Annotated in this window: 47 protein-coding genes (1 of these 47 only partly in view); 29 read left to right on the top strand and 18 right to left on the bottom strand. The window is 63.6% G+C overall.

Annotated elements, in window-relative coordinates; all coding sequences use genetic code 11:
* Positions 1-169: 169 nt before the first annotated feature.
* The 3 genes from ACWPWQ_RS06830 to ACWPWQ_RS06820 all read left to right on the top strand — a co-directional run bounded on the left by ACWPWQ_RS06830 (position 170) and on the right by ACWPWQ_RS06820 (position 5,058).
* Positions 170-3,655, top strand: a complete 3,486-nt coding sequence (locus ACWPWQ_RS06830; protein ID WP_454009364.1) for a T1SS-143 repeat domain-containing protein — start codon at positions 170-172, stop codon at positions 3,653-3,655.
* Positions 3,656-3,742: 87 nt separating this feature from the next.
* Positions 3,743-4,300 (top strand): hypothetical protein, encoded by a 558-nt coding sequence (locus tag ACWPWQ_RS06825; RefSeq protein ID WP_454009363.1) that lies wholly within the window; start codon positions 3,743-3,745, stop codon positions 4,298-4,300.
* A 56-nt stretch (positions 4,301-4,356) separates the two neighbouring features.
* Positions 4,357-5,058, top strand: a complete 702-nt coding sequence (locus tag ACWPWQ_RS06820) for an SIMPL domain-containing protein (RefSeq protein WP_139439489.1) — start codon at positions 4,357-4,359, stop codon at positions 5,056-5,058.
* Between the two features lie 220 nt (positions 5,059-5,278).
* Here ACWPWQ_RS06820 and ACWPWQ_RS06815 read toward each other — a convergent pair whose 3' ends face one another.
* Positions 5,279-6,655, bottom strand: a complete 1,377-nt coding sequence (locus tag ACWPWQ_RS06815) for an amino acid permease (protein ID WP_139439490.1) — start codon at positions 6,653-6,655, stop codon at positions 5,279-5,281.
* A 359-nt stretch (positions 6,656-7,014) separates the two neighbouring features.
* Between ACWPWQ_RS06815 and ACWPWQ_RS06810 the strand changes: the two genes are divergently transcribed.
* The gene (locus ACWPWQ_RS06810; RefSeq protein ID WP_202046214.1) at positions 7,015-7,305 is read left to right on the top strand and encodes a hypothetical protein; all 291 of its coding nucleotides are present in this window, start codon (positions 7,015-7,017) and stop codon (positions 7,303-7,305) included.
* Positions 7,306-7,414: 109 nt separating this feature from the next.
* Here ACWPWQ_RS06810 and ppsR read toward each other — a convergent pair whose 3' ends face one another.
* Positions 7,415-8,227, bottom strand: a complete 813-nt coding sequence (gene ppsR / locus ACWPWQ_RS06805) for a posphoenolpyruvate synthetase regulatory kinase/phosphorylase PpsR (protein ID WP_139439492.1) — start codon at positions 8,225-8,227, stop codon at positions 7,415-7,417.
* Positions 8,228-8,534: 307 nt separating this feature from the next.
* Here ppsR and ppsA point away from each other — a divergent pair, with 307 nt between their 5' ends.
* Entirely contained in the window at positions 8,535-10,907 is a 2,373-nt protein-coding gene (ppsA, locus tag ACWPWQ_RS06800) for a phosphoenolpyruvate synthase (RefSeq protein WP_454009362.1), read from the top strand.
* A 243-nt stretch (positions 10,908-11,150) separates the two neighbouring features.
* Here ppsA and ACWPWQ_RS06795 read toward each other — a convergent pair whose 3' ends face one another.
* Together ACWPWQ_RS06795 and asp are read right to left on the bottom strand one after the other, a co-directional pair.
* The gene (locus tag ACWPWQ_RS06795) at positions 11,151-11,612 is read right to left on the bottom strand and encodes a serine protease chaperone (RefSeq protein ID WP_454009361.1); all 462 of its coding nucleotides are present in this window, start codon (positions 11,610-11,612) and stop codon (positions 11,151-11,153) included.
* Positions 11,613-11,630: 18 nt separating this feature from the next.
* Positions 11,631-13,508, bottom strand: coding sequence for a serine protease Asp (asp, locus tag ACWPWQ_RS06790; RefSeq protein WP_454009360.1), 1,878 nt, complete (start codon positions 13,506-13,508; stop codon positions 11,631-11,633).
* 302 nt (positions 13,509-13,810) lie between these two features.
* Between asp and modF the strand changes: the two genes are divergently transcribed.
* The gene (gene modF, locus ACWPWQ_RS06785; protein WP_454009359.1) at positions 13,811-15,268 is read left to right on the top strand and encodes a molybdate ABC transporter ATP-binding protein ModF; all 1,458 of its coding nucleotides are present in this window, start codon (positions 13,811-13,813) and stop codon (positions 15,266-15,268) included.
* A gap of 129 nt (positions 15,269-15,397) precedes the next feature.
* Here modF and ACWPWQ_RS06780 read toward each other — a convergent pair whose 3' ends face one another.
* The 5 genes from ACWPWQ_RS06780 to ACWPWQ_RS06760 all read right to left on the bottom strand — a co-directional run bounded on the left by ACWPWQ_RS06780 (position 15,398) and on the right by ACWPWQ_RS06760 (position 17,900).
* Positions 15,398-15,877 carry a hypothetical protein gene (locus ACWPWQ_RS06780; protein ID WP_454009358.1) on the bottom strand — a complete coding sequence of 160 codons (480 nt, stop codon included), beginning with the start codon at positions 15,875-15,877 and terminating at the stop codon, positions 15,398-15,400.
* A complete protein-coding gene (locus tag ACWPWQ_RS06775) occupies positions 15,826-16,443 on the bottom strand; it encodes a hypothetical protein (RefSeq protein ID WP_454009357.1) in 618 nt (205 codons plus the stop codon). Before ACWPWQ_RS06775 ends, ACWPWQ_RS06780 begins: the two co-directional genes overlap by 52 nt.
* 231 nt (positions 16,444-16,674) lie before the next feature.
* Positions 16,675-16,884 (bottom strand): hypothetical protein, encoded by a 210-nt coding sequence (locus tag ACWPWQ_RS06770; protein ID WP_454009356.1) that lies wholly within the window; start codon positions 16,882-16,884, stop codon positions 16,675-16,677.
* A 5-nt stretch (positions 16,885-16,889) separates the two neighbouring features.
* The gene (locus ACWPWQ_RS06765) at positions 16,890-17,429 is read right to left on the bottom strand and encodes an isochorismatase family protein (RefSeq protein ID WP_307764859.1); all 540 of its coding nucleotides are present in this window, start codon (positions 17,427-17,429) and stop codon (positions 16,890-16,892) included.
* Between the two features lie 84 nt (positions 17,430-17,513).
* Positions 17,514-17,900 carry a VOC family protein gene (locus tag ACWPWQ_RS06760; protein ID WP_307764858.1) on the bottom strand — a complete coding sequence of 129 codons (387 nt, stop codon included), beginning with the start codon at positions 17,898-17,900 and terminating at the stop codon, positions 17,514-17,516.
* Between the two features lie 336 nt (positions 17,901-18,236).
* Between ACWPWQ_RS06760 and ACWPWQ_RS06755 the strand changes: the two genes are divergently transcribed.
* Positions 18,237-19,058 carry a MetQ/NlpA family ABC transporter substrate-binding protein gene (locus tag ACWPWQ_RS06755; RefSeq protein WP_025327353.1) on the top strand — a complete coding sequence of 274 codons (822 nt, stop codon included), beginning with the start codon at positions 18,237-18,239 and terminating at the stop codon, positions 19,056-19,058.
* Positions 19,059-19,135: 77 nt separating this feature from the next.
* On the opposite strand, the gene ACWPWQ_RS06750 is transcribed toward ACWPWQ_RS06755, so the two are convergent.
* Positions 19,136-19,858, bottom strand: a complete 723-nt coding sequence (locus ACWPWQ_RS06750; protein ID WP_454009355.1) for a phosphatase PAP2 family protein — start codon at positions 19,856-19,858, stop codon at positions 19,136-19,138.
* Positions 19,859-20,151: 293 nt separating this feature from the next.
* Between ACWPWQ_RS06750 and ACWPWQ_RS06745 the strand changes: the two genes are divergently transcribed.
* The 7 genes from ACWPWQ_RS06745 (at position 20,152) to dedD (ending at position 28,884) form a co-directional block, all read left to right on the top strand.
* Positions 20,152-21,273: a 4-phosphoerythronate dehydrogenase gene (locus ACWPWQ_RS06745; protein WP_454009354.1), complete on the top strand. Its 1,122-nt coding sequence runs from the start codon at positions 20,152-20,154 to the stop codon at positions 21,271-21,273.
* A 153-nt stretch (positions 21,274-21,426) separates the two neighbouring features.
* Entirely contained in the window at positions 21,427-22,443 is a 1,017-nt protein-coding gene (locus tag ACWPWQ_RS06740; RefSeq protein ID WP_139439503.1) for an aspartate-semialdehyde dehydrogenase, read from the top strand.
* Between the two features lie 293 nt (positions 22,444-22,736).
* Positions 22,737-24,818 (top strand): FimV/HubP family polar landmark protein, encoded by a 2,082-nt coding sequence (locus tag ACWPWQ_RS06735; protein ID WP_454009353.1) that lies wholly within the window; start codon positions 22,737-22,739, stop codon positions 24,816-24,818.
* 160 nt (positions 24,819-24,978) lie between these two features.
* The gene (gene truA / locus ACWPWQ_RS06730; RefSeq protein WP_454009352.1) at positions 24,979-25,788 is read left to right on the top strand and encodes a tRNA pseudouridine(38-40) synthase TruA; all 810 of its coding nucleotides are present in this window, start codon (positions 24,979-24,981) and stop codon (positions 25,786-25,788) included.
* Positions 25,789-25,906: 118 nt separating this feature from the next.
* Complete coding sequence (gene accD, locus ACWPWQ_RS06725; protein ID WP_139439506.1) at positions 25,907-26,770, top strand: acetyl-CoA carboxylase, carboxyltransferase subunit beta; 864 nt, start codon at positions 25,907-25,909, stop codon at positions 26,768-26,770.
* 2 nt (positions 26,771-26,772) lie between these two features.
* Entirely contained in the window at positions 26,773-28,032 is a 1,260-nt protein-coding gene (folC, locus tag ACWPWQ_RS06720) for a bifunctional tetrahydrofolate synthase/dihydrofolate synthase (protein WP_454009351.1), read from the top strand.
* A 66-nt stretch (positions 28,033-28,098) separates the two neighbouring features.
* Positions 28,099-28,884 (top strand): cell division protein DedD, encoded by a 786-nt coding sequence (dedD, locus tag ACWPWQ_RS06715; RefSeq protein WP_454009350.1) that lies wholly within the window; start codon positions 28,099-28,101, stop codon positions 28,882-28,884.
* A gap of 110 nt (positions 28,885-28,994) precedes the next feature.
* Here dedD and ACWPWQ_RS06710 read toward each other — a convergent pair whose 3' ends face one another.
* The 4 genes from ACWPWQ_RS06710 to ACWPWQ_RS06695 form a co-directional block, all read right to left on the bottom strand.
* Positions 28,995-29,351, bottom strand: coding sequence for a TusE/DsrC/DsvC family sulfur relay protein (locus ACWPWQ_RS06710; protein WP_429160091.1), 357 nt, complete (start codon positions 29,349-29,351; stop codon positions 28,995-28,997).
* A 152-nt stretch (positions 29,352-29,503) separates the two neighbouring features.
* A complete protein-coding gene (gene yccS / locus ACWPWQ_RS06705) occupies positions 29,504-31,639 on the bottom strand; it encodes a YccS family putative transporter (protein WP_454009349.1) in 2,136 nt (711 codons plus the stop codon).
* A gap of 164 nt (positions 31,640-31,803) precedes the next feature.
* The gene (locus ACWPWQ_RS06700) at positions 31,804-32,460 is read right to left on the bottom strand and encodes a Bax inhibitor-1/YccA family protein (RefSeq protein ID WP_111874565.1); all 657 of its coding nucleotides are present in this window, start codon (positions 32,458-32,460) and stop codon (positions 31,804-31,806) included.
* A 217-nt stretch (positions 32,461-32,677) separates the two neighbouring features.
* Positions 32,678-33,526: a helix-turn-helix transcriptional regulator gene (locus ACWPWQ_RS06695; protein ID WP_429107601.1), complete on the bottom strand. Its 849-nt coding sequence runs from the start codon at positions 33,524-33,526 to the stop codon at positions 32,678-32,680.
* Positions 33,527-33,728: 202 nt separating this feature from the next.
* On the opposite strand from ACWPWQ_RS06695, the gene ACWPWQ_RS06690 reads away from it, so the two are divergent.
* The 3 genes from ACWPWQ_RS06690 (at position 33,729) to ACWPWQ_RS06680 (ending at position 37,526) form a co-directional block, all read left to right on the top strand.
* The gene (locus ACWPWQ_RS06690) at positions 33,729-35,885 is read left to right on the top strand and encodes a TonB-dependent siderophore receptor (RefSeq protein ID WP_454009348.1); all 2,157 of its coding nucleotides are present in this window, start codon (positions 33,729-33,731) and stop codon (positions 35,883-35,885) included.
* 68 nt (positions 35,886-35,953) lie between these two features.
* Complete coding sequence (locus ACWPWQ_RS06685) at positions 35,954-36,994, top strand: alpha/beta hydrolase (RefSeq protein ID WP_454009347.1); 1,041 nt, start codon at positions 35,954-35,956, stop codon at positions 36,992-36,994.
* A 226-nt stretch (positions 36,995-37,220) separates the two neighbouring features.
* Positions 37,221-37,526 (top strand): DUF6719 family protein, encoded by a 306-nt coding sequence (locus tag ACWPWQ_RS06680; protein WP_342058255.1) that lies wholly within the window; start codon positions 37,221-37,223, stop codon positions 37,524-37,526.
* Between the two features lie 66 nt (positions 37,527-37,592).
* Here ACWPWQ_RS06680 and prpF read toward each other — a convergent pair whose 3' ends face one another.
* The 4 genes from prpF to prpB form a co-directional block, all read right to left on the bottom strand.
* Positions 37,593-38,780, bottom strand: a complete 1,188-nt coding sequence (gene prpF / locus ACWPWQ_RS06675) for a 2-methylaconitate cis-trans isomerase PrpF (protein WP_454009346.1) — start codon at positions 38,778-38,780, stop codon at positions 37,593-37,595.
* Between the two features lie 122 nt (positions 38,781-38,902).
* Positions 38,903-41,521, bottom strand: coding sequence for a Fe/S-dependent 2-methylisocitrate dehydratase AcnD (gene acnD / locus ACWPWQ_RS06670; protein WP_454009345.1), 2,619 nt, complete (start codon positions 41,519-41,521; stop codon positions 38,903-38,905).
* Entirely contained in the window at positions 41,521-42,678 is a 1,158-nt protein-coding gene (gene prpC, locus ACWPWQ_RS06665; RefSeq protein ID WP_139439516.1) for a bifunctional 2-methylcitrate synthase/citrate synthase, read from the bottom strand. The genes acnD and prpC overlap by 1 nt, the downstream gene beginning before the upstream one ends.
* Positions 42,679-42,742: 64 nt before the next feature.
* Positions 42,743-43,639 (bottom strand): methylisocitrate lyase, encoded by an 897-nt coding sequence (gene prpB / locus ACWPWQ_RS06660; RefSeq protein WP_454009344.1) that lies wholly within the window; start codon positions 43,637-43,639, stop codon positions 42,743-42,745.
* Between the two features lie 382 nt (positions 43,640-44,021).
* On the opposite strand from prpB, the gene ACWPWQ_RS06655 reads away from it, so the two are divergent.
* The 12 genes from ACWPWQ_RS06655 to ACWPWQ_RS06600 all read left to right on the top strand — a co-directional run.
* Positions 44,022-45,002, top strand: a complete 981-nt coding sequence (locus ACWPWQ_RS06655) for a quinone oxidoreductase family protein (protein WP_265436789.1) — start codon at positions 44,022-44,024, stop codon at positions 45,000-45,002.
* A gap of 73 nt (positions 45,003-45,075) precedes the next feature.
* The gene (locus ACWPWQ_RS06650; RefSeq protein WP_139439519.1) at positions 45,076-45,924 is read left to right on the top strand and encodes a TauD/TfdA dioxygenase family protein; all 849 of its coding nucleotides are present in this window, start codon (positions 45,076-45,078) and stop codon (positions 45,922-45,924) included.
* Between the two features lie 81 nt (positions 45,925-46,005).
* Positions 46,006-47,058: a 3-keto-5-aminohexanoate cleavage protein gene (locus tag ACWPWQ_RS06645; protein WP_454009343.1), complete on the top strand. Its 1,053-nt coding sequence runs from the start codon at positions 46,006-46,008 to the stop codon at positions 47,056-47,058.
* 190 nt (positions 47,059-47,248) lie between these two features.
* Positions 47,249-48,574, top strand: coding sequence for an MFS transporter (locus ACWPWQ_RS06640; RefSeq protein ID WP_454009342.1), 1,326 nt, complete (start codon positions 47,249-47,251; stop codon positions 48,572-48,574).
* Positions 48,571-49,554: a DsbA family protein gene (locus ACWPWQ_RS06635; RefSeq protein WP_454009341.1), complete on the top strand. Its 984-nt coding sequence runs from the start codon at positions 48,571-48,573 to the stop codon at positions 49,552-49,554. Before ACWPWQ_RS06640 ends, ACWPWQ_RS06635 begins: the two co-directional genes overlap by 4 nt.
* Positions 49,542-50,573: a YeiH family protein gene (locus ACWPWQ_RS06630; protein ID WP_454009340.1), complete on the top strand. Its 1,032-nt coding sequence runs from the start codon at positions 49,542-49,544 to the stop codon at positions 50,571-50,573. The genes ACWPWQ_RS06635 and ACWPWQ_RS06630 overlap by 13 nt, the downstream gene beginning before the upstream one ends.
* An 88-nt stretch (positions 50,574-50,661) precedes the next feature.
* Positions 50,662-51,357 (top strand): CoA transferase subunit A, encoded by a 696-nt coding sequence (locus tag ACWPWQ_RS06625; protein ID WP_139439524.1) that lies wholly within the window; start codon positions 50,662-50,664, stop codon positions 51,355-51,357.
* 97 nt (positions 51,358-51,454) lie between these two features.
* Complete coding sequence (locus ACWPWQ_RS06620) at positions 51,455-52,084, top strand: CoA transferase subunit B (protein ID WP_454009339.1); 630 nt, start codon at positions 51,455-51,457, stop codon at positions 52,082-52,084.
* A gap of 452 nt (positions 52,085-52,536) precedes the next feature.
* Positions 52,537-54,462: a DUF1302 domain-containing protein gene (locus ACWPWQ_RS06615; RefSeq protein WP_454009338.1), complete on the top strand. Its 1,926-nt coding sequence runs from the start codon at positions 52,537-52,539 to the stop codon at positions 54,460-54,462.
* 28 nt (positions 54,463-54,490) lie between these two features.
* The gene (locus tag ACWPWQ_RS06610; protein ID WP_454009337.1) at positions 54,491-55,849 is read left to right on the top strand and encodes a DUF1329 domain-containing protein; all 1,359 of its coding nucleotides are present in this window, start codon (positions 54,491-54,493) and stop codon (positions 55,847-55,849) included.
* Positions 55,850-55,935: 86 nt separating this feature from the next.
* Entirely contained in the window at positions 55,936-57,027 is a 1,092-nt protein-coding gene (locus ACWPWQ_RS06605) for a WD40/YVTN/BNR-like repeat-containing protein (RefSeq protein ID WP_454009336.1), read from the top strand.
* Positions 57,028-57,087: 60 nt separating this feature from the next.
* Positions 57,088-57,671 carry the beginning of an efflux RND transporter permease subunit gene (locus ACWPWQ_RS06600; protein WP_454009335.1) on the top strand. Its footprint extends 1,927 nt past the window's final position, so only the first 584 of its 2,511 coding nucleotides appear in the window; the start codon lies at positions 57,088-57,090; the stop codon falls past the right edge of the window.

Below are 57,671 nucleotides of genomic sequence, written 5' to 3'. Positions count from 1 at the left end.
CAGCTACACCCCGGGGGACAATGAAACCCATGCCAACGGGGGCGGGCGAGAAATGGCCTGTTTGAAGACTTCGCGGTGGTGCTGACGGACCAGATCGGTCAGTCCGACAGCGACACGCTGTCGGTGAACATCGTCGACGATCGTGCCGAGCGTTGGCAGCAATTTCACGGTGCAACTCGACGATGACGCCCTAGCAAATGGCATTCCGAATGGCCCGAACGACGATGACAATGCGGTAAACACGAACGGCATTCTCGCTCATAACTTCGGTGCAGATGGTGCGGGGAATGTGCAATGGCTGACCACGGGCGCTCCAGCAGGTTTTACCTATGAAACGAATCCAGCAGGTGCCCTGCTAGTCAAACAGGGGGCAGTTACCGTGCTGACAGTAACCCTGAACTCGGCTACAGGAGAATATAGTGTTACGCAGAACGCACCCATCCTGCATGCGAACGCAGATCTGGAGAACAACCAGACATTTACCTTGAACTATCAAGTGGTTGATGGAGATGGTGATACTGCAACGGGCACACTGGCAATCAATGTTGATGATGATACGCCGCTGGCGAAAAACGACACAGCCATTGTGGCCGAATCCAGCGGCAAAGATTTCAATGTCGCCTTTGTGCTCGACTCTAGCGGCAGTATCAGCAACAGTGAGTTCAACACCATGATGAACGCAGTGAAGGCTGCGGGGCAGGCATTGTTCAATGGTACCGATGGCGATGTGAAAATCACCATAGTGGCGTTTTCTTCGGACTCCCTGGCATATGTCCCGGTGACATCGCTTGCCGAGTTCAATGCTCTGGTCGATAGCATCATTGCAAATCGGCCATTTAACGGCGATACCGACTTCACTGATGCCATCCAGCAAACCATGGTGTCTTATTCTCCGATTGAGGGATGGAGCAACCAGGTATTCTTTATCAGTGATGGCAACCCTAATGAACAAACGGGGACAGGTGGCAACTCGCTGAGCAACGCGACGGCAACGGCTTGGAACACCTTTGTCGATAGCAATGGGATCAACGTCACTGCTATTGGTGTGGGGGATGGTATTAACACCACCCGCTTGCAGGATGTCGATCTTGATGGTAGCGGAGCTCCTATCTTGGTCACCGACTTTAACGGCCTGATTACTACGCTGCTTGGTCAGATTTCGGGGAACTTTGTCAGTGGCAATGTTCTGCTCGGGAACAACAACGCAGTGGGAGGGGGAGATGACGACTCATACGGTGCTGACGGCCCAGGGCGGATCATGTCCATCAAGATCAATGGGACGACTTACTCATGGGATGGCGTCCTGGATGGCGATCAGCAACTGACCAACATCACGACGGCTTTGGGTGGCAAGCTTACCTTTAATTTTGCTACGGGTGAGTGGGGTTATACCTCTCCGCAAAGTGTTTCCGCGGATACCAGTGAAAGCTTCGACTATGTCATCATCGACAAGGATGGCGATCAGGCGAATGCATCTCTGACGATCAACATTGAGGATGCTGCACCGGTCATCGGAAAGGTGGACGAGGATGAGTTACCTGGTGGATTGACTGACAATGATGCCCAGACGACAGTCATTTCAGGAAGCCTGGTCGAACTTTTAGTCGGCACGAACAGTGGACAATTCGGTCTGGATTCCACCCCCAATGTCATGCCGTCCCTGACCTCGGATGGGGTAGCTGTCACTTACGGCTTCTCTGGTAATACCCTGACAGCGATGGCCGGCGCAGTAACCGTTTTCACTCTCGTGGTGCAGAGCAATGGTTCTTACACCTTTACCCTGCTTGGGCCACTGGATCATCCTGATGCCAATGGTGACGACAACGAGATATTGACGCTGAACCTGACTGGCGCAATTCGAGCCTCTGATGGAGTCAACCCGCTACCTTTGGCAGGTGACCTGCTGATCCAGGTTGAAGACGACATACCTTCCATCCTGGCCAGCTCCAATCTGGTGTACTCCAACAGCAACAATCCGGGAGGGGCTGCTGGTGTGTTCGACTACAGCACCGGTGCGGATACTCGCGGTACTGGCCCGTTCAGTGCAATCGATTCGGACTTCAAGACGATCAGCCTGAGCGGCACTGTCGGTGGCACGACCATCACGTCGCAATCGGTTACCTGGGTGTCGGAGAGCGCCAGTACGGCAACTTTCAATTTTGAGTTTAATTACGCGCCGAACCCGGCCAACCCCGGCACCACCCAGGAGGCAACTGGCACACTGATTTTTGACAAGGTCAACGGTACCTATACCGTATCACTTGATGATCCGGTCGAAGGCTTCAGTGTCCTCAAAACCAGTGCCTCGTTAAATATCACGGGCTATGCGTCAGGTGGCAGTGTACCGGATAGTACTCAACCGGACGTGTCAGTGGCCAAGCTCGACAACGATTTCTATGTCCAGTTCAGGGGGGCATCAGAACCGGGGGGGGGGACCGGGACCAACAATCTGCAGACTGGGGGAGCCAACACCAACATCTTCACCAGTGGTGAGCTGTTTACCCAGGCATCGTCTTGGGTCAGTGTATCCAACTCGGCGAACGGTGTGGCTGGCGATACTATCGGCAAGGGGGAAGTGCTGGATCTGACGTTCCACACCACCAACCCGACCGGCACCGTAGTCGCCAATCCTGATGGTCGTGCGGAGGGAATATTCCTCAAATTCGACGGTATCAATAGTGAAGATCTAGTTGTGGTATTGAAACTGGTAGGTGCGGGTGGCATAACCACCACCCGGGCCCTGGTGATCAGTAACAGTGATATTGCCAAATCAAGCAGTAGTCCAGCGACCCTGGCTGCCCTGCTGGCTTACGGTATCACCTTGGACAATAACGATGGGGCCATTGTGATCGAGCACAATGACTACAACGGAACGGGGGAAAACTGGCAGATCTACGGCGCCCAGATCCTGACCAGTGTAGAGGACATCACTACCTCTGCTGCCTTGAACTTCAATGCGGCCTTCGGTGATACAGGAGGATCCAATCAGACCACTACATTCAGTGGTCAGACCGACAGCGATGTGGTGAAAGTCTCCGATATTGGCTTGATCACTTCGGAGAACACGACTCTGGATGCCGAACTGGATTTCCAGGTTGGAGTAAAAGATGCCGATAACGATGCTACGGCCAATACCAATCTACACGTAACCATCGAAGCGGGCACCACCTTCACCGGATCCGCATCGGCAGATGTGATTCAGGGGAGTGCCGGCAACGATGTGCTATCCGGTCTGGCCGGTGATGATTCGCTGATTGGCGGATTGGGTAATGATGTACTGATAGGTGGGCTGGGCAGTGACATCCTGATGGGAGGAGATGGCAAGGACACCTTCAAGTGGCAGTCGGGTGAGGCTGGCGGTACCGACGTCATCAAGGACTTCACCACTGGGGCCAACGGGGATGTACTGGACCTGAGCGAGTTGCTCAGTGGCGAGCATGCCAACGCAACCTCTCTGGATCAGTATCTGACCTTTGCCCCTGGTCCGGGAGTGAATAAATCGACCCTGACGATCGATCTGGATGGTTCGGCTGGGGGCACAACGACCCATACCATCTTCTTTGACAATGTGGATCTGACGGCCAATTCGACACGGACCGACCAGCAGATCATTCAGGACTTGTTGGATCAGGGCAATCTCAAGGTTGATCCATAATCAAAGCGTGGGGGCCGGGTCTGCCCGGCCCCTGTTATTTGATGAAGTGGACGGCTAAGATAGCGGCAGTATCAGGAGAGGGTCACCATGCAGTCATTCAACTGGGTCGACATCGATGGCATTCGCTATAGCTGGGACGGGCAGGACAGCATCGTCTGCTCCGGCCGCTTTGGCTATCAGGCCGCGATGACGGGTGACAAGCTCAATGGTCTGGAGCTGGAGAGTGAAGATGGCGATGTGGCGGGGTTGCTCAATGTGGACTTTGCCGCCTCCCGCATCAGCTTCACGCCGGCAGAGGATGCGCCCTTGCCTCACATGATGGTGCTGGTTGGCCATGAGTGGGGGCAGCAGGAGTATTCGTTGCAGAGCCTGAGCGACAGCTCCTTGCAGGGGCTGCTCAGCCATGGTGAAGAGCTTGACTGGAGTAGTCTGATGGTGGTGACGGCTTCCGAGCCGAGCATGCCATCCCAGGGTCACGTTCTGTCGTGGGATTCATTCCATTTCGAGGATGAGTCTCTGCTCGGAGCCGAGGTTCCGTCGTCCGTGATCGCGAGCCATGGCAATCCGCTTGGAGGAGAGATCAGCATCAACATCGACATGACCAATCAGGTGCTGGAGCAGATCCCCCCATTGCACGATATATGAATCCCAATCGACGACGTGCATAATGGCCTCCATCTAATCGACGGAGGTTTTTTTCTATGTGGCGTCCCCTTCTTACCCTGTCTGCGCTCGTTGTCAGTGCCCCGCTGCTTGCCATCGAGGTGCCCCAGGCTCCCCATCTGGTGGTCAGCGGCTACGCGGAGCAGAAGGCCGAGCCCGACATGCTGACGCTCAACGTCGCCGTGACCGCCCTGGAGAAACAGGGCCTCAAGGCCAAGCAGCAGGTGGATACCAAGGTGGCCGCCTTCTTTGGTCAACTGGAGAGCCTCGGCATCAAGCGTAGCGATGTGGAGGCCGGCAATCTGGTGATCTCCCCCGAGTACCAGTATCCGCAGAACAAGCAGCCCGAGATGGTGGGTTACCGTGCCCAGCGCCAGCTGGCGGTCAAACTCTACCAGCTCGACAAGCTGAGCCAGCTGATGGATACCGCCCTCAAGGCGGGTCTGGAGTCCGTCTCCCAGATTGAGTACGGCCTCAAGTCACCACAGATCATCAAGGATCAGGCCCGTCTTGGCGCTGTGGCAGATGCCACCAGCAAGGCGGAATCCCTGGCCAAGGCCTTTGGCATGAAGCTTGGCAAGGTGTACAGCGTCGAGTATCGCAACAGCTCTCCCATTCCTGTGTATAGCCGTGCCATGAAGGCGGCCGCCGCGCCTGCCGCCGACATGGTGGAGAACAGCTACCAGCAGCAGCAGATCAGCATCACGGACAACGTGGAAGCCGTCTTCCTGCTGGAATGATGGACCGTTCAACCGGCCCTGATCTCTCCAAACCCGAGGCTTCTGCCTCGGGTTTGTCGTTACAGGTTCTGTGCATGGGCGCTGAGTGAAGGTGCACAAGGGGCGCCTCTTATCTGGGCAGGCCAGGGGAGTGATGGACGGCTTCGCCCATGCCAGGGGAGCTGGCGCATAAAAAAATGCCGGTCACTGACCGGCATTTTCGTAAGAGGAGCGGGGAGGCTTAGCCCAGATTGGTGGCCACTCGACCCTGGCGCTTCTGCTTGAACAGATAGCCCAGACCCAGCACCAGTACCCAGGCCGGGATCAGCTCGACCGAGATGCGGGTGCCGTCGTTCATGTACATGATCACCAGGATGGCGGCCATGAAGGCGAGGCAGAGGTAGTTGCCAAAGGGGCTCCAGAGTGCCTTGAACTTGGTTTCAACCCCTTCGGCTGCCTTGACCTTGCGGAACTTGAGGTGCGCCAGGCTGATCATGGCCCAGTTGATGACCAGGGCGGAGACCACCAGCGACATCAAGAGGCCGAAGGCCTTGCCCGGGATCAGGTAGTTGATCAGCACGCACAGCAGGGTGGCGGCCGCCGAGATGGAGATGGCCATTAGGGGCACACCGCTCTTGTTGGTCTTGAGCAGGGCCTTGGGGCCGTTGCCCTGTTTGGCCAGGCCGAACAGCATGCGGCTGTTGCAGTAGACGCAGCTGTTATAGACGGAGAGGGCCGCAGTCAGCACCACCAGGTTGAGCACGTTGGCCACCAGGTTGCTGTCGAGAGCATGGAAGATCATCACGAACGGACTGCCGCCTTCCACCACCTTGCCCCAGGGATAGAGGGAGAGCAGCACGGCCAGGGCGCCGATATAGAAGATGAGGATGCGGTAGATCACCTGGTTGGTGGCCTTGGGGATGCTCTTCTCGGGGTTGTCGGCTTCCGCCGCCGTGATGCCGACCAGCTCCAGACCGCCGAAGGAGAACATGATGAAGGCCATGGCCATCACCAGGCCGCCCACCCCGTTGGGGAAGAAGCCGCCCTGGGCCCAGAGGTTGCTGACGGAGGCATCGGGGCCGCCGGTGCCGGAGAACAGCAGGTAACCGCCGAAGCCAATCATGCCGAGGATGGCCACGACCTTGATGATGGCGAACCAGAACTCCATCTCGCCGAACGCCTTGACGTTGGAGAGGTTGATGGCGTTGATCAGCACGAAGAAGAAGGCCGCCGACATCCAGGTCGGGATCTCGGGCCACCAGTACTGCACGTAGATGCCGACAGCCGTCAGCTCCGCCATGCTCACCAGCACATAGAGTACCCAGTAGTTCCAGCCGGAGGCGAAACCGGCGAAGTCACCCCAGTACTTGTAGGCAAAGTGACTGAACGAGCCGGCCACCGGCTCTTCCACCACCATCTCGCCGAGCTGGCGCATGATGAGGAAGGCGATGAAGCCGCCGATGGCGTAGCCAAGCAGCACCGAGGGGCCTGCCATCTTGATGGTGTCGGCAATGCCGAGGAACAGGCCGGTACCTATGGCACCGCCCAGTGCGATGAGCTGGATGTGGCGGTTTTTCAGGCCGCGCTTGAGCTCTTCGCCGTCTTGTTGAAGATCCATTCTTCCTTCCTTACGTCGCTGAATTCACTCGTCTCGCGCCTCGTCTGCCATGGCACCTCCTGTGCCAGGCGCGGCATCTTGTGCCGAAAACGTGACGAAATCCGTATTAATATCGTTACGGTTTGCCGCGCACTGTTTTTTATGGCGGCTACCAACCCGAGCAGAATAGTGATAATCGACCGCTTGTGCACCTGTTTTCCTCATCATTGGTTTGCTTTGTGGCCAATGTTCAGGTTTTTCATGATCTGGAAAGGGTTTTTGGAAGTGATTGATGGTTTTGTGTTCGGTTGATTTGGGTGCTATTGACCTGGCGGCAATTTGGTGTGCTAGTAGCCTTTTTTCAAGAAAGGACTCATATGATCGAAAGTATTGTCGGTGGCTTGCTGCTCGCCGCGCTCTGGCTGGGAGTCTGGCTCTCCCCCATGTTGCTGACCATGGCAGCGGCCTGCTTGATGGTCTGGGGATGGCAGGGGGCAGATTATCTGGTGAACAACATCGCCATGGTGCTGACGCTCGCCGCCGGACTTGGCCTGCTCCCCGCCTGCTGGTTGAGCGAGCGGGTGCGCAAACGCCACGGCTTGCTGCGTTTTCATGGCATCTTGATGAACAACCGGGAGCTCAACAAGCCGGGCTCCCACCCTCGTCCCTGAACCTCATGACGCCGGCGGATCCGCCGGCGTCATTTCTCCCACTCTTGCTGTCTCATTATCTTGCCACTCGGCAATCTGATAGTGCTTGATATGGCTATTTTCATGCCGGCTAGCAGAGTTGGCGGCGAAGGCCGGTTGCCTCCAGGATCTTGGCGCTGATCTCCTCCACCGAGTGGGAGCTGGTGTCGAGGAAGCGGATCGCCTCCTGGCGGAACAGCCGCTCCACACTCGCCAGCTCCTGTTCGCACTGCTCGAGAGAGGAGTAGCGACTGTTGGCGCGGCGCTGGTTGCGGATCTCGTGCAGCCGTTGGGGGGCTATGGTGAGACCGAACAGCTTGTGGCGGTTGGCCTTGAGCGGGGCGGGCAGCTCCAGCGAGCCCATGTCCTGCTCGATGAAGGGGTAGTTGGCGGCACGGATGCCAAATTGCAGCGCCAGATAGAGGCTGGTCGGCGTCTTGCCGCAGCGGGAGACCCCGATGAGGATGATGTCCGCCTCGTCATACTCCTTGGTGGTGATGCCGTCGTCATTGCTGAGGGCGAAGTTGACCGCCTCGATGCGATCGTCGTACAGCTTGCGGTTCTCCATGCCGTGGGTGCGGTGGAGCCTGGGCTCGGCCTTGATCCCGAGCTCCTGCTCGAGGGGGCTCACGAAGGTGTTGAGAAAATCGTGGCTGCTGGCCTGGGCCTTGAGCACCTCTTCCCGTACCAGGGGGTCGACTATGGTGTGAAACAGTATGGGGCGCACCCCGGTCTGGCGAAACTGTTCATCGATGCGGGCCCGCACCTGGCGCGCCTTTTCCTGGGTCTCCACAAAGGGGATGGTGACCTGTTCGAAGATCAGCGGAAACTGGCTCAGCACGGCGTGACCGAACACCTCGGCGGTGATGGCGGTGCCGTCGGATACATAGAATACGGTGTGCACAGCGGACTCCTGTGGTGTGCTCCTGGGGGGTTGCGAGCATTCAGTATCTCTCGAAACCATATCTCTTTTGTCAACAGGTCTGCCATTCCCAAGTTGTGAACTCGCTTGCAAACCTGAGTCGTTACCTTTTTGTGTCGCCATTGTAGAATGTCTGTGTCAGACGGCCATCCCCAAATCTTGCTCGGGGATTTTTTTGATAATCAGTAGAAAACGTTTTCATGGTCGTTGGCAACACACACATACAAAAACACATGATTTGGCACAGCAGGTGCTCGGCACCCTGGCCCACCAACCTGGAGACATGCAAATGCAACAGTACGTACTCTGGTACGAACAGCTCGGAATGCAGGACGTTGAGCGCGTTGGCGGCAAGAATGCATCCCTTGGCGAGATGATCAGCAACCTCTCAGGTGCCGGCGTGTCCGTGCCGGGCGGCTTTGCGACCACCGCCTTTGCGTTTAACGAGTTTCTGGAGTTAAGCGGCCTCAATGGCAAGATCCACGACCTGCTCGACAGCCTGGATGTGGACGACATTGCCGCCCTCAACCGGGCCGGTCAGCAGATCCGTGACTGGGTGGTGGATGCCCCCTTCCAGCCTGCGCTGGAGCAGGCGGTGCGTGCCGCCTACGACAAGCTGAGCGCCGGGATTGAGGCCTCCTTCGCGGTGCGATCCTCCGCCACCGCCGAAGACATGCCGGACGCCTCCTTCGCGGGTCAGCAGGAGACCTTCCTCAACGTGCGCGGCATAGACTCTGTCATGACCGCCATCAAGCATGTGTTTGCCTCCCTCTTCAACGATCGCGCCATCTCCTACCGGGTACATCAGGGGTACGATCACAAGGGCGTGGCCCTCTCCGCCGGGGTGCAGCGCATGGTGCGCTCGGATCTCGCCGCCTCAGGCGTCATGTTCACCCTGGATACCGAATCCGGCTTCAACGACGTGGTCTTCATCACCGGCGCCCAGGGCCTGGGGGAGATGGTGGTGCAGGGGGCCGTCAACCCGGACGAGTTCTATGTGCACAAACCGACCCTGAAATCCGGTCGCCCCGCCGTGGTGCGCAAGACGCTCGGTTCGAAACTTATCAAGATGACCTACTCCGAGGACGCCGGTCACGGCCGCCAGGTGAAGATCGTCGACACCGTGGATACCGAGCGCAACCGCTTCTGCATCACGGACGAGGAAGTGATGGCGCTGGCGAAGCAAGCCCTCATCATCGAGCAACACTACGGTCGCCCGATGGACATCGAGTGGGCCAAGGATGGTCAGGATGGCAAGCTCTACATAGTCCAGGCGCGTCCGGAAACCGTGCGCAGTCGCCAAGAGGCGAACACCCTGGAGCGCTTTGCCCTCAAGCAATCCGGCAAGGTGCTGATCGAGGGGCGCGCCATCGGCCACAAGATAGGGGCGGGCCCGGCGCGGGTCATCAGCTCCATCAGCCAGATGGATGAGGTGCAACCCGGCGATGTCTTGGTCACCGACATGACGGATCCGGATTGGGAGCCCATCATGAAGCGGGCCTCCGCCATCGTCACCAACCGGGGTGGCCGCACCTGCCACGCCGCCATCATAGCCCGTGAGCTCGGCATCCCGGCCGTGGTCGGCTGTGGCGATGCCACCGACCGAATCGAGGCGGGTCAGCTCATCACCGTCTCCTGCGCGGAAGGGGACACCGGCTTCATCTATGACGGCGAGCTCGACTTCGACGTGGCGGTGACCGAGGTGGGCAACATGCCGCGCCTGCCCATCAAGGTGATGATGAACGTCGGCAACCCGGACCGCGCCTTCGACTTCGCCCAGTTGCCGAACGCCGGCGTGGGCCTGGCGCGCCTCGAATTCATCATCAACCGCATGATCGGGGTCCACCCCAAGGCGCTGCTGGAGTTCGACAAGCAGAGCCCCGAGCTGCAAGCCACCATCAACAAGATGATCGCGGGCTACGAGAGCCCCCGCGAGTTCTACGTCGCCAAGCTGACGGAAGGCATCGCCACCCTGGCCGCCGCCTTCTGGCCGGAGCGGGTCATAGTGCGGATGTCGGACTTCAAGTCCAACGAATACGCCAACCTGGTGGGGGGCCGTGGTTACGAGCCTCATGAAGAGAACCCCATGATCGGCTTCCGTGGCGCCTCCCGCTACATCGCCGACAGCTTCCGCCCCTGCTTCGCGCTCGAATGCGAGGCGATGAAGCGGGTGCGCGATGTCATGGGCCTGACCAACGTCGAGGTGATGATCCCCTTCGTGCGCACCGTGGGCGAGGCGGAGCAGGTGGTGGAGATCCTGGCGGAGAACGGCCTGCGCCGCGGCGAGCGTGGCCTGAAAGTCATCATGATGTGCGAGCTCCCCTCCAACGCCCTGCTGGCGGACAAGTTCCTCGAGCACTTCGACGGCTTCTCCATCGGCTCCAATGACATGACCCAGTTGACCCTGGGGCTGGATCGGGACTCGGGTCTCATCGCCCACCTGTTCGATGAGCGCAACGAGGCGGTCAAGGCGCTGCTGGCCATGGCCATCGCGGCCGCGCGCAAGGCGGGCAAGTACGTCGGCATCTGCGGCCAGGGGCCGTCGGATCACCCGGACTTCGCCGCCTGGCTGGTCGAGCAGGGCATAGACTCCGTGTCGCTGAACCCGGATACCGTGGTCGACACCTGGCTCTATCTGGCCGAGCAGAATAAGGCAGGCTGAGCCCGCACAGGCAGCTCCCCCCATAATCCATGACGGCACCTTCTCGGTGCCGTTTTTTATTACCAACAGGGGGCTGTGTCGATGACTCGTATGTGCAAGGTGAATGGGATCTCGTCTCTCGCCTCTCTATGGGGGGGATCGCCGGGTGGGGATTGGCGGATGAGGTTGCTGCGGCGTCGTGGCTAAAGACGAGGGGGCCCATGGCCCCCTCGATGAGATGACGGCTTCAGTGCGAGGGGCGCTTCACCTGGGTTGCTGTTCGGCGCCGGCCAGCTCGATCTGCACCTTCACACCTTCCTGCTGGAGTCGGGCGCTGATGGCGTTCAGATCGGTACCGGGCTTGGCCTCCAGCAGGGCGATACCGCCACTGCTCTGCTTGAAGCTCAGACCGTGGCGCGTGGCCAGTGCCCTAGCTTGAGGCTCGTCGGCCTCGATGAGCAGGGTACCGCTGACGGTGAGCTCGGGGCTGGCGACTCCCTGCAGCAAGATGTCACCGCTGCGCAGGCCAGGTTGTGCCGTCTTGCCATCCAGGCTGCGGGCGACGCGCTTCTTGCTGCCGTTGTCCGGGGTGAGGTAGGTCTGACCATTCACCTCTATGGTGCTGTACTGCTTGCCCTCGATGACCACCGACTCTTCGGCCGTGGCCTGAGCGGAAACCGAGGCCAGCAGGCTTGCCAGGGCAAGGCTGAGTAAGCTGTGTTTCATGTTGTGACTCCTGTGCGATTAGAGGGCGGTTGCTTCATGGCCGATCACCCGCAGGGACCAGTTGAGCAGTTGACCCGGCTGGCTGTTGTTGCGCTCGGTCAGGGTTGTGCGGGCATTGGTGCTGCGATTGAGCAGCGAGACCTGACGAGTGCCGCTGGCGACGTCGGTCACCGCCAGCTGCCACTCGCCCTGGGCCGATTCACCGTAGAACTTGTGAGAGAGCATGCGCATGTCGCGCAGCCCCTTGGTGCGCACATAACCCAACTGCTGCCGGTCGAGGGATTGCCCCACCAGGCTGTTGTTGGGGTTGAGCAGCACGCTGCGGGTGCCGGAGGGCGAGACGAGCTCGATCAGCAGATCGGGCAGTCGCTGGTGATCAAGACTGACCTGCACCTGTACCGCTTCCACCGTCAACGCCAGGCTGACCCGGGTGCTGGAGGTGGTCGGGTTGTTGCCCAGATCAGGGATGGCGCCCGCGGCGCGATCCTGCACCGTCACCCTCTGCCACGGCAGCTGTACCAGCGCCGGCAAGGAGGTGTGCGTGGCGGCGCTCGCCAGGGCCTTGTTCACATCGATGAGGCCAAAGCCATAGGTCGGGTTGAACCAGATCCCGGCGGCGTTGCGCTCCCACCCTTCCAGCCCTGTCACTCTGCGTTGCTGACCATTGGCGGCTGTGTAGCTCAGTGTTACCGCTGCCTGGCTGGCATCGATGCGGGTGGCGTTGCGCGCCAGCAGATCCCGCAGATCCCGCACCGACAGGTCCGGATAGGCTGACATCAGCAGCGCCATGGCGCCAGCGGTATTCGGGGTGGCCGAAGAGGTGCCGTTCATGGTGCCGTTGTAGTCGCAGCTGGCATCCAGCGCCGGGTTGCCGTGCAGCCGGTTGGCGCTCTGACGATCGGTACGGTTGTAGCCCATGTCGCAGCCGGGCAGATCCGTGGTGACCATGGCCGGTGAGGCGGTGCCGTACTCGCCGCCCGGGGCCGTCAGGAAGACGTTGCTGCCGACGCTGGAGTAGGAGGAACGCACGCCGTCCGCGTTGCTTGCACTGACCATCAGGTTCCAGAAGTTACTGTTGGAAGGGTCTATGTTGCTGTTTTCAAACGGCAGTCTGAGCTCGCCGCCGATGCGGTTGAGCACATAGTTGCCGGCAGCAATGCGGCTGAAGCCGTTGCCCGCGGCCTTGATGTAAGCGGCCCCTTGCGCCTTCAGGGTCATCTGCTCGAACAGGCGATCCAGTTGTACCTGGTTGAGCTCGCCGGCTCCCTGGGGGTCGACCAGGCTCATGCCGTAGCTCTGGTTGAAGACGCGGTTGTCGCGGCTGGCCTGGCTGTTGCCGAGGGCATAGAGCCAGTCTTGCTGCAACTGCTGGCTATTGTCGTCGAGCAGGTTGAAGCCTTGCAGCTGGGCCAGGGGGGCCACGCCCCGGGTGCCGATGGCGTTGTCGACCGCGGCTATGATGCCGGAGACAGAGGTGCCGTGGGCACTGTCCGGATCGGTTGGCGTCGGATCGTCGCTGCCAGTTACCACGTTGCGCGAACCGGGCCGGACGTTGTCGGCGAGATCCGGGTGGGCTATGGCCAGGCCGTCGTCCACGACGGCCACATTGATCCCCTGGCCGAGCACCTCTGTGCGATGGGCCCACCAGAGGTTGAGGTCATTGCCCGCCACGCCGCCACGGGCACTGAAGGCATGCTGGCCACTGTTGAGCAGGTGCCACTGCTGGTCCTGCAAGGGGTTGATGCCGGGCAGACAGCGCTGTGCGCTGGTGCGGCCGGTATCCATGTCGACTTCTCTGCCGGTGAGGGGGGTACAACCCTCGGCAGCCTGAGCCGAGACGACAGGCAGGGCCGAGAGCAGGGCAGTGATTGCCAATGCTAACGATGTTTTTCTCATTGATAAACTCCATCTTAAGGGCGCACCGTCCGAGGTGCGACGGGCATCTATACATGAGAAAAGACGATTCAAAAGGCTCTCATTTCGGAGTTGAGAGGGGGCTCAAAGAAATCTCATTTGAGCCCATATGGGGGTATCAATGGGGCTGATTACGTGTTTTATTGAGAGTAATTCGCATTCAACACTAATGATCTTTTTGTCGACAGGATGCCTGTTGTCAAGCGCCCCTCACCACCTGCCAAGGCTGCCGCTGGTCGCTATCCCTGTTAAGGTAAGGGCAAAACAGCACTCAGGACGGATCCATGACTCTTTTGCAGTGGCAATCAGCCAGCTTGGCTCTTCACGGCGACCAGACCCTCTTCATCCCCGATCTCACCCTGACGCCTCAGGCGTGCTGGGCCTTTGTCGGCAGCAACGGCAGCGGCAAGACGGCCCTGGCCTCTGCCCTGTGTGGCGAGCTGGCCGTCCGTGCAGGGGGGGTGACCGGCCGGGTGAGGGCCGAGCGCCTCTCGTTTGAGTCGCAGCAGCGGCTGGGGGAGCTGGACTGGCAGCGGCGCAACACCGACATGCTGGGGGAAGAGGAGGAGGCGGGCTATCGGGTGTCGACCCTGATGCTGGAGGAGGGGGGAGAGGAGGCGCAAGCCCGATCGCTGCTGGCGCGCTTCGGCATCGAGTCCCTGTGGGATCGCCCCTATCGCCATCTCTCGAGCGGGGAGGGGCGCAAGCTGCTGCTGGCCCGTGCCCTGCTGGGTCGGCCCGAACTGCTGGTGCTGGACGAGCCTTTCGATGGCCTGGATCAGGGCTCGCGCAGGGATCTGATGTCGCTGCTGGCGCAATTGGTGGCGCAGGGGCAACGTCTGGTGGTGATCGTCAACCGCTTCGACGAGATCCCCCCCTTCGCCAGTCACCTCGGCCTGCTCGGGGAGCGTCGCCTGCTGCTAGCGGGGGAGCGTGACGCTGTGCTCGGCAGTCAGGAGGTGGCCCAGCTGGCACGGGCCGAGGGGCAGAGTCCGCAGCTGCCCCCTCCGCTCCAGGCACCCGCCCCCCTGCCCGTCGGCCCCCGGGTACAGATGCGCGCCCTGCGCGTCGCCTACGGGGACCAGGTCATCATCGACGGGCTCGACTGGACCATTGCCGAGGGGGAACACTGGCAACTGGTGGGGCCCAACGGCGCCGGCAAGTCGACCCTGCTCGCCCTTATCACAGGGGATCATCCGCAGGGGTACAGCAATGATCTGCGCCTGTTCGGGGTGCGTCGGGGCAGTGGTGAGAGCATCTGGGAGATCAAGCGCCACATCGGCCTGGTCAGCCCGGCCCTGCACCTGGACTATCGCGTCCATTGTTCGGTGCAGACGGTGATCCTCTCCGGCTTTTATGACTCCATCGGCCTCTATACCCGCCCGGGGGATCGCCAGCTGGCGCTCGCCAACCAGTGGCTGGCACTGCTGGGGCTAAAGGATCAGGGGGCAATCCCCTTCCACGCCCTCTCCTTTGGTCAGCAGCGCCTGGTGCTGATTGCCCGAGCCCTGGTCAAGCATCCGCCACTGCTCATTTTGGATGAGCCCCTGCAGGGGCTGGATCCCTTGAACCGTCATCTGGTGCGGGAGATGGTGGTGCGCCTCATCGGCGAAGGCACCCAGTTGCTGTTCGTCTCCCACCACCCCGAGGATGCGCCCCCCGGCCTCACGCACCGCTTGAGCTTTGTACCCGACGGCGACGGTGGTTATGGCTATGTGCAGGAGACGCTAAGACAGGGCTGATCGATGCTGCCTTCACCATCGCTCGGGGATCCCCTGGCAACGAGTCAGTAAAACGGCGCCTATCTGGCACCGTTTTTCATGAATTTACGAGCGGAGGCTGCGCTGCAGTCCCTACTTGGGCAACAGCCCCTACTTGGGCAATAGCCCCTGCTGGCGGATAAGCCCGGCCAGGCCCGCCGCTATGCCGTCGTGCTCGGCAGCAGTCGGATGCCAGAGGCAGCCTGAGTTGTCTGAGCGCATTTGCTCGACCAGTACCGGGGGCTCCCCCAACAGGGCGAGCTGTTGTTGCAGGCGGGCCAGTGCCTGGTTGAGCCGGTCATGGGGCCAGAGATATTGGCCCATGAGAATGATGGGCGGGCTGTCATAGCGTTGGCGCAGATCACGCAGCAGCTCGACATAACCATCTACCCAGGCCTGCTGGAATGCCTCCTGATCCTGCCAAGGCTCATGGGGTTGCAGCTCAGAGCTGAAGTCATTGGTGCCGAGCTCGACGACGATCAGCGCAGGGTGCTGACTCTCGAAGTCGGTGCCGCCCTGATAGACGGCGCCAGCCTTGTTCAGATAGTGGGGCAGGGCATGATGGGGTTGATTGCCGTCCCAGTTGCGCAAGAGCCCGAGCCCGGAGTAAGAGACCTGACTGTGTGTGGCCCCGAGCAGAGCCGCCGTCTTGGCCGGGAAGGCGAGCCGGGCGTTGGAGCTGTTGAGGTTCTCCTCCCAACTGCATTGATGGAGTCACCGACAAACAACAGATGGGGTTTTTGCTGCCAGATGCCGCTCACCACCCCGTCAGTGATCAGGGCGTCCAGGGTCAGCATGGCGTCATAGGTCTCGGTGCGTTTGACCAGTTCGACCTTCACCGCGCGGGATTGGGGCAACTGCAGGAGGGGATAGGTGTTCATGCCCTGATCGGTTTTGATGACGCCATGTAGTTGGCCATCGATCAGCAGATCGAACTGGCTTTGCTGTCCATCTATGGCGATCGCCAGCTCGCGCCCCTGAAAGAGGAATGAGAGCCGGGTGGCCGGCCAGTTGAATTGCACGTCCTGCTTGACCCAGTCGCGCACTATGCGCCCCTCGTAATTGAGGCGATGATCCGTGGCTTCGATGCGGGCGGCCTGTGCCTCGGCAGCCAGCCCTATGGCGGCGAGCAGGAGGAGTCCTTTCACTGTCTTCATGCTGATCCCTGTGCAGTGTGTTGGGTTAACGTGGCAGGGAGAGCCCAGATACCGGATCCGCTTTCGTACACGACGGGAACCGGTCAGGTATATGTCACCATCGCTGCCATTTGGCGCCCATGTGGTGGGCGCCGAATGAAGATAGATGGTGATGTGTTGTGCATAAAAGCAGCATCGTCAGGATCTGTGGGGGCCATCAAACTTTTTATTCGAAGATTAATAAGTCTCCCCTCAGCACGCTGTCCCATCAGGACCGGGCCATTCGTGGGGAAGGAAGGAAGGGTAGCCGAGCAGGATCCACCAGAGGAGGTAGAAGATCATGACGCCGGCCCAGAGCCAAGCCAGATAGCGACGAGTTAACGCCATGCCGATTATGGTCACTACCAGTGCGACCAGGAAAGCGGCCACCCCGAACATAAAAGGCGCCATGTTATCCATCATGGCGCTTATCTCACCAGGGCCAGGATCTCCCGAAATGCCGGATGGCGGCAATCTCCCATCAGCTCGTAGAGGCACATCTCCACCGAGGTGAGGGATGCGCCCCGGGCCGCCAGCTGGCTGATGGCGAGATCCCGGTTGGCGGCGGTGCGGGATGACACCGCATCCACCACCAAAGAGACCCGGGCACCGCTTGCCAGAAGCCCCAGCACGCTCTGGTAGACGCAGATATGGGCCTCGATGCCGCACACCAGCCAGTGACTGACCCCGGTTCCGGCGAGGGCGGTGGCGATCGTCGGCTCCCCCAGGGCGCCGAAGCTGAACTTCGGCAGCACAAGGGCGCCTGCCTGCTGCGGCTGCAACTCGGGCACTGTGGCACCGAGCTTGTCCGGGTTCTGCTCCAGCCAGACAACCGGCAGGCCCAGCGCCTTGGCTCCCTGCACCAGTCGAGCCGTGTTGGTGATGAGCGACTCGCTCCCCTCGACCAGACGGGCCAGCTTGCCCTGGATATCAACGACCAGCAGGCCGGTGTCGCGGCGTTCAAGCATGATTTTCTCCTTTGTTTGTGGCGAGTTTTCTGGCACCGAGGTCAACGACGCCGGGCTTCTGCTGACAAGTTGCACGGCGCTTCTTCACGGGCTCTCCATGCCAGGGGGTTCAAGGCAGGCCAGTGCCTCTATGTTGTTGCCGTCCGGATCGAGCAGGAAGGCGGCGTAGTAATTGGGGGCATAGTGGGGGCGCAGCCCCGGCTGCCCGTTGCAGGCAAAGCCTGCCCTGACGCCAGCCTGGTGAAACTCATCCACCTGCGCAGCGGTGCTTGCCGCGAAGGCGAGATGGCAGGGGGCACCCTGTTCGCCCCGCTCTATCAGGAAGCCCACCTTGTCGTGACCAACCAGGCCGAAACCTGCGGCGTCTTTGTCTGCCCATTTGAGTTCTATCAAGAGGGGCGCCAGCACTGTGCCGTAGAAGCGTCGGCAGTTGTCGAAGCACACCACCTTGATTTCAACATGATCGAACACTGTCACCCCTTGTGTTGTCTGGGTGCTGGGCAGGCTCTAGGCACCGTTAGCGGATCCCGTGATGATGGGTATCGAATGACCACAATAAGCCGGTTGTGTGTCAAGGGGGGAGAGTGCAAGCAGCATAACTGCGTGCTCTGTCATAGATTTCTCATCCAGGGGCCGGATGGGCTTTGCCTCTCTTTGGCCAAGCTTGCCCGGTTTTGTTGCTTGGCGAAGGGGAAAAGCTCTGTTATGGTGTCCCAAGTTAGCCGTTTGGATGGCTAGATGGTTGTGGTGTTCGCCTTCGACAGGTCACCCGACCCACCGTTTTGATCATGTCTACAGGGAGTTTCTATGCAGCGTCGTTCCTTTTTCACCCTCTCCGCCCTTGCGCTGCTCGCCAGCAGCCTGCCGCTGTCAGCCTTTGCCATCGATGAGGCGAAGAAAGAGATAGTGATAGGCACCACTGTCGGGGACTTTGCCGACATGGTGACCGACTCCATCAAGCCGCAGCTGGAGGCCAAGGGCTACAAGGTCAAACTGGTGGAGTTCACCGACTACGTGACCCCCAACATCGCCCTGGCGGACGGGTCGCTGGACGTCAACTGCTTCCAGCACAAGCCCTATCTGGACAGCTTCTCCAAAGACAGGGGCCTCTCCTTGGCCCCCATCACTCAGGTGCCGACCGGCCCAATGGGGCTCTATGCCGGCAAGCTGGGGGATCTCAAGGCCCTGAAAGAGGGGAGCACAGTCGCCATTCCCAACGACCCCACCAACCAGGCGCGGGCCCTGCTGATGCTGCAGGACTTGGGCTGGCTCACCCTCAAAGAGGGGATCAACCCCCTCAAGGCGAGCGAGTTCGATGTGGTGAGCAATCCCCACGACATCAAGCTGGTGCTGCTGGAGGCGGCGCAACTGCCCCGCTCCCGTGAAGACGTGGATTTCTCCGTCATCAATGGCAACTTCGCCGCCTCGAGCGGGATCCCCTTCAGCACGGGGCTCTTCCTCGAGCGCAGCTATGACTTCATCAACTGGGTGGTGGTCAAAGGGGCCGATGCGGACAAGCCGTTCGCCAAGGATGTGGCGGCCGCCTACAACTCCCCCGAGTTCAAGGCCTATGCCGCCAAGCGCTTCGTCGGCTACAAGTACCCCCAGGGCTGGCAGAGCCAAGGCTGAGAGCAGAGCCAGGGCTGAGGGCAGCACCTGCGATAAAAAAAACGGGCACCAGGGTGCCCGTTTTTTATCTGGGAGAATCAGTAGTGGTGCAGCCACCAGCGGGCGGCGACGAGGGCGGTGAGGCTGCCAAGCAGGGCGCTCGCCAGCACGTCCAGGGGCCAGTGCATGCCGATCAGGGTGCGCGACAGGCCGATGCCGATGGCCCAGAGCGGCAGCAGCCAGACCCCGGCGGGGGCCCGGGCCAGCCAGATCAGACCGAAGAACTGGGCCAGGCTCATGGCGGCGATGCTGTGGCCGGAGGGGAAGGCGTAGTTCACCTCCGTCTGCCAGTGGTGGCCGAGCCAGGCGGGCAGCGCCAGCAACTGGGTCGCGGCGTGGACCTGTTCACTGCGAAGCGCACTGCTGCCGGCATAGAACTGGCGGATGGCGGGGATAAGCTCCTGGCTCTCCAGCCAGAGCAGATAGGGTCTTGGCTCCTCGGTCAGCTGCTTGATGAGGTTCTTGATGAGCCAGTCGCTCGCGAGCGCGGCAAAGAGGGCGCCCGCGAGGGCCAGCAGGGCGGTGTGGCCGAGCGTCAGCTTGTGTCGGGTCAGCAGCAAGAGGGCGGCGATGGTGATGGCAAGGCCGGGCAGGTCCACCATGCGGGTGAGGGCATAGGGCCACCAGAGCCAGTCCGATTGCAGGGCACTCGTCATGAAGGGTTGCCAGGGCAGGCAGACGAGCAGCAACAGCGGCAGCAGCAATATGGCGTTGAAACCAAGCACCCGGCGGCGTGGCAACGAAGAGGCATGAGTCGGCATGAGAGGGCTCGTAACAGGTGCGCATGACAGGGGCGGATGATAAGGAGGCGTCATTGTGCCAGCCCGGCCCCCCTGGTCAAGCCAGGGGGCGCGAGGGCAACATGTTGTTACATATGAGTGCTGCACCTCATCCATGAACGCCCGGGAAGCTGCTTCGGTGCCCTGGCGCTTTGTGCCCTTAAGAGAGCGGCGCACTCTTTGTCCATGGCGGTCCGAGAACAAGTCTCTGAAAAATCGGCCCGCTTGGGCTAGAATGGCGCGCCTGTGGCCGGTAGTGGATGAGAAGAGAGCCGATGAAGATCGTCGTTGATGAAAATATGCCCCATGCCTGCGAGCTGTTTGCCGAATTTGGCGAGGTCGTCCCCCTGCCCGGGCGGCAGATAGGGGCGGCGGATCTGCAGGATGCCGACGTGCTGCTGGTGCGCTCGGTGACCCGGGTGGATGCCGGGCTGCTCGCCGACTGCCCGCGGCTGGCTTTCGTCGGTACCGCCACCATAGGCACGGATCACATCGACACCGCGCTCCTGGCCGAGCGGGGCATCCCCTTCTTCAGCGCCCCCGGCTGCAACAAGTATTCGGTCGGCGACTATGTGCTCTCGGCCCTGCTGGTGCTGGCGGAGCGCCATGAGCTCAGCCTCGATCGGATGAGCCTCGCCGTCATCGGCGCCGGCAACACGGGGGAGTGCGTGGCGGGCAAGGCAGAGGCGCTCGGCATGAAGGTGCTGCGCTGCGATCCGCCGCGGGCACGCACTGAGGGCGGTGCGGGTTTTGTCGATTATCAGACGGCCCTTGGGGCCGATATCGTCAGCTTCCATGTGCCCCTGACCCGCAAGGGGCCGGAGCCGACCTTTCACCTGCTGGGGGCGCAGGAGATAGCCGCGCTGCCCGGGGGCCAGTTCCTTATCAATGCCTCCCGGGGGGAGGTGTGGGACAACCAGGCCTTGCTGGCGCGCCAGCAGAGCCAGGCGCCGCTCAAGCTGGTGATGGACGTGTGGGAAGGGGAGCCTGAGCCCCTAGAGGCCCTGGTGCCTTACACCGAGATAGCCACTCCGCACATCGCCGGCTACAGCCTGGAGGGCAAGGCCCGCGGCACCTGGATGCTCTATCAGGCGCTCTGCCAGCAGTTGGGGCGCACGGCGCGCCAGGATCTGCAATCCCTGCTGCCCGCCCCTGAGGTGCGCGAGCTGACGCCGGGTCAGCCCGCCGATCAGGGGTTGATCAAGCAGCTGGTCCACCTCATCTATGACGTGCGCCGGGACGATGCCCGCTTTCGCAACCGGATCGGGTTGCCCGGCAGCTTCGATGGGCAGCGCAAGGACTACCCGGAGCGGCGCGAGCTCTCCTCCTTGCACCTGAAGGGCCCCTTCGCCTGCGACAGGCTGGCCCGGCTGGGCTTTGCCATCTCGCAACAATAAACCGGAATTCATGCGGGGGCTCCGATCACCGGATCGGGGCCCTCCGTCTCGGCCCGCACCCTGCCGGCCGACCATCAGACAGATCACGCCTGCCGCCCCTGATGCCGACCCGATCGGCCTCATCGGCGGGCAATATCACAGGAGAGAACATCAGTGAGTCAACAATTCAACGTAGCGGTACTGGGCGCGAGCGGCGCCGTGGGTCAGGCCATGATCGAGATCCTGGAGGAGCGCGCCTTCCCGGTCGCCACCCTCTATCCACTGGCCTCCAGCCGCAGCGCCGGCGACACCGTGCGCTTTGGCGGCAAGAACATCGAGATCAAGGATGTCGAGGAGTTTGACTGGAGCCAGGTGCAGATCGCGCTCTTCTCCGCCGGTGCCGAGGTCTCTGCCAAGTGGGCGCCCATCGCGGCCGAGCAGGGCTGTATCGTCATCGACAACACCTCCTGCTTCCGTTACGACGAAGACATCCCCCTGGTGATCCCGGAAGTGAACCCGGATGCCCTGGCGGATTTTCGCAACCGCAACATCATCGCCAACCCCAACTGCTCCACCATCCAGATGCTGGTTGCCCTCAAGCCCCTGCAGGACGAGGTGGGCATCGCCCGCATCAACGTGGCGACCTACCAGTCCGTCTCCGGCTCCGGCAAGGAAGGGGTGAGCGAGCTGGCCGGCCAGACCGCCCATCTGCTCAATGGCCGTCCGGTGGAGCCGACTATCTATCCGCAGCAGATCGCCTTCAACCTGATCCCGCAGATCGACAGCTTTACCGACAACGGTTACACCCGTGAAGAGATGAAGATGGTGTGGGAGACCCAGAAGATCCTGGGGGATGCCAGCATAGCCGTGAACCCCACCTGCGTGCGGGTGCCGGTGTTCTACGGTCACGCCGAGGCGGTCCACGTCGAGCTGCACCAGCCGCTGGACGCCGAGCAGGTCAAGGAGCTGCTGCGCAATGCCCCCGGCGTCACCCTGTTTGACGACGATGCTGACTACCCGACCCCGGTGCGCGACGCCACCGGCAAGGACGAGGTGCTGGTTGGCCGGGTGCGCCAGGATATTTCTCATCCGAGCGGTATCAATATGTGGATCGTGGCCGATAACGTTCGTAAGGGCGCGGCGACCAACAGCGTGCAGATTGCCGAGCTGCTGGTGCGCGACTACCTCTGAGGCCGTTTTGCGGCCTGCGGCGGGGAGGGAGCCCCGCCCGAGGAGATGAGCCAGGGTCCCGGGATGTGACCGGGGGCGCACTCTCCGGTTTTAAGAATGTCGCGTGATATCAGTGAGCTAGGTTTTTTTCTACACTCGGGTTCGCGTCTGGGGCCGCTCTCTGGCGGCATGTGGACGCGAAATATGTCGGATCGCTGGCTTGAGACCGGCGGCTGATTTATATTGAGCCGATTGTTTTGGGGTAACTATCCAGATTTTTCAATGTGATAGGGCCATCATACGAAGGAACGAATATGGGACATTCCCGCATAACGCTGGCAACGCTACTCGCATTGGGTCTTCTGGGCACGGCTCAGGCCGATGAGGCGGGGCGAGAGCCTTTCTTTGTCGAGCTCAAGGGCCCGGACGGTGCCGCACCTCCTGTCGTTCAACCTCAGGCCCAGCCCGTGGCACCGGCCCAGCCGGCTCCCAGGGCCCAGCCCATAGTGCGTCAGGCGCCCAGCGCCGCCGCCGGCAGCTATGGCCCTGTCCGTTCCACCGATACCCTCTGGAGCCTGGCGAGCAAGCATCGCCCCTCCAACCGGGTGACCGTCTACCAGACCATGGTGGCGATCTATGACAAGAATCCCAAGAGTTTTGCCGACGGCAACATCAACCACATCCTGGTGGGATCCCGCATTCTGCTGCCAAGCGCCGCCGAGGCGGGCCGCATCACGGACGCCGAGGCCCGTCGTCGCTTCAACAGCGACAACGCCAGCTGGAAGGGGCTGAGCCCCAAATACCTGGCCGAGAAGCAGACCCATCCGGTGGCGACCAAGCCGGTGACCAGCGCGCCGGTCAAGGCCGTGGCCAAGGCGGCCCCCCTTCCGACCGCCCCCAAGGTGAGCGCGCCCCAGGCGGCGACCGAGGTGACGGCGATCGCCAAGGCTGCCGCTCCGGCGGCGAGTGCCGCCGCGCCAACCGCAGCCCCGGCCCCCTTGCCGGTCAGTGCCGCCGCCGTGGTGGGCAAGCCCTCCACCGAGATGGCGCTGGCGCTGGAAGATGCCAACGCCCAGCTCGGTCAGGTCACCGAGATGAACCACAGGCTCAAGCTGCGCCTGCAGTCCCTGACCGAAGAGGTGGAGACCCTCAAGGCCCAGCTGCAGGATCAGACCGCGCTGCAAAAAGAGGTGGCGGAGCTCAAGGCCAAGCCGGTGCCGCCCGTGGTGGCCCCCGAACCCAAACAGAACTGGGTGATGGAGCTGCTCGCCTCGCCGCTCAACCTCGCCATGATCATCCTGCTGCCCGTGCTGCTGGTGCTGGCCCTGGTGACGCTCTGGCTGCGGGCCCGCGCTCGCCGCGAGCTGGAAGAGCAGGAGAAGAGCCTGTCGGAGTCCACCTCCATGGTGATGGGGGAGGAGAGCAGCGAATTTGACCAGCTGATGACGGTCGGCATCGCCGATGACGAGCCCATGCACGCCATGCCGGATCTTGGGCCGGGTGACAATGGCAGTCAGGAAGGGACCAAGGCCTCGACTGACGTCGTCTTCAGCGATGATGAGATGGCCCTGTCCGCCTTCGATGTGGAGCCTGCGGTGACGACGGCCAACCGGGATCCGGATCTGGTGCCCGAACTCGACCTGGCCCACGAGGGTGACTTCAGTCTGCCCCTGGCCCCCGAGCTGGATCTCTCCGGCGAGTCCGAGGCCAAGGCCCGGGCCGACGACGAGCTCATGAGCGAGGAGGAGCTGCAAGCGGCCCTGTTCGCCGAGCTGGATGCCGATCTCGAGGCCGATCTCAGCCAGGCGCAGGAGCAGAGCAGAAGCCAGCACGATGGGGCGCTTGCCAACTTTGATCTCAGCGATCTCGAGACCGACTTCCACGAGCCTGCCACCGACACCGCTGCCCGAGGCGACGACGCCTATGGCAAGGATGATATCGATGACATGCTGGCCGAGCTCGGGCTGGAGCCCACCAAGCCGGCGGCGCCGGCCTGGGATCCCAACGAGCTGGCCCTGGCGGACTTCGAGGATGCCTTCACCGAGGTGGAGCCCCATCAGGGCGATCTGAAGCCCCGTGAGCAGGCGCAGGCGAACGACTACGTGGAGATAGACAAGCTCCTGGCCGAGGCCAACGCCAGCAGCACTGAGCAGGAGCCCTACCAGGGCTTCTCCCTGGACGTGGGGCTGGATGGCTTCCCCGAGGTGTTGCCGGAGTCCACCGGGTTCGATGTGGATGCCGATGACGGTGGCGTGGGGGCCAAGCTGGATCTGGCCCGGGCCTACCTCGAGATCGACGACAAGGAGAGCGCCCGCGAGCTGCTGCAAGAGGCGGCTGCCCAGGGCAGCGAGCACCAGCGCAGCGAAGCCGAGAAGCTGCTCAGGCGCCTGGGGTGATCCCCTTTGCCGGTGATGAACACAGAGGGCAGCCCGCGGGCTGCCCTCTTTCATGCCGGTCGCCGGCACGGGATGCCGGCCCGAACTGGGACTTTTGGGCCCAAGGGCGTATAATCCGGCCCGTTTCTTTCATCCTTTCCCCACAAGACAAGATTCATCCATGCGAATTGCCCTAGGTATTGAATACGACGGCAGCCGGTATTTCGGTTGGCAGCGTCAGCGCGAAGTGATCAGCGTGCAGGCCGAACTGGAAAAAGCCCTCAGCCGCATCGCCAACCACCCTGTCTCCATCCAGTGCGCCGGTCGTACCGATGCCGGGGTGCACGCCACCGGCCAGGTGATCCACTTCGATACCGAGGCGAACCGCGCCGAGGGGGCCTGGACCCTGGGGCTCAACTCCAACCTGCCGCCTGACATCGCCGTGCGCTGGGTCAAGGAGGTGGACGAGAACTTCCACGCCCGCTTCAGCGCCACCGCCCGTCGCTACCGTTATGTCATCTACAACCATAACTTCCGCCCGGCCATCCTCGGCAGCGGCGTCAGCCACTACCACGAGACCATTGATGCCGAGCTAATGCACCAGGCGGGCCAGAGCCTGCTCGGGGAGCACGACTTCAGCACCTTCCGCGCCATCGCCTGCCAGTCCAACACCCCCTGGCGCAATGTGACCCACCTTTGCGTCAGCCGCTCCGGCCCCTACATAGTGCTCGACATCAAGGCCAACGCCTTCCTGCACCACATGGTGCGCAACATCACCGGCTCCCTGCTGCTGGTGGGGCAGGGGCTCAAACCCGTGGAGTGGATAGCCGAGGTGCTGGCGGCCAGGGATCGCAACCTGGCGGGGCCGACCGCCAAGGCGGGGGGGCTTTATCTGGTGGACGTGGACTACCCGGCAGAGTTTGCCCTGCCCCGGTTGCCGCTCGGCCCGCTCTGGCTGCCGGACTCGGCACCGGGTACGACCAGTTTTTAGTAACTGGGCCCGAAAATTTGTGGTTTAATGATCCGTCATTTATTGCCATCGAGCCGTAAGTCATTGAACAATCAAGGCCCGATGCGTTTTGTCAGGCACAAAAGCATTAAGGAATTCCATGAGCTGGCTTGAGAAGATCCTTCCCAAGAGCAAGATCACTACACCGCGTCGTCACAACATTCCGGAAGGGGTGTGGACCAAGTGTACCGCTTGCGAACAGGTGCTCTACCGGGCAGAACTGGAGCGCAATCTCGAAGTGTGCCCCAAGTGTGATCATCATATGCGGATCAGCGCCCGCGCCCGCCTCGAGAGCTTCCTCGACGAGCAGGGCCGCACCGAGGTCGGTGCCGAGCTGGAGCCGCAGGACATCTTGAAATTCAAGGATTCCAAGCGCTACAAGGATCGTTTGTCTGCCGCTCAGAAAGAGACGGGAGAAAAAGATGCGCTGGTGGTGATGAAGGGGACCCTCAAGGGGGTGCCGGTCGTCGCCTGTTCATTCGAGTTCTCCTTCATCGGTGGCTCCATGTCCTCCGTGGTCGGTGCCCGCTTCGTGCGCGCCGTCGAGGAGAGCATCAAGGAAGGCCGCGGCCTGGTCTGCTTCTCCACCTCGGGTGGGGCGCGGATGCAGGAAGCGCTCTTCTCCCTGATGCAGATGGCCAAGACCAGTGCGGCGCTCGATCGCCTCACCAAGGCGGGCCTGCCGTTCATCTCTGTGCTGACCGACCCCACCATGGGGGGCGTCTCCGCCAGTCTGGCCATGTTGGGTGACATCAACGTGGGCGAGCCCAAGGCGCTGATCGGCTTCGCCGGTCCCCGCGTCATCGAGCAGACTGTGCGCGAGAAGCTGCCGGAAGGCTTCCAGCGCTCCGAGTTCCTGCTGGAGAAGGGCGCCATCGATCTCATCATCGACCGCCGCGAAATGCGCAGCCGTCTGGCCGGCCTGCTGGCCAAGCTGATGAACACTCAGGTCATCGAAGACTGAACATGAGTTCGCACATGCAACAATCTCAAAGCCGGTCGCTGGTCGACTGGCTTTCTTATTTGGAACGGATCCACCCGGTCAACATCGACATGGGGCTGGAGCGGGTCGGCGCCGTTGCCCGGCGCATGGGCCTCACCCAGTTGCCGTTCAAGGTGATCACGGTGGCGGGCACCAACGGCAAGGGCTCCTCCTGCGCCATGGCCGCCAGCATACTGATGGCCGCCGGTTACCAGGTGGGGGTCTACTCCTCGCCGCACCTGCTGCGCTTTACCGAGCGGGTGCGCATCGACGGGGCCGAGCTCTCTGACAGCGAGCACTGCGCCGCCTTTGCCGAGGTGGAAGCCGCCCGCGGCGAGATTGCCCTCACCTTCTTCGAGTTCGCCACCCTGGCGGGCCTGTGGCTCTTCTGCCGCGCCGCCCCCGACGTGCTGCTGCTGGAAGTGGGGCTGGGCGGCCGGCTCGACGCCACCAATGTGGTGGAGTCCGATGTGGCCCTGATCACCTCCATTGCGCTGGATCACTGCGACTGGCTCGGGGATACCCGCGAAGCGGTGGCGGTGGAGAAGGCCGGGGTGTATCGGGCGAGCAAACCCGCCATCAGCGGCGAGCCCAACCCGCCAGCGACCATCGCCAGCGAAGCGGCGCGTCTTGGCGCCTGCCTGCGCCAGGTCGGCCGCGACTTCCACGGCGATGAGCACGATGCAGACTGGGATTACCATGGCCTGAACCACTGGCTGGGGCTGCCCAAACCCGCCCTGCCGCTGATGAACGCGGTCACCGTGCTGGCGGCGCTGGAATCCCTCGGCTTGCCGCTCTCGGAGTCCGCGATCCGTGACGGGCTGGCCAATGCCCGGCTGGCGGGGCGGATGCAGCGGCTGCAAAACGAGCCCCTGGTCATCGTCGATGTGGCCCACAACCCCCATTCGGCGGCTTATCTCGCGAGCCAGCTGCGCCAGATCCCCTGCAAGGGCAAGCGCCGCGCCGTGGTGGGCATGCTGAAAGACAAGGACATGGCAGGGTCGCTCGCCGAACTCGATGGCCTCATCGACCAGTGGTTCCTGGCGAGCCTCACCGGCCCGCGCGCCGCCACCGCAGAGCAGCTTGCCGCCGCCCTCGGGGACAGGCAGGGACCGGCGGCGACCTTTGACGGCGTGAGCGCGGCTTATCGTGCTGCCCTGGCCGCATCGAGTCCTGATGATATGGTCATCGTCTTTGGTTCGTTTTACACTGTCGCCGATGTGCTGGCCGGGCAGCCGGCCTGATGAATCCGGCCATCATCGTTGTCCATAAAAAGCAGCAGGTTCTAAGCAACATGGGTGGGAATTAACTTGGCTTCGAAGTTTCAAAATAGATTGGTGGGGACCGTCATCCTGGTCGCCCTGGTTGTCATCTTTTTGCCGGATCTGATGGACGGCAACAAGCTGGAGCAGAAGGAAGAGGCATTTGCCAAGATCCCGCTGCGCCCCGAGCTCGAGCCCGCCAAGCCCGCCTTGCAGGTCTCTGCCGCCAGCACCCTGCCGGCCGATCACCTGGCGAGCCAGCAGCAGGCCTCTGCCGCCACCCAGTGGCAGGTAGAAGAGATCGGGGATACGGTGACCCTGGCCGCCAATCAGGCCTCTGCCGCCGCCCAGGCACAGCCTGCGACCCAGGTTGTGGCCAAGCCTGAGCCCAAACCCGTGTCCAAGCCCGAGGTGGTGGCCAAGAAACCGGTGGAGCAGCCCAAGCCCAAACCGGTTCCTCCCAAGCCGGTCGAGGTGAAGAAGCCGGTGGAGAGCAAGCCGCAGGCGGGCCAGATCAAGTCCATGGACGATCTCATCGCGAGCAAGATGACGACCCAGGCGGCCACCCCGGCACCTGCGGCGGCAGCCCTGGCCCAGGGCAGCTGGATCCTGCAGCTCGGCGCCTTCAAAAATGCCGACAGCGTCAATGCCCTGGTGGGCAAGCTGAGGGCGGCCGGCTACTCGGCCCAGACCTCGCCGAGGACCCCGGTGCAGGGGCAGATCAACCGGGTCTTTATCGGGCCGGATGTCTCCAAGGCCAAGCTGCAGGGCATGCAGAGCAGGATAAGCCAGATGACGGGGCTGAGCGGCTCCGTGGTGGCCTACAACCCCTGATGGGGGTTTGACGAACGCCGAACAAAAAATACCGCGCCTCATTTGACAGATGGGCGCGGTATTTTTTTGGTATCTGTTGATGGTCTCTCAGGGAGAGGCCGGGCTGGTTTTTAGATGCACTTCACCGGCTTGGGCAGGCCGGCGATCTTGGTGGCCTGCTTGGCGGGCCCCTCGGGGAACAGCTTGTAGAGGTAGCGGCTGTTGCCCTTCTCGGGGCCGTACTGCTTCTCCATCGCCTTGACCAGGGCGCGGATGGCGGGGGAGGTGTTGAACTCCAGATAAAACGCCCGCACGAAGCGCACCACTTCCCAGTGCGGCTCTTCCAGCACTATGCCCTCCTGCTCGGCCAGCACCAGCGCCAGCTCCTCGCTCCAGTCCTCGATGTGGCGCAGATAGCCCTTGGCATCGGTCTCGATGAGTTGGCCGTTGAAATGCAGCTGATGGTGTTCGGACGGGTGCTCGGACATGGAGGCTCCTCGGGCTGTCGGGATTGGGCGGGCATGGTAGCGCCTTGATCTTCGGCGAGCAACCGGCGCAGACGCACCAGGGGGCATAATTCACCAGGCAGGGTGTCGCCCCGCCCGGTGTGGTTCTCTGGACAGGTGTCTTTCTTCGCTCGTCAGGCGTTGCCTTGCCGGGTGAGCAGCTGGCCGTCGTTGGCCAGCATCAGCAGTTCATCCGCCAGCTGGCTGATGAGGGTGAGCTGCTGGGTCAGCATCAGCTGCTCCTCGCTGCTGTCCGGGGTGATGGCCGGGCATACTCCCTCGAGCCGGGCCGGCATCTCCCCCGCCAGGTGGCCGGCGGCCCGCTCCAGGGTATGGCTGATGTGGCGGCTGATCTCGTCAAGGCCCTCGATGGGCTCCAGCCTGTCCCGATGGGCCCCGAGGGCCGAGATATAGGAGAGCAGGGCGTGGTTGCGCCAGGTGAGGGTGAAGCAGAGGTCGAGGAAGCGGCGGCGCTTGCTCGGCTCCACCAGCATGCTCTGCCAGGCCATGGCCAGCTCGCTGTCGGCGAGGTGGGCACACTTGCGGGCCACCCGGTAGTCGAGGGACTCGTCGCGCTGGCGGTGCAGGCTGGCGAGCACCGCCGACAGGTAGCGGGCGTTGGCGGAGAGGGAGTTGGCAATCAGGGTCGGCAGCCGCTTGTATTGCCAGTCCGGCCAGAGCCAGGCCACCAGGGCGTAGGAGAGCAGGCAGCCGAGCAGGGTATCGAGCAGGCGCGGCCCCAGGATGGCGAAGCCGATGCCGTCCAGCAGGTTGAACGCCATCAGCACGTAGAGGGTGATGAAGCAGACGGCGGCGCTGTAGTTGCTGCGCACCTGGGTGAAGAACAGGAAGGCGGCCAGCCCCATGATCCCCAGTTGCAGGTGCAGCTCGGGGAAGAGCCAGAGCACGGGCACGCCTATCAAGATGCCGGCAAAGGTGCCGAGCATCCGCTGCACCAGCCGGCGCCGGGTGGCGCTGTAGCTCGGCTGGCAGACGAACAGCACCGTCAGCAGTATCCAGTAGCCCTTGTCCAGGCTGAAGGCCTGCAGTATGCCGTAACCCACCACCAGTCCCAGCGACAGTCGCAAGGCGTGGCGAAACACCATGGAGTTCGGGGTCAGGTGCTGCTTGAGCAGGGCCAGCAGCGGCAAGGGGGCAGGCCGCGCAAGGGGCGGCAGGCTGGCGGGCGGGGCGGCGGGGTTTTGCAGCTCCTCGGCGCTGGCCAGCAGCTCGTTGATGCTGGAGAGGTTGCGGCGCAGGAACTTCATCGGCGTCAGCAGGGTCTTGGGATAGTGCTGCTTGAGGTGGGTGAACTCCAGCTGGTCGCCTAGGGCCTCCAGGGTCCAGTGGATGCGCTTGTGATGGGCATAGGGCTTGTGCACCAGGATGGCGTAACCGAGCCGCTGGCACGCCTCCGAGAGCTGCAGGAACACCTCCTGGAAGCCGTCGAGGACTATGCCCTGCTTGAGCTCCGCTTCCAGCTTGCTGTAGGGGTAGTGGCTGGAGGTGGCCCGCTCCTGGATCTCCAGCGCCAGCAGGTAGAGCCGCAGCAGGCCGGCGAGCTCGGGCGCCGCCTGATGGCGGGTACTGAGGCGGGCGTTGAGCGCCGTCTTGGTCAGGTTCAGGGCATTGACCAGGTTGATGTTGAGCTGGGCCAGGTTGTGGCGAATGGCCTGGGCGCCGTGCTCGTCAGCCGGGAAGAAGCGGGATTTTTCCAACAGGTAGCGGCCGAGGGCGAAATAGCTCTGGGCGAGCTGCTCGTGCAGTGTCTTGTAGGGCAGCAGCCAGAGCCAGACCAGCGACACCAGGCCGTACCAGAGGGCGCCGGCGCCGAGCGCCAGCGGCTGGTAGAAGAGATCCGGCGCCTTGGCGGCCCCCAGCATGGTGTAGATGGCGATGAGCAGGGAGCCGAAGCTGATGGTGGCGTAACGTTGTCCGAGCGCCCCCACCATCACGAAGAGGAAGGTGGATCCCGCGAGCCCGATGGCAAACAGCCAGGGGGTGGGGAAGAGGTACTGCACGCACAGGGAGGCAAACAGGAAGCAGACCAGCGTCATGGCGAGGTTCTTGACCCGGCCCCAGAGGCTGTCATCGGTCTCGGCGATGGCCCCCGCCACCACTCCGAGGGAGAGCAGCACGGTGAGCTGGATGTCGCCTGTGGCCAGGGCGAAGGCGAGCAGCCCCAGGATGGCCAGCAGCACCTTGAGGGCGAAGTAGATATGGCTGTCGGTCAGCAGACGGCGCAATAAACCTGAGAAATCCATGGGCATGGGATAGACGCAACCCTTGAGCGAAACGAAAGCGACAGCATAACTCGTCGGCAACGAAGTGGCCCTGATTTGGATCAGGGCCACTTTGCTTCATATCCTTGATTTGCAACTTATCCTGACAGAAACAGGTGCCAATAAAAACCCCGCCGAAGCGGGGTTTTTCATCAGTTGCGGTTGCCGCCAAGCAGGCTCAGCAGACTCAGGAAGATGTTGTAGATGGAGACGTACAGGGTCACGGTGGCGGAGATGTAGTTGGTCTCGCCGCCGCGCACTATCTGCTGGGTGGTCAGCAGGATGGCGCCGGAGGAGAACAGCATGAACATGGCGGACAGGGCCAGGCTCAGGGCGCTCATCTGCAGGAAGATGTTGGCGACCATGGCCACCAGCAGCACCCAGAAACCGACGAACAGCATGCCGCCGATGAAGGAGAGGTCACGCTTGGTGGTCAGGGCATAGGCCGACAGACCGAAGAAGGTGAGCGCCGTGCCGCCAAGGGCCGTCATTACTATCTCGCCGCCGCCATTGTTCATGTACATGTTGATGATGGGGCCCAGGCTGTAGCCCATCAGGCCGGTCAGGGCGAAGGTGAACACCAGCCCCATGCCGTTGTCACGGTTCTTCTCGGTCAGGAACATCAGACCGTAGACACCGACCAGGAAGATGGCCCAGTGCAGGGGCGGCATGTTCATGACGGTGGCAACCCCGGCAACCACGGCAGAGAAGCCAAGAGTAAGGGAGAGCAGCATATAGGTATTGCGCAGCACCTTGTTGGTGTCGCGCACGGCACCCTGGGTGCCAGTGTAGATAGAACGGGTATCCATCTTGATGTCCTCTTGATTTCCGGGGTGAGGCGACCAATTACGCCTCGTTAACGCATTGTATGCACTGAATGTGTGGATGACGAGCGCTGATTTCAAGCGCCACACCACTGTGTCGGCCTCTACTATTCCAGAACAAAGATGTATTGCGCATGAACAAGAGGATGAAGCCGTGCGAGCGACAGGGCGGGCATCTGCATGTGCAGGCGGGTCGTCGCGCCTACTGAGTGTGCGCCCGCACGTGCCGGCTGGCCTGTCTGGGCGAATAGCCAAACAGCTTGCGAAACGCCGTGATGAAGTTCGCGACATGGCTGTAACCCGCGTGCTCGGCGGCTTCCTGCAGGGAGAGGCTGCGCTCTTCGAGCTTCGCCTTCGCCTGCTGCAAGGTTCGCTCGCGCAGATAGCGCTGCAGGCTCATGCCCAGCTCTTTCCTGGCCGTGCGCTGCAAGGTGGAGAGGCTCATGCCCAGGGTATCGGCGATGTCGGCCAGGGTCATGTGGTCCACCTTTTCATCCCGAAGCAACATCTTCAGGCGAGTCGGTTGCTCGCTGTGCCGCTGGCCACACACCTGGGAGATCTGCTGGAGGTTGCTCATCAGGCTCTCCCACAGGGTGAGGGCGAAGGCCTCCCGCATCAGCATCTCGGGAGCATTCTGGCTGCTGGTGAGGTTCAGCGCCTCCGCAATCTGCCCCAGATGCGGGGGCAGCGACCAGTCGACGCGACTCAGGTGATGGCTGAATACCCGCTCGAACCGCTCGTGCTGGGGGCCCGTCATCTTGCGCTCAAGCCAGGCGGGACTGAGCGACAGGACTATGCTGCGGCTACGCACCTGGGCCTTGGCGGCGCCCTGCACCATGTCGGGTCTGGCATAGAAGATGGCGGTGGCGACGATGGGATCGGACGTGTGAAAACGGCAGCCCCGCAGCTGATGGGTGGCCCCATAGGTCATCAGCGCCTTGCTCTCGAGGGGGATGGCGATGATGAGCTGCGGCGGCAGCTCCCGCTCGGTGGCAAAGTCGGCCTTGTGGACTATGTCCTTGTTGTGAAAGAGGATGCCGTCCTGAATCATCAGGTTCTCTACTCTTCCTGTGAACAAACCCCGTTTGCGAACGCGGGTATCTCTTACCACAGTGTCAGTCATGCTCACTTTGACCATTTCGAAGTATTAAATGACCAACCCGCAAAACTACTGCGGATACTCGAATGCTATATTAGCCCCCGCAAAATCAAATGAAAATGATTATCACCTCTGTTTGGGGGTCACTCTTTCTATGGTTGTCTTCAAGGATAAAGCGCCGAGCCCGCTGGCTCTGGCCGTCTCTGCCGCCCTGGCTGTCACTGTCGTTTCCCCGGTCCGGGCACAAACGGCGAACATCGAGCCGGATGAAACCCTGGTTGTCTATGGCAACCCGCTCTACGGGATGGCGTCGTCGGAGGAGACGGGGGGCTACGGCGTCGACTCGGCCACCGTCGGGACCAAGACCCCGGCGGCCCTGAAAGACATTCCCCAGTCGATCACTGTGCTGACCAACGACTACATAGAGGAGCGCAACTTCGTCGCGGTGGACGACTTGGCCAAGTACACGCCGGGCCTGCGCACCATGGTCAACGACAGCGGCCGCTCCTCCATCTTCTCCCGCGGCTACGAATACGATGAGGTGAACCTCAACGGCCTGCCATCGCCGATGCAGAGCAAGTTCGGCACCCTGCCGTCTCTGGCGGCCGTGGACAGGGTAGAGATCATGCGCGGCCCGTCCGGCCTGTTCAACAGCACCAGCGAGCTGGGGGGCGTCATCAACATGGTGCTCAAGCGTCCGACCGACGAGTTCAAGGGCTCGGTCACGGCGCGCTATGGCAGCTGGGACAGGCACTATCTGGAGGCGGATCTGGGCGGGGCACTCAACGAGGAGGGCTCGGTGCTCGGTCGCCTGGTGGTGGCCAACGCCGACATCAAGAACCAGGTCGACTACAACAACAACGACAACGGCACCTATTACGGCACCCTGGAGTTCGACCTGTCGGATCGCACCCTGCTCTCTGTCTATGCCCTGCACCAGACCAAGGACATACTGCCCACCAATGGCCTGCCGGCCTACCGCGATGGTTCCATGCTCGACATCGGCCGTAGCACCTATCTGGGCTCGGATGAAGATTTCTTCGATGCAAGCACCACGGATGTGGGGGCCGCCCTCCAGCATGCCTTCGCCAACGGAGGCGTGGCGCAGTTCTCGGCCCGCTACATGGACCACGACATGCGCCTGGAGCAGACCTACACCAATGGCCCAGTGGATGCTGCAGGGAACACGGGGCTGATGTTCAATGCCCAGGCGAACCAGCAGAAAAACATGGCGTTCGATGCCAACTACAGCCAGCTGTTCGGCCTGCTTGGGCACAAGAGCGAGTTCGTGCTGGGCTCTGACTACAAGCGCTACGAGTCCGACATCCAGACCTACACCAACCGCAACATCGGCAAGATCAACGTGTTCGACTTCGATCCGACCGGGGTCGCCAAGCCGAACTACCAGTACACCAAGAACGACCACGAAGAGCAGTCCGAGCTGGGCCTCTATGGCAAGGTGACCTGGCGGCTGCTGGAGCCGCTGGCGGTGATCACCGGGGCCCGGGTCTCCTGGTATGACACCGAGGTCGTCAACACCACCCTGAGCTCGGGGGCGCAGAGCAGCCAGTCCGGTGACTTCAAGGGGAAATTCACCCCCTATGCCGGGGCCGTCTATGACCTGACCGGGGAGCATGCGCTCTATGCCAGCTACTCCAAGGTGTTCAAGCCGCAGACCAGTCAGGATGAAAAGGGGGAGATGCTCACGCCGCGGGAGGGCAGCCAGTGGGAAACCGGCATCAAGTCCTCCCTGCTGGACGGCCTGCTCAATACCCGGGCGACCGCCTTCCTGATGAAGGACGCCAACATCGCGGCCCAGGCCTATGACGATCAGGGCATCGCCATCACCAACACCTACTGGGCCACCGGCAAGGTGGAGACCCAGGGGGTGGAGCTGGAGGCGACCGGCTACCTGAGCCAGCACTGGATGGTCATGACCGGCTATACCTTCACCGACATCGAGGAGAAATCCGGCGATCACAATCCGAAATTCGATGCTATTCCGCGCCACACCCTCTCCCTCTGGACCGACTACCACCTGGCGGACTGGGTACAGGGGCTGCATCTGGGGGGCGGGATGACGGCGGTCAGCGACTACTCCTTCAACCAGAAGGGGATCTCGACCCATCAGGGGGGCTATGCCCTGTTTGATGCGGCCGTGCGCTACGAGATCAACGACAGGATGCAGGCGACCCTGAACCTCTACAACATCCTGGATCGCGAGTACTTCTACCGTGTCGGCTCCACCACCACCTTCAACATGTACGGCGAACCGGCCAACATGATGGCGGGCTTCAGCTACAAGCTGTAACCCAGGTGACAACAGGGCCCGGTGGCCCTGTTGTCCTCTATCCGAACCCACTTCGTCCGATTCACCCTATGACAAGACTCATCGCGATACTGCTCACCATGATCACTCTCTCGTCTGCCCAGGCCGACATGCGCCATTACGCCGAGCGCTTCACCCACCACTCGACCCTGCTGGGGGAGGCGCGGCAATACAGCGTCTATCTGCCAGAGGGCTATGAACAACAGCCGCAGCAGGCTTTTCCCGTGCTCTATCTGCTCGATGGGGAGAAATTCCTGCTGGAGGTCGCGGGCATCACCCAGGCCCTGCGGGCCGGACTCAACCCGGCGATCCCGCCTCTCATCATCGTCGCGGTGCACAACACCGACCGGATGCGCGACTACACCCCGAGCCACACCCTGGTGCTGCCCAATGGGGCGCCGGCCGGCGCCGGTTATGCCAAGACCGGCGGCGGTCCGGCGTTCATGGAATACCTGACCCGGGAGCTGCGCCCCCTCATCGAGCACCGCTATCGCACCGCCTCGCCAGCCCTGCTGGTGGGCCACTCCCTCGGGGGCCTGCTGACCCTGGATGCGGTGGCCAGAGACAGCGGCCAGTTCCAGGGCTACATCGCCATCGATGCCAGCCTGTGGTTCGATTATCCGGCCAACTACCAGCGCATCGAGCGGGCCTTGCTTGGTCCGCTCAAGCATCCCGCCTCGCTGTTTGTGGCCGTGGCCAACAACCCCTTCACGCCTGGGTTTGGTCGCTCCGAGTTTCATCGGGATCAGTTGCGGCAGTTTGCACGCAGCCTGGTGGCGCACCCCGGCCACAACCTGTACGTCACCAGCCGCTACTTCGAGGAGGAAGATCACCACTCCGTCTATCACCTGGCGGTCTATCAGGGGTTGCAGCAGCTGTTTCGGGGTTACCGGCTGGATCTGACCCCGGGCCTCTTCAGCCGGCAGGCTGTCATCGCCCGCTACGAGGCCCTGAACCGGCGGCTTGGCAGCCAGCTTCGCCCCCAAAGGGAGAGCCTGCAGGCTATCAGGGAGAAGGGCGAGCGCTGGCCCCAGATGCAGATCTCCGTGCCCGAGGTCGATGCGCTGCTGGAGCGCTATTACGGGCAATGAGTTGGGAGACGGGGGTCATGAAGGCGGGCAGTGAGGCCCCCTGGGGCAAGGGCCCGGCCACTCCCGGGTGGCCGTCGGTACCCAACCGGGCGCGGATACTCACGTCTGGAATCGTCACAGCACCGCCCAGGGTGGCTGTCGGCCCTGGGGGATGGCTGGCACACTGCCAGTGTGCACGGAAACTGCGTGCCCGTGTGCATAAGCAGATCACGACAGGGAGTGACCTATGGCTGTCAGATGGAAGAGCGTGCTGTTGTCAGGGGGATTGCTGAGCCTGGTGTCGGGGTGCGCCCATTTCGCGCCTACCCCCATCACCTATCTGAGCCAGGATCCCGCGCCGGGCAAGCTCCCTTATGGGAAGGTTGCCTATGTGGATGACGGCCAATGCCCGGCTGATCAGGTGAAGCGGCTGATCGGTGGCGATGGGAAGAAGAACATACCGCGTCTTGTGGAGTGCGTGGCGCGCCCGCAACAACAGGCGGATCAGTGGTGGAGCAGCCCCGCCAGCGACCAGGGGGAGAGCACTCCTTGAGGTGAACATCATCACAAAGAGGCCCAGGCAATCGCTTGGGCCTCTTTCATGCCGGTGACGAAGGGGCTAGAAGGCATCCCCCGGCACCCGCACCCAGCCTTCCATCAGGATGCGGGCTGAGCGGGACATCACCGCCTTGGTCACCGTCCACTCGCCATCCACCTGTCGCGCCTCTGCCCCCACCCGCAGGGTGCCGGAGGGGTGGCCGAAGCGCACCGCCTCGCGCTCGCCGCCACCGGCCGCCAGGTTCACCAGGGTGCCGGGAATGGCCGCCGCCGTGCCGATGGCCACGGCGCAGGTGCCCATCATGGCGTGGTGCAGCTTGCCCATGGAGAGGGCCCGCACCAGCAGATCGACCTCATCGGCCTTCACCCGTTTGCCGCTGGCGGTGCGGTACTCCTTCGCCGGCGCGACGAAGGCGACTTTCGGGGTGTGCTGGCGGGTCGCCGCCTCGGCGGGCGTCTTGATGAGCCCCATGCGCAGGGCCCCGGCAACCCGGATCGCCTCGAAGCGGGCCAGGGCCTCGGGGTCGCCGTTGATCTGCTCGCGTAGCTCAGTGCCTTCATAGCCAATCTCTTCGGCGTTGACGAACACCGTCGGGATACCGGCGCTGATCAGGGTGGCTTTCAAGGTGCCGATGCCCGGCACCTCCAGCTCGTCCACCCGGTTGCCGGTGGGGAAGAGGGCGCCGCCCTCCTCGCCATCCTCGGAGGGGTCGAGAAATTCCAGCACGATCTCGGCGGCGGGGAAGCTGACCCCGTCCAGCTCGAACGCGCCGGTCTCCTGCACCTGGCCATTGTGCACCGGTACATGGGCCATGATGGTCTTGCGGATATTGGCCTGCCAGATCCGCACCACGCAGGTGCCGTTGTCCGGGATGCGGGACGGGTCCACCAGTCCGGCGTGGATGGCGAAGGCGCCGGCGGCGGTGGAGAGGTTGCCGCAGTTGCCGCTCCAGTCCACGAAGGCCTTGTCGATGGCGACCTGGCCGTAGAGGTAGTCCACATCGTGATCGGGCTGCTGGCTCTTGGCGAGGATCACGCACTTGGCGGTGGAGGAGGTGGCGCCCCCCATGCCGTCCATGTGGGCCGAGTAGGGGTCGGGGCTGCCGATGACGCGCAGGAAGAGTGCATCCCGGGCAGGGCCGGGTTGTTGGCAGCGTTCGGGCAGATCAGATAAGCGAAAGAAGACCCCCTTGCTGGTGCCGCCGCGCATATAGGTGGCCGGGATTTTCACTTGAGGTTCGTAGGCCATAGAAATCGTCCTGATTTGGATTGATGGCTTGCGGGAGTGGGTGCGAGACCCCCTCCCGGCCTCCCCCTTGAAAAAGGGGAGGAGTAACAGCCCCTCCCTTGTCAAAGGGGAGGGGCTGGGACTTAGCTTGCCGCCTGTTGCGCCGTCGACGCCAGGAAGTCCTGGGCGAAGCGTTGCAGCACGCCGCCCGCCTCAAAGACCGAGACCTCCTCGGCGGTGTCGAGACGGCAGGTCATGGGCACCTCGACCACCTCGCCGTTCTGGCGGCGGACAACGAGGGTGAGATCGGCGCGCGGCTGGCGCTCCCCCACCACATCGTAGGTCTCGGTGCCGTCCAGCCCCAGGGTGAGGCGGCTGGTGCCCGGCTTGAACTCCAGCGGCAGCACCCCCATGCCGATGAGGTTGGTGCGGTGAATGCGCTCGAAGCCTTCCGCCGCTATCACCTCCACCCCGGCGAGCCGCACCCCCTTGGCCGCCCAGTCACGGGACGAGCCCTGACCGTAGTCGGCACCCGCCACTATGATGAGGGGCTGCTTGCGCGCCATGTAGGTCTCGATGGCTTCCCACATCCGCATCACCCGGCCTTCCGGCTCGACCCGGGCGAGGGATCCCTTCTTCACCGCGCCGTTCACCACCGCCATCTCGTTGACCAGCTGGGGGTTGGCGAAGGTGGCGCGCTGGGCGGTCAGGTGATCGCCGCGGTGGGTGGCGTAGGAGTTGAAGTCCTCCTCCGGCAGGCCCATCTTCGCCAGGTATTCCCCGGCCGCGCTGCTGCGCAGTATGGCGTTGGAGGGGGAGAGGTGGTCTGTGGTGATGTTGTCCGGCAACAGCGCCAGCGGCCGCATCCCCTTGAGGGTGCGCTCGCCCGCCAGAGCCCCCTCCCAGTAAGGGGGACGACGGATATAGGTGCTCTGCGGACGCCAGTCGTACAGGGGCGCGACCTTGGGGCCATGATCCTCTTCAATGGTGAACATGGGAATGTAGACCTGGCGGAACTGGGACGGTTTCACCGAGGCCTTGACCACGGCATCGATCTCCTCGTCGCTCGGCCAGATATCCTTGAGGCGAATGTCGCGGCCGTTTACCACCCCCAGCACGTCTTTCTCGATGTCGAAGCGGATGGTGCCGGCGATGGCGTAGGCCACCACCAGGGGCGGAGAGGCGAGGAAGGCCTGCTTGGCATAGGGGTGGATGCGGCCGTCGAAGTTGCGGTTGCCGGAGAGCACCGCAGTGGCGTAGAGATCCCGGTCGATGATCTCCTGCTGGATGGCGGGATCCAGGGCGCCGGACATGCCGTTGCAGGTGGTGCAGGCGAAGGCCACCACGCCGAATCCGAGCCGCTCCAGCTCGCTGTCCAGCCCCGCCTCTTTCAGGTACAGGGCGACTGTCTTGGAGCCCGGGGCGAGGGACGACTTGACCCAGGGCTTGCGGACAAGCCCGAGCTTGTTGGCGTTGCGGGCCAAGAGGCCCGCGGCAATCACGTTGCGCGGGTTGCTGGTGTTGGTGCAGCTGGTGATGGCGGCGATGATGACGGCGCCATCCGGCAGCAGGCCGTCCGCCTCCTGGGTGCGGGCCTTGTCCAGATCCACGGCTATGCCCCGCGTGGCGAGATCGGCCACCGGCAGGCGGCGATGGGGGTTGGAGGGGCCCGCCAGGGTGCGCACCACGGTCGACAAGTCGAAGTGCAGCACCCGCTCGTACTGGGCGCCTGCCAGAGCGTCGGCCCAGAGACCCGCCTCCTTGGCATAGGTCTCCACCAGCCTGACCTGGTCGTCATCACGGCCGGTGAGTTTCAGGTAGTCGAGGGTCTGCTGGTCGATGAAGAACATGGCCGCGGTGGCGCCATACTCCGGCGCCATGTTGGAGATGGTGGCCCGATCGCCGAGGGTGAGGGCGGCGGCGCCCTCGCCACGAAACTCCAGGTAGGCGCCGACCACCTTCTGCTGGCGCAGGAACTCGGTGAGGGACAGCACCAGATCGGTGGCCGTGATGCCGGGCTGGGGCTTGCCGGAGAGCTCGACGCCGACGATCGAAGGCAGCCGCATCCAGGAGGCGCGCCCCAGCATCACGTTCTCCGCCTCTAACCCGCCAACCCCGACGGCAATCACCCCGAGGGCATCCACGTGGGGGGTGTGGCTGTCGGTGCCGACGCAGGTATCCGGGTAGGCCAGGCCGCGATCGGCATGGATGACAGGGGACATCTTCTCCAGGTTGATCTGGTGCATGATGCCGTTGCCCGGCGGGATCACCTCTATGTTCTTGAACGCCTGCCTGGTCCAGTTGATGAAGTGGAAGCGATCCTCGTTGCGGCGATCCTCGATGGCGCGGTTCTTGGCAAAGGCGTCCGGGTCGAAGCCGCCGCACTCCACGGCCAGGGAGTGGTCGACGATAAGCTGCACCGGCACCACCGGGTTCACCTGGGCGGGATCCCCCCCCTGATCGGCGATGGCATCGCGAAGGCCGGCGAGATCCACCAGGGCGGTCTGGCCCAGGATGTCGTGGCACACCACCCGGGCCGGGAACCAGGGGAAGTCGCGATCGCGCTTGTTGTGGACGATCTGGCCGAGGCACTCGCCGAGGATGGCCGGATCGCACCGGCGCACCAGATTCTCGGCGTGCACGCGGGCGGTGTAGGAGAGCCTGTCCCAGGCGCCGGGGGCGATGGCGTTCACCGCCTCCCGGGCGTCGAAGTAGTCAAGCTGTGTGCCGGGCAGGGGCTTGCGATATTGAGTGTTTACCATCACTTGCGCTCCTTGAGCGGCACGAAGGTCAGATCCTCCGGGCCGACGTAGTTGGCGCTCGGGCGGATGATCTTGCCGTCGATGCGCTGCTCGATGACATGGGCCGACCAGCCTGAGGTGCGGGCGATGACGAACAGCGGGGTGAACATGGCGGTGGGCACCCCCATCATGTGGTAGCTGACGGCGCTGAACCAGTCGAGGTTCGGGAACATCTTCTTGGCCTCCCACATGGTGGACTCCAGCCGCTCGGCGATGTCGAACATCTTGGTGTTGTGCTGCTCCTCACTCAGTGAGCGGGCCACCTCTTTAATCACCTTGTTGCGGGGGTCCGAGACGGTGTAGACCGGGTGACCGAAGCCGATGACCACCTCTTTCTTTTCGATGCGGGCACGGATGTCGGCCTCCGCCTCGTCCGGATTGTCGTAACGCTTCTGGATCTCGAAGGCCACCTCGTTGGCGCCGCCGTGCTTGGGCCCGCGCAGGGCACCGATGGCGCCTGTGATGCAGGAGAACATGTCGGAGCCGGTGCCGGCGATGACGCGGCCGGTGAAGGTGGAGGCGTTGAACTCGTGCTCGGCATAGAGGATGAGGGAGGTGTGCATGGCGCGCACCCAGGAGTCACGGGGCTTCTCGCCGTGCAGCAGGTGCAGGAAGTGGCCGCCGATGGAGTCGTCATCGGTCTCCACATGGATGCGCTTGCCGTTGTGGCTGAAGTGGTACCAGTAGAGCAGCACTGAGCCCAGGCAGGCCATCAGCTTGTCGGCGATGTCCCGGGCACCCGGGTGGTTGTGATCGTCCTTCTCAGGCGACAGACACCCCAGCACAGAGACGGCGGTGCGCATCACGTCCATGGGGTGGGCGGAGGGGGGCAGCTGCTCCAGGGCTGTCCTGACCCCGGTGGGCAGACCGCGCAGGGCCTTGAGCTTGGCCTTGTAGGCGGCGAGCTCGGCCACATTGGGCAGATGGCCGTGCACCAGCAGGTGGGCAATCTCTTCAAACTCGCAGCTGGTGGCCACGTCCAGGATGTCGTAGCCACGGTAGTGCAGATCGTTGCCGGAGAGGCCCACGGTGCACAGGGCGGTGTTGCCGGCGGCGGTGCCGGAGAGGGCGACGGATTTCTTCGGCTTGAAGCCGGTGGTTTCGGGCAGGGCGCTCATCACATGTTTCCTCATTCAGTCCGTTGAAGCGCCGGCCGCCAGCATGAGACGGCCGGTCGGCGTGTTATTCCTTGGTAGACAGGTCCTTGGTGAACAGCCTGTCCAGGGTCTGCTCGTAGTGGTGGTAGCCGAGGAAGTCGTAGAGGGACTCCCGGGTCTGCATGGTGTCGACCACGGCGCGCTGGTGGCCGTCGCGGCGAAGCTGCTGATAGACGTTGAGGGCGGCCTGGTTGGCGGCGCGGGCGGCGCTCAGGGGGTAGAGCACCATGTCGACGCCGTGGGCAGCGAGGGCCTCCTTGTCAAACAGCTCGGTCTTGCCGAATTCGGTCATGTTGGCGAGGATCGGCACCCCGGCCGCCTGCTTGAAGCGATCGTATTGTTCCAGCTCGGTGACCGCCTCGGCGAAGATCATGTCGGCGCCTGCCTCCACATAGGCGGCGGCGCGCTCCAGGGCCGAGCCCAGCCCTTCCACCGCCAGGGCGTCGGTGCGGGCCATGATGACGAAGCTCTCGTCCTGGCGGGCATCCACCGCCGCCTTGATCCTGTCCACCATCTCGGCGATGGAGACCACGGCCTTGTTCGGCCTGTGGCCGCAGCGTTTCTGGGCCACCTGATCTTCCATATGGACGGCGGCCACCCCACCGCGCTCGAAGGCGCGAATGGTGCGGGCGATGTTGAAGGCGCCGCCCCAGCCGGTGTCGATGTCCACCAGGAGTGGCACCTGGGTCGCGGCGGTGATGCGCTCTGCGTCGATCAGCACGTCGTTCATGGAGGTCATGCCGAGATCCGGCAGGCCGAAGGAGGCGTTCGCCACCCCGGCGCCGGAGAGGTAGAGGGCCTTGAAGCCGCTGCGCTCGGCCATCAGCGCCATGTAGGCGTTGATGGTGCCGACGATCTGCAGGGGCGTCTCGTTGGCCAGGGCAGTGCGAAAACGCGTCCCGGCCGAGGATAGGTTGGACATAGTGACTCCTTTCATGGGGTGCTTGTCTGCTGTGGATGCTGGCTGTGAATACCCTCATCTCACACTACGTTTACGTCAACGTCAATTATGCTAAGGTCCAAGGCCCGTCAATGGGCGGGCACCAGCGGCTTTTCTTCTGATAACCACTGTTTATTCAATCAGATAGCGCTTCCTTCCCCAGGTGCGCCTGGCCAGTGCCATGACGCCGCCGTGGTGGTTCAGGGCCGATTCTGTCGTCTTCCACGAGGGGGGGCAACGGATTCGAAGGGGGGTGTCATGAGATGAAAAGTGGCTGTCGCCCGATGCAAAGCGGGCGTTCATGTAAATCCCTAGATTCACTCTGGACGATGTTTTCACCCATGAATGAATCTGGAGAACAGCCATGGCCAATGCCATTCGCTTTTATGAAACCGGGGGCCCCGAGGTCCTGCGCTACGAACACGTGGCGGTGGGCGAGCCCGGGCCTGGCCAGGTGCGCCTGCGCCATGAGGCGGTCGGCCTCAACTATGCCGACACCTATTTTCGCAACGGTACCTACCCCATCCCCATGCCCAATGGCCTGGGTGTCGAGGCGGCCGGGGTGGTGGAGGCGGTGGGCGAGGGGGTGACCAATGTCGACGTCGGCGATCGCGTCACTTACACCGGCTTTATCAACACCCTAGGTGCTTACTCGACGATGCGGTTGATCCCGGCCGCCCCCCTCATCAGGCTGCCGGACAGCATCAGCTGCGAGACCGCCGCCGCCATGACAATGCGGGGCCTCACCTCCGCCTACCTGATGCGCCGCATCCACGACTTCAAGCCAGGTGACAGCATCTTGCTGCACGCGGCCGCGGGGGGCGTCGGCCTCATCGTCGCCCAGTGGGCCAAGCTGCTGGGGCTGACGGTGATAGGCACCGTCTCCAGCGGGGCCAAGGCCGAGCTGGCCCGTGCCCACGGCTGCGACTTCACCATCGACTACAGCCGTGAAGACGTGGCCACCCGGGTGCGCGCCCTGACCGGGGGCGCCGGGGTCGACGTGGTGTTTGACAGCGTCGGCAAGAGCACCTTCATGGGCTCGCTCGATTCTCTTAAACGCCGCGGCCTCATGGTCTGCGTCGGCACCGCCTCCGGTCCCATCGACGGCTTCAACCCTCAGCTGCTGGCCATGAAGGGCTCCCTCTATCTGACCCGGCCGGCGCTCGCCGACTACATCGCCGATCCCGCCGAGAAGGAGGCCCTGGCCGGGGAGCTGTTCGATCACGTGGCCAGCGGCCGGATCAAGATAGAGATCAACCAGCGTTACGAACTGCAGGATGCGGCGGCGGCCCACCGGGATCTGGAGGCGCGCCAGACCACGGGCTCCTCCGTCTTCATCATCTAGGCCAAGGATCCCAGGCCAGCCCGCACTCAAGGGCGGTGCCTGCAGCACTGACTTGTCATTCAGGGAGAGAGACATGCGTGTAGAACAACTGACCTGCCACATCGGCGCCGAACTGAGCGGCGTCAACCTGGCGGACGCCGTTCACGATGAGGGGCTGTTCGCCGAGATCCGTGCCCTCCTGCTCAGGCACAGGGTGCTGTTCTTGCGCCGGCAGGAGATTAGCCGCGCCGATCACGTGGCCTTCGCCCGCCGCTTCGGCGAGCTGGAGGATCACCCGGTGGCGGGCAGCGATCCGGACAACCCCGGTCTGGTGCGCATCTACAAGTCCCCGGAGCTACCCAACGATCGCTACGAGAACGCCTGGCACACCGACGCCACCTGGCGCGCCCAACCGCCCATGGGGTGCGTGCTGCGCTGCGTGGAGTGTCCGCCCGTGGGGGGGGACACCCTCTGGGCCAACATGGTGGTGGCCTACGAGCAGTTGCCGGAAGAGATCAAGGGGAAGATCGCCGGCCTGCGCGCCCGTCACAGCATAGAGGCGAGCTTCGGGGCGGCCATGCCAATAGAGAAGCGGCTCGCCCTCAAGGCCCAGTTCCCGGACGCCGAGCACCCCGTGGTGCGCACCCACCCGGAGACGGACGAGAAGATCCTGTTCGTCAACGCCTTCGCCACCCACTTCACCAACTACCACACCCCGGCCCATGTGCGCGTCGGCCAGGACTACAGCATGGGGGGCAGCGATCTGCTGCGCTACCTCATCAGCCAGGCCTATATCCCCGAGTATCAGGTGCGCTGGCGCTGGCAGCCGGGCAGCATCGCCATCTGGGACAACCGCAGCACCCAGCACTATGCCGCCATGGACTACCCCCCCAGCCATCGCAAGATGGAGCGGGCCGGGATCATGGGGGATACCCCCTTCTGATCAAGCCCCGGGCCCCGGGCCCGGAGGATGTCACCACCCCAGGCGCTTCATGGAAGGCCAGCCAATTTAAGGAATGAACAGATGCAATTTTTTGACGATTCCCTGCACCCGGAAAACATGGAAAAGGTAGTCATCACGGTGGCCCCCTACGGTCCCGAGTGGGCCCCTGGCGACTTCCCGGAAGACATCCCGGTGACCATGGAGGAGCAAGTCCAGAAGGCGGTGGAGTGCTACGAGGCCGGTGCCACCGTGCTGCACCTGCACGTGCGCGAGCTGGACGGCACCGGCTCCAAGCGGCTGTCCAAGTTCAACGAACTGATCGCCGGGGTGCGCAAGGCGGTGCCGGACATGATCATCCAGGTGGGGGGCTCCATCTCCTTCGCGCCGGAAGGGGAGGGCGAGGCGGCCAAATGGCTCTCCGACGACACCCGCCACATGCTGGCGGAGCTGACCCCGAAACCGGATCAGGTCACTGTCGCCATCAACACCACCCAGATGAACATCATGGAGCTGCTCTATCCGGAGTACCTGGCAGGCACCTCGCTGGCGAACCCCGCCTACCAGGCGGCCTACAGCGAGATGACGGTGCCGGCCGGCCCGGCCTGGGTGGCCGAGCACTTGAAGCGCCTGATGGCGAACGGCATCCAGCCCCACTTCCAGCTGACCGGCATGCACGCCCTGGAGACCCTGGAGCGGCTGGTACGCAAGGGGGTCTACATGGGCCCCCTCAACCTCACCTGGATCGGCATCGGCGGCGGTTTTGATGGTCCCAACCCGTTCAACTTCATGAACTTCGTCCACCGTGCGCCGGACGGTGCCTGCGTCACCGCCGAGTCGCTGCTCAAAAACGTGCTGCCCTTCAACATGATGGCCATGGCCATGGGGCTGCACCCCCGCTGCGGCATCGAGGACACCATCATAGGCCAGCACGGCCAGCGCATGAGCTCGGTGGAGCAGATCCGCCAGTGCGTGCGGGTCGCCCACGAGCTGGGCCGCGAGGTGGCGAGCGGCAAGGAGGCGCGCGCCATCTACCGCATCGGCGTGCAGTACGACAGCGTGGAGGAGACGCTGCTGGCCAACGGCATGGCGCCGAACCGGACCCAGGGCCAGAAAGGGGTGCCACAGCGGTCCTGAGCCAGAGGGGTCGCCGCAATGCTGGCGGGACGGCGACCCCCCGACTCTGTTTGCCAAACGGCCTTGCGCCTTGCACTATGCAGCACGCAGGGTAACTGAGTGATGAGTCAATATTCTCTGGCCGGGGGCCTCTGCCGCCGGTCCGTTGACCGAAAAACCGAACCCAATTTGCAGTAGCGCGAGGGATTGTATGGCTACGTATCATATCGATGACGACCCAGAGGCCGGCAAGGTTGCCGTGCCCCGTCGTTATGCCTGGATAGTGTTTGCGCTGACCTTCGGTCTGCTCATCTCCGATTACATGTCGCGTCAGGTGCTCAACGCCGTCTTCCCCATGCTCAAGGGGGAGTGGGCGCTCTCCGACACCCAGCTGGGCCTGCTCAGCGGCATAGTGGCGCTGATGGTCGGCCTGCTGACCTTTCCCCTCTCCCTGCTCGCCGACCGTTTCGGCCGGGTCAAGAGCCTGGCCATGATGGCCGCGCTCTGGAGCCTGGCGACCCTGGGCTGCGCCCTGGCCCAGAACTACGAGCAGATGTTCATCGCCCGCTTCCTGGTGGGGGTGGGGGAGGCCGCCTACGGCAGCGTCGGCATCGCCGTGGTGGTCTCGGTGTTCCCGCGGGAGATGCGGGCCACCCTCTCCGGCGCCTTCATCTCCGGCGGCATGTTCGGCTCAGTGCTCGGCATGGCCACCGGGGGCGTGCTGGCGCACTTCCTCGGCTGGCGTTGGGCCTTCGCCGGCATGGCCCTGTTCGGCCTGGTGCTGGCGGCCATCTATCCCCTCATCGTCAAGGAGGCGCGGATCTCCCAGACCGGCCGGGCGGCACGGGGAAGCACAGAGACGGACCGCAATCCCCTGCGCAGCCTCTACTCCAGCCGCTCGGTGATCTCGGCCTATGTGGGCAGCGGCCTGCAGCTGTTCGTCGGCGGCACCGTCATCGTCTGGATGCCGAGCTATTTCAACCGCTACTACGGACTGGACACGGACAAGGCGGGGCTCATGGCCGCCATCATAGTGCTGTGCAGCGGCGCCGGCATGATCCTCTGCGGCATGCTGAGCGATCGGCTCTGCCGCAACCGGCCGGATCGCAAGATCAGCCTCGCCATCGCCTACTGCCTCGGGAGTTGTCTGCTGCTCTCCCTGGCGTTTGCCCTGCCGGCCGGGTTGCCTCAGCTGCTGCTGATAGGGCTGGGGATGTTCATCGCCACCGGCACCTCGGGCCCCGCCGGTGCCATGGTGGCCAACCTCACCCACGCCAGCGTGCACGGCACGGCGTTCGCCACCCTGACCCTTGCCAACAACCTGCTCGGGCTGGCCCCGGGCCCCTTCATCACCGGCAAGGTCTCCGACCACATCGGCCTGGACAACGCCTTCCAGCTGGTGCCCCTCATCAGCATCGCGGCGGCCGCCGTCTTCTTCTACGGCAAGCGCCACTACCACAAGGACGTGGCCCGGCTCGAAGGGGATGCCGGTCGCCGGGTCATCACGGGCCCCCAGGGCACGGAGGTGAGGGCATGAGGCTCAGCATCGAGGTCTATATGGATTTCATCTGCCCCTGGTGCCTCATCGGCAAACGCCAGCTGGCGCAGGCCCTGATCCAGCTGGGGGCAGTGCGGCCCGAGGTGCGGGTCGATGTGCACTGGCGCGGGGTGCAACTGCTGCCCGCGCTGCCGGTGCAGGGGGAGGATTTTCACGACTTCTACCTGCGGCGTCTTGGCAGCGAACAGGCCATTGGCCTGCGTCAGGCCCAGGTGCGACAGGCGGCGGCCGGCGTCGGCGTTGCGCTGGACTTTGGCAAGATCCCCCGCATGCCGAACACGGCCGATGCCCACCGCCTGTGGCAACGGGCCTGCCAGCTGGGATCGCCGGCGCAGCTGGACGAGCTGCTGGATCGGCTGTTCGCCTGCCACTTCCTGCACGGCGGGGATCTGGGGGATGGAGCTACCTTGCTGGGGCTGGCAGAGGCGGCGGGCTTTGGGTCCGCCGATCTGGTGAGCTGCCTGCAGGGGGACGGGACCCCCTTCCACTGCGATCCGCCCGGGGCGGCCCACCAGGGGGTGCCCAGCTTCGTGTTGGGGGAGGGGCTGACTCTCAGCGGGGCCCAGCCGGTGGCGCAGCTGCTGGCCAGCCTGCGCCAGGCCCTGGATGCGGCAACCGGGGCGCCGGCGGCGCGGATCTTGGTGCCGGCCGAGCGGGTGCCTGAACCGGGCAAGCGGATCCTCATCGAGGCCCAGGGCAAGAGCCTGGTGCTGTTCAACGTCGATGGCCGCTTCCACGCCATCGACGACGGCTGTCCCCACCAGGGGGCCTCATTGTGCGGTGGTCGGCTGGAGGGGGAGGTGATCCAGTGCCTGGCCCACGGCCTGCGCTTCAACCTGAACACCGGCTATCTGCTCAACTCCACCCAGCTCAAGGTCGGCCTCTACCCGGTCGAGCAGGCGGGTGATCAGCTCCATATCGTCATCCCACAAGAGGAAGCCGTCCCATGCACGCGCTGAACCCCACCAAGACCGCCAGCGCCCGCTTCTCACGGGTGCGCGAACTGGCCCCCGGCATGGCGGTCAGCATCACGGTGGCGGCCGCCGCCACCTTCCTCTCCGAGCACTACGGCGCCCCCGTGCTGCTGTTCGCCCTGCTGCTCGGCATGGGGCTGAACTTCCTCAGTGCCGAGGGGAGCTGCAAGGCGGGCATCGAATTCACCGCGCGCAGCGTGCTGCGCATCGGGGTCGCCCTGCTTGGCATGCGCATCACCCTGGGCCAGATCGCCGAGCTGGGCTGGATGCCGGTGCTGCTGGTGGTCGCCCTGGTGGTGGTCACCATCGGCCTCTCCGTGGTGGCGGCCAGGGCGATGGGGTTCCAGCGCCTGTTCGGCATGCTGACCGGCGGGGCGACCGCCATCTGCGGCGCCTCCGCCGCCCTGGCCCTGGCAGCCTCCCTGCCCAATCACCCGCAGAAGGAGCGGGCCACCCTGTTCACCGTGATCGGGGTCTCGGTGCTCTCGACCCTGGCGATGATCCTCTACCCCATGATCGCCCGCTTCTTCGAGCTGACGCCGGTGGAGGCGGGGGTCTTCCTCGGCGCCACCATTCACGACGTCGCCCAGGTGGTGGGGGCCGGCTACAGCATGTCCACCGAGACCGGGGACGTGGCCACCGTGGTCAAGCTGATGCGGGTCGCCATGCTGCTGCCGGTGATCGTCGTGGCCGCCATGATCACCCGCAGGCAGGGGGCGGATGGCCCCTTGGGCAAGCGTCCGCCCCTGCTGCCCCTGTTTGCCGTCGGCTTCCTGGTGCTGGCCTGCATCAACAGCACAGGCTGGGTGCCCGTGCCGTTGCAGGAGGGGGTCAACGGCCTGTCACGCTGGTGCCTGGTCATCGCCATTGCCGCCATCGGCATGAAGACCCAGCTCAAAGAGCTGGCGGCGGTCGGCATCAAGCCCATCCTGCTGATGGTGGGGGAGACCGCCTTCCTGGTCGCCCTGGTGCTGACCCTGATGCATTGGGGCATCAAGCCTTAGGAAGGCCATGGATGCCGAGTCAACAAACAGCCATACAACGAACGCGCCCCCGTGGCCAACGGACTAGCCAGAGAGCAGAGAGGTCTTTATGAACAAGGTTTATCCCAGCGCCCAGGCCGCCCTGAGCGGCCTGGTGCAGGACGACATCACCATCGCCTCGGGGGGCTTCGGCCTGTGCGGCATCCCCGAGCAGCTGATCGAGGCGCTGAGGGAGAGCGGCAAGGGCGGCTTCACCATCATCAGCAACAACTGCGGGGTGGATGAGTTCGGCCTGGGGCCGCTGCTCCACAGCCGCCAGATAAAGAAGATGATCTCCTCCTACGTGGGGGGCAACAAGGAGTTCGAGCGCCAGTACCTCGCGGGGGAACTTGAGCTTGAGTTTACCCCTCAGGGGACGCTCGCGGAGAAGCTCAGAGCCGGCGGCGCCGGCATCCCGGCCTTCTTCACCCGCACCGGCTACGGGACGCTCATCGCCGAGGGCAAGGAGACTCGCCAGTTCGACGGCGAGTGGTATGTGATGGAGCACGCCCTGACGGCAGACCTGGCCCTCATCAAGGGGGCCAGGGCCGACAAGGCGGGCAACCTGATGTTCAACAAGACGGCACGCAACTTCAACCCGCTCTGTGCCAAGGCGGGGCGGGTCTGCGTGGCCGAGGTGGAGGAGATAGTCGAGGTGGGGGAGCTGGCCCCCGACGACATTCACCTGCCCGGCATCTATGTGCAGCGGCTGGTGCTGAACCCCAACCCCGAGAAACGCATCGAAGTGCGAACAGTGAGGAGCTGACGATGGCCTGGACCCGTGAAGAGATGGCGCCGTGTTGCGCACAAGTGCTGCCGGCAGCGTTCGTTTTACAGCATTGCGCACTGAGGAGCAGATAGCGATGGCCTGGACCCGTGAAGAGATGGCGCAGCGCGCCGCACAGGAGCTGCAGGACGGCTTCTACGTCAACCTGGGGATCGGCCTGCCGACCCTGGTGGCCAACTACATCCCGGACGGCATGGAGGTGTGGCTGCAGAGCGAGAACGGCCTGCTCGGCATAGGCCCCTTCCCGAGTGAAGAGGAGCTCGATCCCGATCTCATCAACGCCGGCAAGCAGACCATCACCACATTGCCCGGCAGCAGCTTCTTCGACAGCGCCGAGAGTTTTGCCATGATCCGCGGCGGCCACATCAACCTGGCCCTGCTCGGGGCCATGCAGGTCTCCGAGCGCGGGGATCTCGCGAACTGGATGATCCCGGGCAAGATGGTCAAGGGTATGGGGGGCGCCATGGATCTGGTGGCCGGGGTCAAGCGGGTGGTGGTGCTGATGGAGCACTGCGCCAAGAACGGGGAGCACAAGATACTGGAGTGGTGCTCCCTGCCGCTGACCGGGGTCGGGGTGGTGGATCGCATCATCAGCGATCTCGCCGTGCTGGACGTGACCCCCACCGGCCTTCGCCTGGTGGAGCTGGCCCCCGGCATCGAGTTCGAGGCGCTGCAGGCCGCCACCGGCTGCGCCATCGCGCACTGATCGTCTGGCTTTCGGTGGGGAGGGGGCCTGGGCCTCTCCCCGCCGTTTTTGTTTCTGACACCCCGCTTCCCCTTCGCCGAAACGCTTCCCCCACGCATGCAGCCCATCCCGCCAGACAGGTGAACAGGCCCGGAACCGGGGCTGTCTGACACCGCTTTCGGCGCCCTTTGCCATCCTCCTCCTGCGCTGTCATCAAATGAAAAGTGGCTGACGTTCAATGGCAAGCGTGGCCCGGGAGGGAGGCCTTACAGTCGGCACACAAGAGAGAAAGAGCGGGCTCATCAGAGCGAGCGACACCCCGGGGCCGATGCAAAAACAGAGCTGCATCCTCGAGCGCCAAACAAGGTGGTGCGCCATCAGCCAGGTCATCTCCCTTGCATCAAAGCCAACGGAAACGGCGACGGAACAGATAACAACAACGACATCAGATGACGACACTCGGAGAGACTGTAATGGATTACAAGCACACGAGTCATGGTGGCGGGGCCCTGCGCCTGCGCCTGCTGGCGGCGGCCATCGCGGCCGCCCTCATGCCCACCGTTCAGGCGGTCGAGGTCGATACCGGAAGCGAAGAGTGGTCCGTTCGCTTCGACAACACCGGCAAGTTCAACTACGGCATGCGCACCGAGAGTGCCGATGAGCGGATGCTCGCCACCCCGAATAACAACGACGGGGATTACAACTTCAAGGATGCCGGCGATACAGTCACCACCCGCTTCGATCTGCTGACCGAGCTGGACGTGGTAAACAAGGGCAACACCGGCTTTCGCCTCAGCGCCGCCAGCTGGTATGACTACGCCTACCGCGACGTCGGCGCCGACGAGAACCCCTTCATCAACGGCAACAGCGCGAGCTCCGGCATCGTCGGGCTGCCTCCGGTGGCGGGCAACCGTCACCTGAGCGACTATGCGGATCGCTACTACCATGGCCCCTCCGGCGAGCTGCTCGACGCCTTCGTGTTCCACAACATGGAGCTGGGCGACGAGTCCCTGCTCGGGGTCAAGATAGGGCAGCACAACATCTTCTGGGGGGAAACCCTGCTGAGCCCGGTGCACGCCCTCAGCTATGGCCAGTCGGGCCTGGATCTCGCGAAGCTCGCGGCCTCCCCGGGGACGGAAGCGAAAGAGCTGTTCGTGCCCCGCAACCAGATCTCCGCCTCCTTCACCCTGAACCCGGAGTGGACCTTCGCCGCCCAGTACTTCCTGGACTGGAACGCCGCCCGCCTGCCGGAAGCCGGCACCTATTACGGCAGCTCGGATCTGGTGGGCTTCGGTGCCCAGTCCTTCCTGCTGGGCCACACCGGCGGGCCTGGCCTGGCCGGACCGAGCGGCACCCTCAGCAACATTCGCCGTGGCGCCGACATCGAGCCGGGCAAGCACGGTGACTGGGGCATCATGGCCAAGTGGTCCCCCGAGGCGCTGGATGCGACCCTGGGGGCCTTCTACCGCCGCACCGCCGACATCCTGCCCCAGGCGGTGCTCGATGCCCGTGGCATGACCATTCGCGGGGCGGCGCCCCTGCCGGCCGGGGCCGTGCCCAACCTGCGCCAGTCCATCGCCAACACCAGCTACGCCCTGGCCTATGGCGACGAGATCGACATCTTTGGCCTCAGCCTCTCCAAGGACATCGCCGGGGTGAGCGTCGGCAGCGATCTCAACTATCGCCAGCACATGCCCCTCTCCAGCATCCCGGCCCTGCTCAGTGCCACCGGGCCCGGGGGACTGGCCAACGGCTTCGGGATCCCGGCCCCCGTGCTCGGCCCCCGTCATCCGGACACCGGGGTGATCACCGATGGCTCCGATGGCTACAGCGCCACCGGCGATACCCTGCACTGGACCCTCAACGGCCTGATGACCTTCGCGGACACGGCGCTGTTCGACGGCGCCGCCCTGCTCGGGGAGCTCTACTACAGCAACCTGCTGAGCCTGGATGACCACAACAAGGCGCTCTACAAGGGGGAGGAGAGCTATCAGGGCATCGACAAGCCCACCCGGGACAACTGGGGGCTGGCGGTCAACTTCACCCCGACCTGGTATCAGGTCCTGCCGGGGGTCGACATGACCATGCCGCTCTCGGTGAACTGGGGGCTGGCGGGCATCTCCCCGGTCCAGGCGGGCGGGGCGAAAGACACCGGCAGCTACGCGGTGGGGCTCGGCGCCACCCTCTACAACCAGTACTTCGTCGATCTGAAATACGTGGACTCCTTTGGCAAGTCTGCCGAGTGCAATGACGGTGCCGAGGACGGTGCCACCCCCAATGCCCTCGATGGGGCCCAGCGCAACACCTGTTATGCCGGTGGTTACGCCTCCTTCTCCGGTGGCGGCGCCACCACGGAAGACAGAGGCGCCATCTACCTGACCCTGAAGACCACTTACTGAGTCAATCGACCGAGTCGGAGAACGAGATATGACATTCAACAAGACCCTGCTGGCCGCCTCCCTCACCCTGGCCCTCGCGGGCCAGGCACTGGCCGCCGTCTCCAGCAGCGAAGCCGCACAGCTCGGCACCAGCCTGACCCAGGTGGGCGCCGAGGCGGCCGCCAACGCCGATGGCAGCATCCCCGCCTACAACGGGGGCCTGACCACTCCGCCGGCCGGCTTCAAGGCCGGTGACAGCATGCGCCCGGATCCCTATGCGGGCGAGCAGCCGCTCCTGGTCATCACCGGCAAGAACGCGGCCCAATACCAGGGGGCGCTGACCGCCACCACGGCGGAGCTGCTCAAGCGCTTCCCGGACTTCAGGGTGGACCTCTACCCGACCCACCGCAGCGTGGCGCTGCCCAAGGCGGTGCTGGACAACACCAGGCAGAACGCGCTGAACGCCATCACCCTGGCGGGGGGCATGGCGGTGGACAAGGTGCTGCCGGGCATTCCCTTCCCTATCCCCAAGAGCGGGGCCGAGGCGATGTGGAACTTCCTGCTGCGCTACCAGGGGGTGAACATCGCCACCAAGTACGACTCCTGGAACGTCGACGCCGCCGGGGTGGCGGCCCTCTCCACCACGGGGCAGGCCTTCATCAACTACGCCATCTACGAGGACATGAACAAGCCGGTCTCGGCCAGGGACACCTACTACCAGATGAAGCTCCATTACACCGGCCCGGCCCGCCGTGCCGGCGAGGCCATCATGCTGCGCGACGCCGCCAACCCCCTGGAGCAGCCGCGCAAGGCCTGGCAGTACCTGCCTGGTCAGCGCCGGGTCAAGCTGGCGCCGAACCTGGCCTACGACACCCCGAACCCGGGCACCTCGGGGGCGGGCACCTATGACGACGTCTTCGTCTTCAACGGGGCGCTGGACCGCTTCGACTGGAAGCTGGTGGGCAAGCAGGAAATGATAGTCCCCTACAACACCTATCGGCTGACCTATCAGCCCGATGCCAGGGCGCTGACCACCCCCAACTTCCTGTCACCGGATCAGGTGCGCTGGGAGAAGCACAGGGTCTGGGTGGTGGAGGGCAACCTCAAGGCCGGTGAGCGCCACATCTACGCCAAGCGCCGCTTCTACCTGGACGAAGACAGCTGGGTGGCGCTGGCCTCCGATCAGTACGACGCCCGTGGTCAGCTCTATCGCGGCTCCTTCGCCTTCCTGAGCCAGAGCTACGACAAGGAGACCCCGGACGCCACCCCCTTCATGATCTATGACCTGGTGGCGGGCAGCTACAACATCAACGGCGTGGTGGGTCCCCATGGCGGCATCAAGTACGGCGATTCGCTGTCCAAGGCGAAGTGGTCGCCCGAGTCCCTGGCCGGGGCGGGGATCCGCTGATCCTGACGGGAGCCAGGTTCGCCGCAGGCGAGCCCGGCTCCCGCTTTTCGCGCCGGGGTGCCCGGCGCATGTGGAGACAAGGACGTATGGGTTCATTCAACAAGTTGGCGCCCTGGCTGTGCTGCGCCCTGCTGCTGCCGGGACTCGCGCAGGGGGCGCAGGCGCAGGCTGCGCAGGGGCCCGAATACAGGGACGTGCTGGATCTGCCGGCCAGGGCGAGCGCCCTGGCCCGATACAGCCCCCTGCTGGATCTGGCCCGAGCCGGGTCGCGGCTGGTGGCGGTGGGGCAGCGGGGGCACATCCTCTACTCGGACGACGAGGGGCGGCGCTGGCAGCAGGCCAGGGTGCCGGTGAGCTCGGATCTGAATGCCGTCACCTTCCCCACTCCCGAGCAGGGCTGGGCCGTGGGGGGGGACGGGGTGGTGCTGCACAGCCAGGACGGTGGTGCCAGCTGGCAGAAACAGCTGGATGGTCGCCAGATAGGGGAGCTGGTCCTGCGCCATTACTCGGCCCTGGCCCGTGCCGAGCCAGTCAACGAGTCCTGGCCGCAATGGGTGGCGGAGGGGCAGCGGCTGGTGGAGGAGGGGGCCGACAAACCCCTGCTCGACGTCTGGTTTGAGGACGACAGGGTCGGCTACGTGGTCGGGGTCTTCAACCTGATACTGCGCACCCAGGATGGCGGCCTGCACTGGACGCCCATGCAGGATCGCACCGACAACCCGGACGGGCTCCATCTCAATGCCATCGCTCCCGCCGGTGACGTTCTCTATCTGGTGGGCGAGCAGGGGCTGCTGCGCAAATGGGAAGCGCAGAGACAGCGCTTCGTCTCACTGCCCAGCCCCTATGACGGCAGCTTCTTCGGCCTGATCGGCCGCTCGGATGAGGTGATCGTCTATGGCCTGCGGGGCCATGCCTATCGCAGCACGGATGGGGGCGAAAACTGGACCCGGCTCGTGAGCCCGCTGCCCATCAGCATCAGCGCCGCGATGCAGGGGGCCGATGGCCAGTTCCGCCTGTTCACCCAGGCCGGCCATATGCTGCGGCAACGGGGCAACGAGCCGTTGACCCTGGCCCCCCTGGCCGAGCCATCGCCGGTGGCGGGCGCCGCCCTGACCGTCGATGGCGCCCTGGTGCTGGTGGGCAGCCGCGGGGTGCGTACCCTGGCGGCGGTCAAATAAGCTGTCTCAACGCAGGCCGTCACCGGATGACGGCCCAATAACGATAACGAGGATCCAGACATGGGCCATGTGAAGCAAGATTCGATGCCGGTGATCCGCGAGCTGAGCGCGTTCGACAGGCACTCAGGCAACCTGCTGGAGCGGCTGGTGTTCAACCACAGAGCGCTCTTCATGCTGGTGATGACGCTGGCGACCCTGGTGTTTGGTTACATGGGTGCGACCCGCCTGGCGCTGGCGCCCAGCTTCGAGAAGATGATCCCCCAGAGCCAGCCCTACATCAAAAACTTCCTGGAGAACCGGGACTCCCTGCGCGGCCTCGGCAACTCGGTGCGGGTGGTGGTGGAGAATACCCGGGGGGACATCTTCGACCCCGACTATTTGAGCGTCCTCAAGCGGGTCAATGACCAGCTGTTCCTGACCGAAGGGGTGGACAGGGCCTGGATGAAGTCCCTCTGGAGCCCGGCGGTGCGCTGGACCGAGGTGACCGAGGAGGGCTTCCAGGGCGGGCCCGTGATGCCGGATGCCTATCAGGGCTCGGCCTCTGACATCGAGCAGCTGCGCCAGAACATCAACCGCGCCGGCATAGTCGGCAGCCTGGTGGCGAGCGACTTCAAGTCCAGCATGCTGATAGTGCCCCTGCTGGA

It is taken from the genome of Aeromonas sp. Marseille-Q7275, assembly GCF_965119515.1.
Note: the sequence above shows the minus strand (reverse complement) of the source record. Positions and strands in the feature narration are given on the sequence as shown.

Coding starts and splice junctions, on each gene's coding strand:
- ACWPWQ_RS06825 (WP_454009363.1), top strand. CDS start 3,743: ATGCAGTCATTCAACTGGGTCGACATCGATGGCATTCGCTATAGCTGG.
- ACWPWQ_RS06820 (WP_139439489.1), top strand. CDS start 4,357: ATGTGGCGTCCCCTTCTTACCCTGTCTGCGCTCGTTGTCAGTGCCCCG.
- ACWPWQ_RS06815 (WP_139439490.1), bottom strand. CDS start 6,655: ATGGATCTTCAACAAGACGGCGAAGAGCTCAAGCGCGGCCTGAAAAAC.
- ppsA (WP_454009362.1), top strand. CDS start 8,535: ATGCAACAGTACGTACTCTGGTACGAACAGCTCGGAATGCAGGACGTT.
- ACWPWQ_RS06795 (WP_454009361.1), bottom strand. CDS start 11,612: ATGAAACACAGCTTACTCAGCCTTGCCCTGGCAAGCCTGCTGGCCTCG.
- asp (WP_454009360.1), bottom strand. CDS start 13,508: ATGAGAAAAACATCGTTAGCATTGGCAATCACTGCCCTGCTCTCGGCC.
- modF (WP_454009359.1), top strand. CDS start 13,811: ATGACTCTTTTGCAGTGGCAATCAGCCAGCTTGGCTCTTCACGGCGAC.
- ACWPWQ_RS06775 (WP_454009357.1), bottom strand. CDS start 16,443: ATGAAGACAGTGAAAGGACTCCTCCTGCTCGCCGCCATAGGGCTGGCT.
- ACWPWQ_RS06770 (WP_454009356.1), bottom strand. CDS start 16,884: ATGATGGATAACATGGCGCCTTTTATGTTCGGGGTGGCCGCTTTCCTG.
- ACWPWQ_RS06765 (WP_307764859.1), bottom strand. CDS start 17,429: ATGCTTGAACGCCGCGACACCGGCCTGCTGGTCGTTGATATCCAGGGC.
- ACWPWQ_RS06755 (WP_025327353.1), top strand. CDS start 18,237: ATGCAGCGTCGTTCCTTTTTCACCCTCTCCGCCCTTGCGCTGCTCGCC.
- ACWPWQ_RS06750 (WP_454009355.1), bottom strand. CDS start 19,858: ATGCCGACTCATGCCTCTTCGTTGCCACGCCGCCGGGTGCTTGGTTTC.
- ACWPWQ_RS06745 (WP_454009354.1), top strand. CDS start 20,152: ATGAAGATCGTCGTTGATGAAAATATGCCCCATGCCTGCGAGCTGTTT.
- ACWPWQ_RS06735 (WP_454009353.1), top strand. CDS start 22,737: ATGGGACATTCCCGCATAACGCTGGCAACGCTACTCGCATTGGGTCTT.
- truA (WP_454009352.1), top strand. CDS start 24,979: ATGCGAATTGCCCTAGGTATTGAATACGACGGCAGCCGGTATTTCGGT.
- accD (WP_139439506.1), top strand. CDS start 25,907: ATGAGCTGGCTTGAGAAGATCCTTCCCAAGAGCAAGATCACTACACCG.
- folC (WP_454009351.1), top strand. CDS start 26,773: ATGAGTTCGCACATGCAACAATCTCAAAGCCGGTCGCTGGTCGACTGG.
- ACWPWQ_RS06710 (WP_429160091.1), bottom strand. CDS start 29,351: ATGTCCGAGCACCCGTCCGAACACCATCAGCTGCATTTCAACGGCCAA.
- yccS (WP_454009349.1), bottom strand. CDS start 31,639: ATGCCCATGGATTTCTCAGGTTTATTGCGCCGTCTGCTGACCGACAGC.
- ACWPWQ_RS06700 (WP_111874565.1), bottom strand. CDS start 32,460: ATGGATACCCGTTCTATCTACACTGGCACCCAGGGTGCCGTGCGCGAC.
- ACWPWQ_RS06695 (WP_429107601.1), bottom strand. CDS start 33,526: ATGATTCAGGACGGCATCCTCTTTCACAACAAGGACATAGTCCACAAG.
- ACWPWQ_RS06690 (WP_454009348.1), top strand. CDS start 33,729: ATGGTTGTCTTCAAGGATAAAGCGCCGAGCCCGCTGGCTCTGGCCGTC.
- ACWPWQ_RS06685 (WP_454009347.1), top strand. CDS start 35,954: ATGACAAGACTCATCGCGATACTGCTCACCATGATCACTCTCTCGTCT.
- ACWPWQ_RS06680 (WP_342058255.1), top strand. CDS start 37,221: ATGGCTGTCAGATGGAAGAGCGTGCTGTTGTCAGGGGGATTGCTGAGC.
- prpF (WP_454009346.1), bottom strand. CDS start 38,780: ATGGCCTACGAACCTCAAGTGAAAATCCCGGCCACCTATATGCGCGGC.
- acnD (WP_454009345.1), bottom strand. CDS start 41,521: ATGGTAAACACTCAATATCGCAAGCCCCTGCCCGGCACACAGCTTGAC.
- prpC (WP_139439516.1), bottom strand. CDS start 42,678: ATGAGCGCCCTGCCCGAAACCACCGGCTTCAAGCCGAAGAAATCCGTC.
- prpB (WP_454009344.1), bottom strand. CDS start 43,639: ATGTCCAACCTATCCTCGGCCGGGACGCGTTTTCGCACTGCCCTGGCC.
- ACWPWQ_RS06655 (WP_265436789.1), top strand. CDS start 44,022: ATGGCCAATGCCATTCGCTTTTATGAAACCGGGGGCCCCGAGGTCCTG.
- ACWPWQ_RS06650 (WP_139439519.1), top strand. CDS start 45,076: ATGCGTGTAGAACAACTGACCTGCCACATCGGCGCCGAACTGAGCGGC.
- ACWPWQ_RS06645 (WP_454009343.1), top strand. CDS start 46,006: ATGCAATTTTTTGACGATTCCCTGCACCCGGAAAACATGGAAAAGGTA.
- ACWPWQ_RS06640 (WP_454009342.1), top strand. CDS start 47,249: ATGGCTACGTATCATATCGATGACGACCCAGAGGCCGGCAAGGTTGCC.
- ACWPWQ_RS06635 (WP_454009341.1), top strand. CDS start 48,571: ATGAGGCTCAGCATCGAGGTCTATATGGATTTCATCTGCCCCTGGTGC.
- ACWPWQ_RS06630 (WP_454009340.1), top strand. CDS start 49,542: ATGCACGCGCTGAACCCCACCAAGACCGCCAGCGCCCGCTTCTCACGG.
- ACWPWQ_RS06625 (WP_139439524.1), top strand. CDS start 50,662: ATGAACAAGGTTTATCCCAGCGCCCAGGCCGCCCTGAGCGGCCTGGTG.
- ACWPWQ_RS06620 (WP_454009339.1), top strand. CDS start 51,455: ATGGCCTGGACCCGTGAAGAGATGGCGCAGCGCGCCGCACAGGAGCTG.
- ACWPWQ_RS06615 (WP_454009338.1), top strand. CDS start 52,537: ATGGATTACAAGCACACGAGTCATGGTGGCGGGGCCCTGCGCCTGCGC.
- ACWPWQ_RS06610 (WP_454009337.1), top strand. CDS start 54,491: ATGACATTCAACAAGACCCTGCTGGCCGCCTCCCTCACCCTGGCCCTC.
- ACWPWQ_RS06605 (WP_454009336.1), top strand. CDS start 55,936: ATGGGTTCATTCAACAAGTTGGCGCCCTGGCTGTGCTGCGCCCTGCTG.